Annotated in this window: 50 protein-coding genes (1 of these 50 running past the window's edge); 22 read left to right on the top strand and 28 right to left on the bottom strand. The window is 66.2% G+C overall.

Annotation, left to right across the window (positions count from 1 at the left end; all coding sequences use genetic code 11):
• Both AC3FNH_RS17805 and AC3FNH_RS17800 read left to right on the top strand, forming a co-directional pair.
• On the top strand, positions 1-370 hold the 3' end of the coding sequence (locus tag AC3FNH_RS17805; RefSeq protein WP_488721020.1) for a multicopper oxidase domain-containing protein. It extends 1,460 nt beyond the left edge of the window; the window shows 370 of its 1,830 coding nt (coding positions 1,461-1,830); its start codon lies beyond the left edge, outside the window; its stop codon occupies positions 368-370.
• 411 nt (positions 371-781) lie between these two features.
• Positions 782-1,072, top strand: coding sequence for a hypothetical protein (locus AC3FNH_RS17800; protein ID WP_276103148.1), 291 nt, complete (start codon positions 782-784; stop codon positions 1,070-1,072).
• 192 nt (positions 1,073-1,264) lie between these two features.
• On the opposite strand, the gene AC3FNH_RS17795 is transcribed toward AC3FNH_RS17800, so the two are convergent.
• Positions 1,265-1,456, bottom strand: coding sequence for a DUF2917 domain-containing protein (locus AC3FNH_RS17795; protein WP_488721019.1), 192 nt, complete (start codon positions 1,454-1,456; stop codon positions 1,265-1,267).
• Between the two features lie 258 nt (positions 1,457-1,714).
• Between AC3FNH_RS17795 and AC3FNH_RS17790 the strand changes: the two genes are divergently transcribed.
• The 4 genes from AC3FNH_RS17790 (at position 1,715) to AC3FNH_RS17775 (ending at position 4,483) form a co-directional block, all read left to right on the top strand.
• Positions 1,715-3,295, top strand: a complete 1,581-nt coding sequence (locus tag AC3FNH_RS17790) for an isocitrate lyase (RefSeq protein ID WP_276103146.1) — start codon at positions 1,715-1,717, stop codon at positions 3,293-3,295.
• A 162-nt stretch (positions 3,296-3,457) separates the two neighbouring features.
• Entirely contained in the window at positions 3,458-3,742 is a 285-nt protein-coding gene (locus AC3FNH_RS17785) for a type II toxin-antitoxin system Phd/YefM family antitoxin (RefSeq protein WP_488721018.1), read from the top strand.
• Positions 3,742-4,077, top strand: a complete 336-nt coding sequence (locus tag AC3FNH_RS17780; RefSeq protein ID WP_488721017.1) for a type II toxin-antitoxin system RelE/ParE family toxin — start codon at positions 3,742-3,744, stop codon at positions 4,075-4,077. Before AC3FNH_RS17785 ends, AC3FNH_RS17780 begins: the two co-directional genes overlap by 1 nt.
• 259 nt (positions 4,078-4,336) lie before the next feature.
• Entirely contained in the window at positions 4,337-4,483 is a 147-nt protein-coding gene (locus AC3FNH_RS17775; protein ID WP_082016388.1) for a DUF3096 domain-containing protein, read from the top strand.
• 15 nt (positions 4,484-4,498) lie between these two features.
• On the opposite strand, the gene AC3FNH_RS17770 is transcribed toward AC3FNH_RS17775, so the two are convergent.
• The 13 genes from AC3FNH_RS17770 to AC3FNH_RS17710 all read right to left on the bottom strand — a co-directional run bounded on the left by AC3FNH_RS17770 (position 4,499) and on the right by AC3FNH_RS17710 (position 17,700).
• Positions 4,499-5,926, bottom strand: a complete 1,428-nt coding sequence (locus tag AC3FNH_RS17770; protein WP_488721074.1) for an MFS transporter — start codon at positions 5,924-5,926, stop codon at positions 4,499-4,501.
• A 172-nt stretch (positions 5,927-6,098) separates the two neighbouring features.
• A complete protein-coding gene (locus tag AC3FNH_RS17765; protein WP_488721016.1) occupies positions 6,099-7,055 on the bottom strand; it encodes a PDR/VanB family oxidoreductase in 957 nt (318 codons plus the stop codon).
• Positions 7,056-7,133: 78 nt separating this feature from the next.
• Positions 7,134-8,102 (bottom strand): VOC family protein, encoded by a 969-nt coding sequence (locus tag AC3FNH_RS17760; protein ID WP_488721015.1) that lies wholly within the window; start codon positions 8,100-8,102, stop codon positions 7,134-7,136.
• Positions 8,103-8,124: 22 nt separating this feature from the next.
• Positions 8,125-9,600: an aldehyde dehydrogenase gene (locus AC3FNH_RS17755; RefSeq protein WP_488721014.1), complete on the bottom strand. Its 1,476-nt coding sequence runs from the start codon at positions 9,598-9,600 to the stop codon at positions 8,125-8,127.
• A gap of 41 nt (positions 9,601-9,641) precedes the next feature.
• Entirely contained in the window at positions 9,642-10,448 is an 807-nt protein-coding gene (locus tag AC3FNH_RS17750; protein WP_488721013.1) for an aspartate dehydrogenase, read from the bottom strand.
• Between the two features lie 12 nt (positions 10,449-10,460).
• A complete protein-coding gene (locus AC3FNH_RS17745; RefSeq protein ID WP_276103139.1) occupies positions 10,461-12,176 on the bottom strand; it encodes a thiamine pyrophosphate-binding protein in 1,716 nt (571 codons plus the stop codon).
• Positions 12,169-12,972, bottom strand: coding sequence for an SDR family oxidoreductase (locus AC3FNH_RS17740; protein WP_488721012.1), 804 nt, complete (start codon positions 12,970-12,972; stop codon positions 12,169-12,171). Before AC3FNH_RS17740 ends, AC3FNH_RS17745 begins: the two co-directional genes overlap by 8 nt.
• A 5-nt stretch (positions 12,973-12,977) precedes the next feature.
• Positions 12,978-13,835 (bottom strand): IclR family transcriptional regulator, encoded by an 858-nt coding sequence (locus tag AC3FNH_RS17735; protein WP_276103137.1) that lies wholly within the window; start codon positions 13,833-13,835, stop codon positions 12,978-12,980.
• A 46-nt stretch (positions 13,836-13,881) separates the two neighbouring features.
• Positions 13,882-14,418 (bottom strand): cupin domain-containing protein, encoded by a 537-nt coding sequence (locus AC3FNH_RS17730; protein WP_276103136.1) that lies wholly within the window; start codon positions 14,416-14,418, stop codon positions 13,882-13,884.
• A gap of 40 nt (positions 14,419-14,458) precedes the next feature.
• Positions 14,459-15,229: an SDR family oxidoreductase gene (locus AC3FNH_RS17725; RefSeq protein ID WP_488721011.1), complete on the bottom strand. Its 771-nt coding sequence runs from the start codon at positions 15,227-15,229 to the stop codon at positions 14,459-14,461.
• Complete coding sequence (locus tag AC3FNH_RS17720) at positions 15,222-16,289, bottom strand: aromatic ring-hydroxylating dioxygenase subunit alpha (RefSeq protein ID WP_276103134.1); 1,068 nt, start codon at positions 16,287-16,289, stop codon at positions 15,222-15,224. Before AC3FNH_RS17720 ends, AC3FNH_RS17725 begins: the two co-directional genes overlap by 8 nt.
• Before the next feature lie 46 nt (positions 16,290-16,335).
• Positions 16,336-16,641, bottom strand: coding sequence for a recombinase-like helix-turn-helix domain-containing protein (locus tag AC3FNH_RS17715; protein ID WP_276103133.1), 306 nt, complete (start codon positions 16,639-16,641; stop codon positions 16,336-16,338).
• A 213-nt stretch (positions 16,642-16,854) separates the two neighbouring features.
• On the bottom strand, positions 16,855-17,700 hold the full coding sequence (locus AC3FNH_RS17710) for an alpha/beta fold hydrolase (protein ID WP_276103132.1): 846 nt from the start codon (positions 17,698-17,700) through the stop codon (positions 16,855-16,857).
• Positions 17,701-18,248: 548 nt separating this feature from the next.
• Here AC3FNH_RS17710 and AC3FNH_RS17705 point away from each other — a divergent pair.
• Positions 18,249-19,340: a porin gene (locus AC3FNH_RS17705; protein ID WP_488721010.1), complete on the top strand. Its 1,092-nt coding sequence runs from the start codon at positions 18,249-18,251 to the stop codon at positions 19,338-19,340.
• Between the two features lie 199 nt (positions 19,341-19,539).
• On the top strand, positions 19,540-20,532 hold the full coding sequence (locus tag AC3FNH_RS17700; RefSeq protein ID WP_488721009.1) for a Bug family tripartite tricarboxylate transporter substrate binding protein: 993 nt from the start codon (positions 19,540-19,542) through the stop codon (positions 20,530-20,532).
• A gap of 515 nt (positions 20,533-21,047) precedes the next feature.
• Here AC3FNH_RS17700 and AC3FNH_RS17695 read toward each other — a convergent pair.
• Positions 21,048-22,628 carry a fatty acid--CoA ligase gene (locus AC3FNH_RS17695; RefSeq protein WP_488721008.1) on the bottom strand — a complete coding sequence of 527 codons (1,581 nt, stop codon included), beginning with the start codon at positions 22,626-22,628 and terminating at the stop codon, positions 21,048-21,050.
• Between the two features lie 83 nt (positions 22,629-22,711).
• Positions 22,712-23,497 carry an SDR family NAD(P)-dependent oxidoreductase gene (locus tag AC3FNH_RS17690; RefSeq protein WP_276103128.1) on the bottom strand — a complete coding sequence of 262 codons (786 nt, stop codon included), beginning with the start codon at positions 23,495-23,497 and terminating at the stop codon, positions 22,712-22,714.
• Between the two features lie 286 nt (positions 23,498-23,783).
• Between AC3FNH_RS17690 and AC3FNH_RS17685 the strand changes: the two genes are divergently transcribed.
• The 3 genes from AC3FNH_RS17685 (at position 23,784) to AC3FNH_RS17675 (ending at position 27,666) form a co-directional block, all read left to right on the top strand.
• A complete protein-coding gene (locus AC3FNH_RS17685; RefSeq protein ID WP_276103127.1) occupies positions 23,784-26,084 on the top strand; it encodes a mechanosensitive ion channel family protein in 2,301 nt (766 codons plus the stop codon).
• 211 nt (positions 26,085-26,295) lie between these two features.
• Entirely contained in the window at positions 26,296-26,436 is a 141-nt protein-coding gene (locus AC3FNH_RS17680; protein WP_488721007.1) for a hypothetical protein, read from the top strand.
• 45 nt (positions 26,437-26,481) lie between these two features.
• Positions 26,482-27,666 (top strand): helix-turn-helix transcriptional regulator, encoded by a 1,185-nt coding sequence (locus AC3FNH_RS17675; RefSeq protein ID WP_488721006.1) that lies wholly within the window; start codon positions 26,482-26,484, stop codon positions 27,664-27,666.
• Positions 27,667-27,729: 63 nt separating this feature from the next.
• On the opposite strand, the gene AC3FNH_RS17670 is transcribed toward AC3FNH_RS17675, so the two are convergent.
• Positions 27,730-28,629 (bottom strand): LysR family transcriptional regulator, encoded by a 900-nt coding sequence (locus tag AC3FNH_RS17670; protein WP_488721005.1) that lies wholly within the window; start codon positions 28,627-28,629, stop codon positions 27,730-27,732.
• A 103-nt stretch (positions 28,630-28,732) separates the two neighbouring features.
• Between AC3FNH_RS17670 and AC3FNH_RS17665 the strand changes: the two genes are divergently transcribed.
• The 4 genes from AC3FNH_RS17665 (at position 28,733) to AC3FNH_RS17650 (ending at position 32,880) form a co-directional block, all read left to right on the top strand.
• Entirely contained in the window at positions 28,733-29,965 is a 1,233-nt protein-coding gene (locus AC3FNH_RS17665) for a CaiB/BaiF CoA transferase family protein (protein WP_488721004.1), read from the top strand.
• Positions 29,962-30,429: a MaoC family dehydratase gene (locus AC3FNH_RS17660; RefSeq protein ID WP_488721003.1), complete on the top strand. Its 468-nt coding sequence runs from the start codon at positions 29,962-29,964 to the stop codon at positions 30,427-30,429. Before AC3FNH_RS17665 ends, AC3FNH_RS17660 begins: the two co-directional genes overlap by 4 nt.
• A gap of 255 nt (positions 30,430-30,684) precedes the next feature.
• Positions 30,685-31,845: an acyl-CoA dehydrogenase family protein gene (locus AC3FNH_RS17655; RefSeq protein ID WP_488721002.1), complete on the top strand. Its 1,161-nt coding sequence runs from the start codon at positions 30,685-30,687 to the stop codon at positions 31,843-31,845.
• A gap of 42 nt (positions 31,846-31,887) precedes the next feature.
• Complete coding sequence (locus AC3FNH_RS17650; protein ID WP_488721001.1) at positions 31,888-32,880, top strand: acyl-CoA dehydrogenase family protein; 993 nt, start codon at positions 31,888-31,890, stop codon at positions 32,878-32,880.
• A 66-nt stretch (positions 32,881-32,946) separates the two neighbouring features.
• Here AC3FNH_RS17650 and AC3FNH_RS17645 read toward each other — a convergent pair whose 3' ends face one another.
• From AC3FNH_RS17645 to AC3FNH_RS17610, 8 genes are all read right to left on the bottom strand, one after another.
• A complete protein-coding gene (locus AC3FNH_RS17645; RefSeq protein WP_488721000.1) occupies positions 32,947-34,500 on the bottom strand; it encodes a SpoVR family protein in 1,554 nt (517 codons plus the stop codon).
• A 76-nt stretch (positions 34,501-34,576) separates the two neighbouring features.
• Positions 34,577-35,839, bottom strand: a complete 1,263-nt coding sequence (locus AC3FNH_RS17640; RefSeq protein ID WP_276103117.1) for a YeaH/YhbH family protein — start codon at positions 35,837-35,839, stop codon at positions 34,577-34,579.
• Positions 35,840-35,876: 37 nt separating this feature from the next.
• Complete coding sequence (locus AC3FNH_RS17635) at positions 35,877-37,799, bottom strand: PrkA family serine protein kinase (protein ID WP_276103116.1); 1,923 nt, start codon at positions 37,797-37,799, stop codon at positions 35,877-35,879.
• Between the two features lie 402 nt (positions 37,800-38,201).
• Positions 38,202-39,389 carry an acyl-CoA dehydrogenase family protein gene (locus tag AC3FNH_RS17630; protein ID WP_488720999.1) on the bottom strand — a complete coding sequence of 396 codons (1,188 nt, stop codon included), beginning with the start codon at positions 39,387-39,389 and terminating at the stop codon, positions 38,202-38,204.
• A gap of 146 nt (positions 39,390-39,535) precedes the next feature.
• Positions 39,536-40,315: an enoyl-CoA hydratase/isomerase family protein gene (locus AC3FNH_RS17625; protein WP_488720998.1), complete on the bottom strand. Its 780-nt coding sequence runs from the start codon at positions 40,313-40,315 to the stop codon at positions 39,536-39,538.
• Positions 40,316-40,358: 43 nt separating this feature from the next.
• Complete coding sequence (locus tag AC3FNH_RS17620) at positions 40,359-41,342, bottom strand: Bug family tripartite tricarboxylate transporter substrate binding protein (protein ID WP_488720997.1); 984 nt, start codon at positions 41,340-41,342, stop codon at positions 40,359-40,361.
• A gap of 40 nt (positions 41,343-41,382) precedes the next feature.
• Complete coding sequence (locus AC3FNH_RS17615; RefSeq protein ID WP_488720996.1) at positions 41,383-43,110, bottom strand: long-chain fatty acid--CoA ligase; 1,728 nt, start codon at positions 43,108-43,110, stop codon at positions 41,383-41,385.
• 13 nt (positions 43,111-43,123) lie between these two features.
• Entirely contained in the window at positions 43,124-44,128 is a 1,005-nt protein-coding gene (locus AC3FNH_RS17610) for a tripartite tricarboxylate transporter substrate binding protein (RefSeq protein WP_488720995.1), read from the bottom strand.
• Between the two features lie 355 nt (positions 44,129-44,483).
• Here AC3FNH_RS17610 and AC3FNH_RS17605 point away from each other — a divergent pair, with 355 nt between their 5' ends.
• A complete protein-coding gene (locus tag AC3FNH_RS17605; protein ID WP_488720994.1) occupies positions 44,484-45,635 on the top strand; it encodes an AraC family transcriptional regulator in 1,152 nt (383 codons plus the stop codon).
• Between the two features lie 81 nt (positions 45,636-45,716).
• Here the strand turns inward: AC3FNH_RS17605 and AC3FNH_RS17600 are convergent, their stop codons facing one another.
• Positions 45,717-46,952, bottom strand: coding sequence for a CaiB/BaiF CoA transferase family protein (locus tag AC3FNH_RS17600; RefSeq protein ID WP_488720993.1), 1,236 nt, complete (start codon positions 46,950-46,952; stop codon positions 45,717-45,719).
• A gap of 1 nt (position 46,953) precedes the next feature.
• Positions 46,954-47,868, bottom strand: coding sequence for an SDR family NAD(P)-dependent oxidoreductase (locus tag AC3FNH_RS17595; protein WP_488720992.1), 915 nt, complete (start codon positions 47,866-47,868; stop codon positions 46,954-46,956).
• A gap of 193 nt (positions 47,869-48,061) precedes the next feature.
• Between AC3FNH_RS17595 and AC3FNH_RS17590 the strand changes: the two genes are divergently transcribed.
• Positions 48,062-48,964, top strand: a complete 903-nt coding sequence (locus AC3FNH_RS17590) for a LysR family transcriptional regulator (RefSeq protein WP_488720991.1) — start codon at positions 48,062-48,064, stop codon at positions 48,962-48,964.
• A 33-nt stretch (positions 48,965-48,997) separates the two neighbouring features.
• Here AC3FNH_RS17590 and AC3FNH_RS17585 read toward each other — a convergent pair whose 3' ends face one another.
• Positions 48,998-49,483: a DUF2628 domain-containing protein gene (locus tag AC3FNH_RS17585; RefSeq protein ID WP_488720990.1), complete on the bottom strand. Its 486-nt coding sequence runs from the start codon at positions 49,481-49,483 to the stop codon at positions 48,998-49,000.
• 918 nt (positions 49,484-50,401) lie between these two features.
• Here AC3FNH_RS17585 and AC3FNH_RS17580 point away from each other — a divergent pair.
• From AC3FNH_RS17580 to AC3FNH_RS17560, 5 genes are all read left to right on the top strand, one after another.
• The gene (locus AC3FNH_RS17580; protein WP_488720989.1) at positions 50,402-51,571 is read left to right on the top strand and encodes an acyl-CoA dehydrogenase family protein; all 1,170 of its coding nucleotides are present in this window, start codon (positions 50,402-50,404) and stop codon (positions 51,569-51,571) included.
• An 8-nt stretch (positions 51,572-51,579) separates the two neighbouring features.
• The gene (locus tag AC3FNH_RS17575; RefSeq protein WP_276103103.1) at positions 51,580-52,779 is read left to right on the top strand and encodes a CaiB/BaiF CoA transferase family protein; all 1,200 of its coding nucleotides are present in this window, start codon (positions 51,580-51,582) and stop codon (positions 52,777-52,779) included.
• Between the two features lie 103 nt (positions 52,780-52,882).
• Positions 52,883-54,265 (top strand): MmgE/PrpD family protein, encoded by a 1,383-nt coding sequence (locus AC3FNH_RS17570; RefSeq protein WP_488720988.1) that lies wholly within the window; start codon positions 52,883-52,885, stop codon positions 54,263-54,265.
• Positions 54,266-54,276: 11 nt separating this feature from the next.
• Positions 54,277-55,113, top strand: coding sequence for an HpcH/HpaI aldolase/citrate lyase family protein (locus tag AC3FNH_RS17565; RefSeq protein ID WP_488720987.1), 837 nt, complete (start codon positions 54,277-54,279; stop codon positions 55,111-55,113).
• 17 nt (positions 55,114-55,130) lie between these two features.
• Complete coding sequence (locus AC3FNH_RS17560) at positions 55,131-55,994, top strand: HTD2 family dehydratase (RefSeq protein ID WP_488720986.1); 864 nt, start codon at positions 55,131-55,133, stop codon at positions 55,992-55,994.
• The last annotated feature ends 294 nt before the right edge of the window (positions 55,995-56,288 follow it).

Genomic DNA, 56,288 nt, shown 5'->3' with positions numbered 1-56,288 from the left:
CGGACTCAACGGTGTGCTGACACAAGGCGAACGCGAGCCCTTTGCCCTGAACGGGCGCGCGACGCCCGCGCCAATCCGGCTCCGCGCCGGTGTGCCGAACCGGCTTCGTCTCATCAACATCACCGCGAACAACTCCGTGCTGACGGCCTTCCTGATCGATCGGTCCGATCTTGCGACATGGAAGCCCGTCGCCAAAGACGGTGCGCGCTTGCCCCCGGAGCAAAGGGTTCTCCGGCCGGCTCGGCAACTGATTTCGGTCGGGGAAACCTACGATTTCGAGATAACTCCGCCGCGGCCCCAGGATCTCTGGCTGGAAATACGACGTGGCAATGGCGAGTGGGTGCTGCAAGCGCCTGTCGTGGTGCGGTGAGCTCCTACCGCGACAACGCCGAACTTCAGTCGTTCACAATGCGGAGCGCGAATGACGGGTCCGGAAGCGCTGTCTGGCTGGCGATGTGCAGGGTTCCTTTCCATTGCTTGCATGTGTTGGCTCCAAGGCCTGCCCTTCAACATCTAACTCGCAGTGGATCGACGACCACGCGCACCTGATCAAGCCTCCGGTGGGCAACCCCTCTTGCGGACGCTGACTGATGCCATCAGGAATTCGCGCCGCTTCGCAGGCATACCACGACCGCACAGTTACTACACTAGGTGAGGGTCGCGATTATGAGGTACGCGGCCTTCTCAGTTGCTTTCCGCCCGACCCGCTGTCGGAAGGAGCCGCTACACGCTCCAAGCGGCATGCCCGTCTCGTCGGTCCATCAAACAGGAGGATCCGAACATGCAAACAGTGATAAGGAGATTTTCCGGAAGAGGTGCAAAGGAGTTGTTCGACTTGCTGGAAACGCGTACGGATGAGGTCGAAGAACTGATGCGCTCGGTCAAAGGCTTTGTCGGCTACACCCTCGCTCGCAGCGGCGATGGCGGATTCTCGGTGACGGTATGTCAGGACAAGGCGGGCATTGACGAAAGCGTGCAAAAGGCGCGGGAATGGGTAGCCAAGAACGCCGGAAGCACGGGCGTGGGCGCGCCGGAGCTAACGGAGGGATCAGTCCTCATTCACCTGAAGTAAGTTCGTCTTGCGACGGGGCAGCGCATGAGTTCCTCGGGAACATTCGGACGCCCGCAATCTCATTGGCTGCTCCGCATGCACACTTCTTGCCGGTTCGTCCAGACCTGCCATCGAGCGGCGAGTCGCGGATAAGCCCTATGACTTCCAGTCGTTGACGGCCAAGGCAAAAAAGATCAGGTAAGCCGCTTGTCTTTATGGTTCCTTACCATCCAATGCAGGCTGGCTCGCTTCGAGCACGATGTCTTTGGGATCGCCGTCATGCGCGATCCACGCCTTCCCCGTCACGCACTCGATGGAACTCCCGAATTCGGACGTCGTGCCGAAGGTTTGCCCCTTCGCCAGGGTGCGGGAGGCCGCGGCCGCGTTCCCTCCTCCTCCAGTCACTGAAAGCGCGTTTCACATTACGGAATGTCCTTCGAATTTTCCCAGCGAGCCTTTTCGTTTGCTGAAAACGTGTTCCACATCGCAAAACTTGATGCCTATCTCATTGAAAAATAAGGAAAAACTAACTCTTATGTCTTATATAAGACCTTGCCGCAACGCATCAAGAAGGCCCTACAATAAGTCCACGCTGCTTGCTTCGATATCCGTAGCGGCAAACTCGATCAGTTTTCAAACGCTCCCTACCCCTAGGAAATTCACATGGCCCAGTATCAAGACGACATCAAGGCAGTTGCGGCTTTGAAAGAGAACCACGGCAGCGCGTGGAACGCGATCAATCCCGAGTATGCCGCCCGCATGCGCGCCCAGAACAAGTTCAAGACGGGCCTGGACATCGCCAAGTACACGGCCAAGATCATGCGCGCCGACATGGCCGCCTACGACGCAGACTCGTCCAAGTACACCCAGTCGCTGGGCTGCTGGCACGGTTTCATCGGCCAGCAGAAGATGATCTCCATCAAGAAGCACTTCAACAGCACCGAGCGCCGCTACCTTTACCTGTCGGGCTGGATGGTGGCTGCACTGCGCTCCGAGTTCGGCCCGCTGCCGGACCAGTCGATGCACGAGAAGACTTCCGTCAGCGCGCTGATCCGCGAGCTGTACACCTTCCTGCGCCAGGCCGACGCCCGTGAACTGGGCGGCCTGTTCCGCGAGCTGGACGCTGCCCAGGGCGCCGCCAAGGCCGCGATCCAGGCAAAGATCGACAACCACGTCACCCACGTCGTGCCCATCATCGCCGACATCGACGCGGGTTTCGGCAACGCCGAAGCCACGTACCTGCTGGCCAAGCAGTTCATCGAAGCCGGCGCATGCTGCATCCAGATCGAAAACCAGGTGTCCGACGAGAAACAGTGCGGCCACCAGGATGGCAAGGTCACCGTGCCGCACGAGGACTTCCTGGCCAAGATCCGCGCCATCCGCTACGCCTTCCTGGAGCTGGGCGTGGACGACGGCATCATCGTGGCCCGTACCGACTCGCTGGGCGCCGGCCTGACCAAGCAGATCGCCGTGACCCATACGCCGGGCGACCTGGGCGACCAGTACAACTCGTTCCTGGATTGCGAAGAGCTGTCGGCCGACCAACTGGGCAACGGTGACGTCATCATCAAGCGCGACGGCAAGCTGCTGCGTCCGAAGCGCCTGCCCAGCAACCTGTTCCAGTTCCGCGCCGGCACGGGCGAAGCGCGCTGCGTACTGGACTGCGTCACCGCACTGCAAAACGGCGCCGACCTGCTGTGGATCGAAACCGAAAAGCCGCATATCGCCCAGATCGGCGGCATGGTCAGCGAGATCCGCAAGGTCATCCCGAACGCCAAGCTGGTGTACAACAACAGCCCGTCGTTCAACTGGACGCTGAATTTCCGCCAGCAGGCATATGACGCGATGAAGGCCGCGGGCAAGGATGTGTCGGCCTACGACCGCACCCAGCTGATGAGCGTGGAATACGATGACAGCGAACTGGCGAAGCTGGCCGACGAAAAGATCCGCACGTTCCAGGCCGACGCGTCGCGCGAAGCTGGCATCTTCCACCACCTGATCACGCTGCCGACCTACCACACCGCCGCGCTGTCGACCGACAACCTGGCCAAGGAATACTTCGGCGACCAGGGCATGCTGGGTTATGTGGCTGGCGTGCAGCGCAAGGAAATCCGTCAGGGCATCGCCTGCGTCAAGCACCAGAACATGTCGGGGTCGGACATCGGTGACGACCACAAGGAATACTTCAGCGGCGAAGCGGCCCTGAAGGCGGCGGGTAAGGACAACACGATGAACCAGTTCTGATACCCGTAATACCCCAAGCAAAACGCCAACCCGTGTATGGGTTGGCGTTTTTTTTTACAGATCGCTTGCGCTTACGCTGAAACGTACAGCCCAGCGAAATTGACCGGAGACTGTTAATGGACTATATTCGGTCTGGTCATGCCCACCTACAGGAGCTGTGCAATGCGAATCGCCGATCACGTCAAGCCGATCAGCTATCTCAAGAGCGAAGCCGCGCAGATTGTCAAGGACCTTGCTGAATCCGGTGAACCATTGATCATCACCCAAAACGGCGAAGCCAAGCTCGTTGTCCAGGACGTGCGCAGCTACGAATCCGATCGGCAGACATTGGCCCTGCTGAAGATTCTGGCCCTTGGGCAAAAGCAGATCGACCAGGAAAAATTTTCCGACATCGATGATGTGTTCGCAGAACTGGACGAACTGGACCGGCAAGAGAATCGGCGCTGATGGCCTCCCAATTGCTGAAGGCGAAGCTTCTCGACAGCGGTAAAGCCGAACTGAAGCGAGTTCGCCGCTACGTTGTGGACGCATTTGGCATGGCCGTCTGGGAAGACTCATATGCTGAGATCCAGGCGTCCATCACTCGCATCCGGGAGTCTCCGGAATGCGGCCACATTGTCGATGAACTCAGTGGGCTAACCGCGAACAGATTCCGCGAAGTACATTGCGGAAAAAATCGGATTATCTATGAAGTCAGGGGCGACTCCATTTATGTGCACCTGATCATAGATCAGCGTCGAGATCTGACGGCCCTGCTGCAGAAAATCATCCTGCTGGTGTAAGAAGAGACGACCAACGCCGCAACCCCGCGCATCGCTGAATCGCATTGATCGCTTCGAGGGCACAAAGGGCACCGTAGCATCGTGCCAGAGGCATCTCCGCCTCACATTGGGCCGTTGAGACCATGCTTCATCGCGCAGAATAGGAGATCGTCCGACATCTGGATCGGTGGCACCGTCCTAGAAAGAAAGTGAGCACACTGGAACCTGAAGGCGCCCGCAAGACAGTGCCGCTCGAGCATGCCAACTACCTGGAGCCATCGTGACCATCATTACCAGTGCCGGACCCCTCATCTCGCTGATCGCCGGCATTCTGATACTTGTCGTGCCGCGACTGCTCAATTACATCGTCGCCATCTACCTGATCGTCATCGGTCTGCTTGGACTGTTCGGCGGACATCTGCGGTGAACGGACGCAAGGAACTCAGACCTCCAGCTCCTCCAACACCTGCCCCTTGGTCTCGATCCCCAGGAAATGCACGGTGATCGCCGCCAGGAACGGCACCGCGGCCAGCGCAAGGAACGCACTGCTGAGATTGCCGCTGCCGATGGTGCCGGCGATCAGTGAAGGCGCAAAAATGGCAGCCAGCTTGAGCCAGGCACCGCCAAGCCCACACCCCATGGCCCGCACGCTGGTGGGGTACAGCTCCGGCGTATAGACGTAGGCCGTAATGAATCCGCTGGCCAGAAAGCCCATGGCCAGCGCACAGAGCGTCGCCACGACATAGACCGTCGATGCGTGGAACACCCCGGCCAGCACCAGCGACAACGCACACAGCAGGAACGATACGTTGATCACAGGCTTGCGGCCCACCTTGTCGACGATCATCGCGCAGACCAGCGAACCCACCACGCCCAGGACAGAAGCCCCCGCAGCAAGATTCAGCGCGAGCTGCAGCGGCGCGTGATACACGGTCTTGTACACCGTGGGCAGCCAGGTCGAGAGCCCATACTGGATGAACCCGCAGGTCGCCCACAGCATCCATACCGCCAGCGTCCGGCCGATGTAGGCCTTGCTCACCAGGTCACGCACGCGGCGGCGCGGATGATGCGTCATGGCGTCATAGGCGCTGGTATCCCCCGGCGGCGGCAGCGGGGTACGAGCGCGCGCTTCGAACGCGCGCAGCGCGCTGTCGGCTTCGGCCATGCGGCCCTTCTCCGCGAGCCAGCGCGGCGATTCGGGAATCACGCGGCGCAGGATGAAGAACAGCACCAGCGGCACGCCGCCGAGGAAGTACATCACCTCCCAGCCGTAGTGCGGCACCAGCCAGGCACCCACCCCGTTGGAGACCATCAGGCCAATCGGGAACACCACCTCGTACAGCAGCACGAAGCGGCCGCGGCCATGCGCGCGCGTGACTTCGTTGATGTAGGTGGCCGCCACCGGCAGCTCCCCGCCAAGGCCCAGCCCCTGCACGATACGCAGCAGCGCGAAGATCTCGAACGACGGCGCGAAGCCGCACGCAATGCTCATCAGGCCGATGATGCCCGCGCTCCAGCCGATGGATCGCAGCCGGCCGAAGCGCTCGGCCAGCGCCGGGAACACCAGCGCGCCGACAAGCTGTCCCACCGACGGTGCCGCGATCAGGAAGCCGATCTGGCCCGGCGTGAGCGACCACTTGGCGATCAGCAGCGGCAGCGTGGCGGCGATGGCGATGACATCGAAGCCATCGAAGAACGTCGCCAGGCCGATCAGCAGCCGGGCGCGGATATGCATGGCATTGCCCGGCATGCGCTCGATACGGGCGATGATGTTGCCCCGTGTGATACCGCCGGCGGCGCTGGCGCTGCGGCTGTCGGCAATGCCGGCGGCCCCTTCGGCCGCAGTCACGATACTGGCGCTGGCCGCCATCTGCGCGCCGGGGGACGCGGTGTCTTGTCTCTGTGTCAGCACGGTGCTTCTCTTCTAATGCTTTCGGGGGCAGTCAGCCATCGCGCCGCGGCACGAAGGGCTTCGGTTGCGCTCGCAGGCGCACGGTGAAGCGCCGGCGAGGCCGGCAGGCCCCGCCGTCGGGCGCGTGGACCTACAGGTCCAGCACCAGCCGGCTGCCCTTGCAACCGGATACACAGACCATCATGGTCTTGTTGGACGCGCGCTCGCTGTTGCTGAGCACGCTGTCGCGATGGTCGGGGCAGCCTTCCAGCACGGCGGTCTCGCAGGAGCCGCACACGCCTTCGCGGCAGCTATGCTCGACGTCCAGGCCGGCATCGAGCAGTGCATCGAGCAGCGACTTGCCCGACGGCACCTTGACGAGCGAGCCCGTGCGCGCCAGCTGGACCACGTACTCCCCTTCCTGCACCGCCTCGGTCGACGGATCGGCGGCGAAGCGCTCGATATGGACGTTCGGATAGCCATGCGCCTCGCACGCGGCTTCGAACGCATTGAGCATCGGGCCCGGGCCGCAGCAGTACAGATGCGTCTGCGCGTCCTGACCGGCCAGCATGGCGTTCAGGTCGGGCGGTGCGCCGGCCTCGTCGTCGAAGTGGAAACGCACGGCGTCGCCGTAGGCCGACAGCGATTCGGTGAACGCCGCCTCGGCGCGCGTGCGCGCGCAGTACAGCAGCGTGAACGGACGGCCAAGCTCGGCCAGCCGGCGCGCCATGCAGACAATCGGCGTGACGCCGATGCCGCCGGCCACCAGCACGGTATGCGCGGCGCTTTCATCGAGCTCGAAGTTGTTGCGCGGCGCGCTGATGGTCAGCGTCGCACCCACACGCAGCTGCTCGTGCACGAAGCGCGAACCGCCACGGCTGTTGCGATCCAGCAGCACGCCGACCGTATAGCGGTCACGGATTTCCGGCGCGCCGCACAGCGAGTAGCTGCGCACCAGGCCGTTGCCGAGGTGCAGGTCGATATGGGCGCCCGGACCGTATTCGGGCAACGCGGCCCCGTCGGGATCTTGCAGCTCGAGGCTGACAATGCCGCGCGCTTCGTAGCGCATGGCCTGGACTCGCATCGTCAGGGTCTTGTGGGCACTCATGTCTCTTCCTTCTGTTTCCATCGCGCGCCGTGGACTACGCGGGCGCGGTACTGAACTTGCGTGGTCGTGCGCCGGGGCTCAGCGCTTCTCGGTCAGGAACTTGCCTGCCGGACCGCCGGCATTCTTCTGGCGGCGGGTATTGCCGTCGATGCCGCCTTCGATCGCCCATTCGGCGAACACGGTCGGGCCCGGCTCGAACGCGCGCGGCTCCCAGTGTTCGTCGAGCTGGTCCTCGTCGGCGTAGTACTCGATCAGGCCGCCGGCCGGATTCTTGAAGTACCAGAAATAAGCCGACGAGATCGGGTGGCGGCCCGGGCCGAGCTGCGTGTCCCAGCCCTTGCGCGACATATGCATGCCGCCGCCAAAGACTTCGTGCAGGTCGCGCACGGTGAAGGCGACATGGTTGATGCCCGCCTTCGGCTCCGGCAACTGCAGCAGGAACAGGTCATGGTGGCCGCCCTCGGCCGCGCAGCGCAGGAAGGCGCCGCGGTCCGGGTAGCGGTCGGACGGCACGAAGCCGAACTTCTCCACGTAGAAGCGCTCGGTGACCTTCACGTCCTTGACGAAGAAGACGACGTGGCCCACTTCGATGGGGATGGCGCGTTCGTAGATCGGGCTGGGCTGGTTCAGGCGCGGCTTGTCGTTCCACGTGTTCATCAGCGCGCATTCAACCTGCACGTCGTGCTTGCGCGTCACCTGGAAGCGTACGGCCAAGCCGTTCGGGTCGGTGCAGCCGATTCGTGCGCCGTTGTCCAGCGACACGAACGTCGGCTCCTTGCCAATGCGATCGCGAATTCCCGCCAGCGACGTTTCGTTGTCCACGCCCCACACCACTTCGCGCAGCGTCGGGCCGGCCTCGATGGCAGGCGGCAGCGTGGCGTCGTCGATGCGGCGCACCAGCACGCGGCAGCCGTTGAGCGTTTCGAAATCCAGGCCCTGCGCGTCGTCGCGCTTGATGGTCAGGCCCCAGTCGCCGAAAAAGCCGCGGCAGGCGTCGAAGTCATCCGCGCCGTAGACGATCTCGTCGATTCCCAATACCTTGATCATGGTTCTCTCCAGCGTGCCGGGCTCAGTTGGCCCACGGCAGCGGTTGTTCGTTCAGGCCCCAGTACACGCTTTTCTGCTCCATGTACTGCAGGATGCCCAGCCTTCCCTTCTCGCGCCCGAGGCCACTGTCGCGCCAGCCGCCGAACGGGGTAGAAATGGAAAACTGCTTGTAGGTGTTGATCCACACGTTGCCGGCTTGCACGGCGCGTGCCACGCGCCAGGCGCGCTTGTAGTCGCGCGTCCAGATGCCGGCCGCCAGCGCGTAGACGCTGTCGTTGGCCTGTTCGATCAGATCGTCCTCGTCATCGAACGGGATGGCCACCAGCACCGGCCCGAAGATTTCTTCCTGGGCGATGCGGGCGTGGTTGTCCAGGCCCTCGATGATGGTCGGCGTATAGAAGTAGCCGTTGGGCAGGCCCGCGACGTCCGGGCGCAGGCCGCCGGTGCGAAGCTGGCCGCCGTCCTGCACGCCCATGGCGACATAGGACTCGATCGAGTCGCGGTGGCGATCAGTGATAAGCGGGCCCATCTGCGTGCGTTCGTCAGCCGGGTCGCCTACGCGCAGGTGCGCGGCACCGGCAGCCAGGCGCTCGATGAACGGCTCGTACTGCGAGCGCGCCACGAACAGGCGCGAACCCGCGATGCACGATTCGCCCGACGAGCTGAAGATGCCGTACAGCACGCCGTTCACCGCGTGGTCCAGGTCGGCGTCGTCGAACACCATGGTCGGCGACTTGCCGCCCAGTTCCAGCGACACCGGCATCATCTTGTCGGCCGCGATATGCGCGATGTGCTTGCCGGTGGTGGTGCCGCCCGTGAACGACACGCGGCGCACCAGCGGATGCTTGGTGATGGCGTCACCGATCACCGAGCCCTTGCCCGGAAGCACACTGATCAGCCCCTTGGGCACGCCCGCTTCCTCGCAGATGCGCGCCAGTTCCAGCGCCATCAGCGGCGTCACTTCGGCGGGCTTGACCACCACGGCGTTGCCGGCGGCCAGGGCGGGCGCCATCTTCTGCGCTTCGCTGGCGATCGGCGAATTCCACGGCGTGATCGCGGCCACCACGCCCATGGGCTCGTAGACGCTCATGGTCAGGCAGTCGCCGCGCTGCGGGGTGATCTGCTCTTCCAGCGTTTCGCAGGCGGCGGCGAAGAACTGGAAGGTGCTGGCGGCGCTGGCGACCAGCGCGCGGGTTTCGCTGATGGGCTTGCCGTTGTCGAGGCGCTGGCGCTGCGCGAGCGGCTCAGCCTGCGCGCGGATCAGCTCGGCCACGCGGTACAGCACGGCGGCGCGCTCGTGCGGCTTGCGCCGGGCCCAGCCGCTGGTCTCGAACGCGCGCTGCGCGCCCTGCACCGCTTCTTCCACGTCCGCGAGGCTCGCGGCGTTGAGTTCGGCCACCACTTCGCCGGTGGCCGGGTAGCGCGTCGCGTAGCGGTCGCCGGTCCCCAGGCGCCATTCGCCTGCGATACAGATGGGGAGTACTTCTTGCGTCTTCATTGTGGTTGCCTGCTTGGTCTGTGGGGGCCGGCCGCTGCCTGCTAGATCGATACCGCGTGCGCCCGGTTGCCCAGCGCGCGCACCACGCTGAACACCGTCAGCGCCGAAGTCTTGGGGTTGGCCGCGAGCGGCTTGCCGCGCATGGTCAGCTCGAAGCCGCCGAACGCGCCGCGCGCTTCCACGTGGTGGACGTTCTCGACAGCGTCCGGGTCGGCCAGCAGCCGCACCGAGGTGCGGTCCAGCCCGAGGCCGGCCAGCGACACCGTGGCCGCCACATTGGCGTTCTTCGGGTACAGGCGGGCCGCGTCGCGCGCGGTGCCTTCGAAGATCACCGTGGGCTCGGTCAGCGCATCGAGGTCGAACAGTTCCGCAGCCGGCGTGCCGGTCCAGGCACGGGCCGGCTTGCGGCCGGTGTAGATGACCTCGTCGAGGCCGCCCACGCGCGCCGCGGCCAGCGCGTCGATGGCGCCGATCGCGCCGGACAGCAGTTGCACCTGCGTCTTGCCGCGGCGGGCGGCCGCTTCCAGGCGCTCGGCCATGCCGGGCTCGGACAGCGCGCCGACCGACACCACCATGCACGGGATGCCACGTTCCAGTGCCGGCACGACGTGCTCTTCCAGCGCCTGGTGGCCCGCGCACTCGACCAGCAGGTCGGGACGCTGGTCACCGTCGACCAGATGCGTCGCCACGCGAACGTTCGGCACCAGCGCCGACAGCGCGCCGCGTGCCTCATCCATCTGGCCTTCCGGCACGATCACCACGTCGAACGCGACATCCGGATCCGACTTCAGCAGTTCCAGCACGCCGCGGCCGATCGCGCCGCATCCCACCATGGACACATGCAGCATGGACATCTCCCTTCAGGCGGTCGTGGCGGTGGTTGCCGGCGCGGCAATCGGCGCCTGCTTGTTCACCGGCGGGCCGGCGAACACGGTCTTGAAGCTGCCGATCGACAGCATGTCGATCTCCAGCAGGAACGGACCGGCTTCGGCCGTGGCTTCCTGCAGCGCGGCGCCGACGTCGTCCAGGCTGCTGACGCGGCGGTGGCGCAGCGACAGCGACTGGCACAGCTGCGCATAGTCGGGCGTGTGCAGGTCGACATAGTGGCGGCGGCCGCCGTACTGCGCGTCCTGGATGTTCTTGATCACGCCATAGCCCTTGTCGTTCATCAGCACGATGACCATGTCGGCGCGCTCCTGCACGGCGGTGGCCAGCTCGCCCAGGTTCAGGATGAAGCCGCCGTCGCCGGCCAGCGTGAAGGTCTTCTTGCCCGAAGCCGTGGCAGCCGCGCCCACTGCGGCGCCGATACCCATGGCCAGGCCCTGGCCGATGCCGCCGCCGAGCGCATGCACGCCGGCACGCGAGTCGAAAATCTGCAGATGGCGGTTGCCCCAGGTGCTGTTCGACACGGTCACGTCGCGCACCCAGTTGAAGTTGCGGCCCACCGCCTGCTGCAGCGCCTGCACCAGTGCCGCGTACGGGCCCAGGCCATCGACCAGCGCGTTCACCGCGGTGTCGTGAGCGCGGCGCAGGTCGCCGGCAAAGGCCGGGTCGATCTGCATGCGGCCTTCCAGGCGGTCGGCCAGCGCGTCCAGCGCCAGCGCGGCGTCGCCGCTGACAAAGTAGTCGCTCTGGTAGCAGCGGCCTTCCGAGGCCGGATCGGCGTCGATGCGCAGCAGCGGACGCGGCAGCTTCAGTTCGTACTTCAGCGTTTCATTGCCGCGCAGGCGCGAGCCGACCACCAGCATGGCGTCGCACGTCTGGTAGAACGACTCCACCGGCTTGTGCAGGTTGTAGGCGCCCAGCGAGCGCGGATCGTCTTCCGCGACGATGCCGCGGCCTTGCGTGCTGGTGACGACGCCGAAGCCCAGGTCGAGCAAGCGCTTGACCTGCTTGCTGGCGTGGCGTGCGCCACCACCGAGCCACAGCATCGGACGCTTGGCCTTGGCCAGGCGCTCGGCCAGCGCGTCCAGCGCGTGGGCCGACGGCTGGTGTTGCGGCACCGGCAGCGGCTTGAGGTCGGCCGGCATGTCGATCAGCGCGGCCTGGATGTCGATGGGGATCTCCACGCTGACCGGACCTGTCGGCGCCGTCAGCGCGGTCTGCACGGCCAGCTTGATCGTGCTGATCGCGGTGTCGGCGCTGCGCACGCGGAAGGCGGCCTTGGACACGGCCTTCAGCATGGTGAGCTGGTCCGGGGCCTCGTGGATATATGCAAGGCTCTGGTCGAGGTACGGCGTTTCGATCTGGCCGGTGATGTGCAGCATCGGCGTGCCGGCGGTCAGGGCTTCGACCATGGCGCCCGCGGCATTGCCGGCGGCGGTGCCGGTGCTGGTCAGGCACACGCCCAGGCCGCCCGTGGTGCGGGCGCAGGCGTCGGCCATATTGGTGCCGCCCGCTTCGCCGCGCGCCGGCACGAAGCGGATGTTGCCGCGCTCGCCCATGGCGTCGAGGATCGGCATGTTGTGGATCGAGATCACGCCAAAGGCAGCCTTGACGCCGCACTGTTCGAGAAAGGCCGTGATGGCGCAGCCCACGGTGACTTGCTGTTGTTCGTACTGTTGTTGGTTAGGCATGACGGGAGTGTCCTCCGGAGATATCAATATGGCTGCCCGTGGTGTACGAAGACAACGGCGAGGCAAGGAACAGGATGGCGCGGGCTGCCTCGACGGGCAGGCCCAGGCGGCCGAGTGGAATATGTTTCTGCTGGGCCAGGCGCGCGGTCCACGCGGCCCAGTCCAGGTGTTGGTCTGCTTCGGGGCGCGCCTCGAAGCGGCGGCGCCACTGGCCCGATTCGACCAGCCCGATCAGGATGCCGTTGACGCGCACGCCCTTGGGCGCGAACTCGGTGGCCATCGAGCGCACCAGGTTCAGCACGCCGGCGCGCGCGGCGGAGGTCGCCACCATGTGCGGCTCGGGCTGCTGCGCGAGCAGCGAGTTGACGCAGACAATGGCGCCCTGCCCCGATTGTTCGAGTTGCGGCAGGAAGGCGCGCGTCGGGTGGATCACCGAGAAGAACTTGAGCTGCAGCTCTTCCATCCAGGCTGCATCTTCGGTATTTGCGAAGGTCGAGACGCGGCCCTGGCCGGCGTTGTTGACCAGCATGTCGACGTTGCCCAGCGTCGCCTGCACTTCGGCGGCGAATGCGGCGACCTGTTCGGGCTTCAGCACGTCGCAGGTGGCGGCATAGAGCCGGCAACCGGGGAAGGTCTCGCGCAGCTTCGCTTCGGCGCTGCGCAGGCGCGCTTCGTCGCGGCCGCACATGGCCACGGCGGCGCCCGCTTCGAGCAGCAGTTCGACGGTGGCCAGCCCGATGCCGGAGGACCCGCCTGTGACGACGGCAACCTTGCCGTCGAGTTCAATCATGGACATTGTCCTCACTCCCGATACAGATTCACGACCTTGCCGCCAGTGCCTTTCAGCGACGGCCGGTAGTCCAGCAGGCGCGACAGCTCGGCCGCGGTGTCCCGCACTTTTTCCAACATCGAATCGAGCTGCGCCGGATCGATGTGCGCGGCCGGAATGGTCGCGCCCAGCGCCGCCACCACCTTGCGGGTGCGGTCGCGCACCGGTGCGGCGATGGTGGAGATGCTCGACTCGAAGAAGCCCTCGTGCAGCACGTAGCCGCGCTCGCGGTCGTGCTGCACGAGTTCGTACAGCGCTTCGACGCTGACCGGCGTGCGCTCGGAGAAGGCTTCGAGCTGCGGCTCGGGGTACAGCGCGCGCAGTTCGTCGAGCGACAGGTCTTCGAGCAGCACGCGGCCGAGCACGGTGGCATGCGCGGGCAGCCGCGTGCCGACATTCACGGTGCTCGCGAACGGGCGCGGCGACACCGCCTTGGCCACGTACACGATCGAACGGCCGTCGCGCACTACCAGGTTGGTCGGATAGCCGATCTCGTCGCGCAGGCGCTCCAGCAGCGGGCGGCCCAGCTCGGTCAGCTCCAGCGACGCCAGGTATTCGAAGCCCAGCCGCAGCACGGCCATGCCCAGGCGGAAGTCCCGGCCGCCGTCGGCGCGCTCGACAAAGCCGAGCATCTCGAGCGTGGTCAGCAGGCGGAACACCGTCGAGCGCGGCACCTTCAGCCGACGCGCCAGCTCGGCCGCCGAGATCGCGCGGTCCTTGCTGTTGAACTCGCCGAGCAGGCGCAGGCCGCGCTCGAGGCCCGGGACGATGTACTTGTCCGGGAACTCGGCGGCGGATTGCGTGGCGTTGGCGGACGGCAGGGCGGTCATGGCCTGGGTACCTGGTGATGGCGCGAAGTGCGGGCGGGCGCGCGCATCAGCGCTTGATCTTCGACAGCGGGTGCTCGGGCGGGTACGTCGGCGTGATGGGCTTCTGGGCGCCCAGCATCACGCACATCAGCGCGTCTTCCTCGCCGATGTTGATTTCCTCGCGGTACACGCCGGGCGGCACCGAGACCAGGTCGCGGTCGGTCAGGATGGTCTCGAAGCGCTCGCCGTCCTTTTCCAGGATCAGCTTGATCTTGCCGCGCATGACGAAGAACACCTCTTCCACGTCGGTGTGGATGTGCGACGGGCCTTCATGGCCGGCGGGGATGATCATGGTCGAGAACGTGAAGTGCTCCGACGGCACGGTGTTGGTGTCGGCAGCCACGCCGGTGCCGCCGGTGCCCAGGTAACGCATCTGCGCGCGGCGGTACTTCGGGTCGTAGTCGGCCTGGAACTTCAGCGCGTCCCAGTCGTACTTGCGCGTGGAGAAGCGCGCGACGCGGCTTTCCATCCACTGGTCGAACGAGGCGCCTTCCGGTTGGTCCCAGGAACGCTTGATGTTTGCTGCTTGAGACAGATCGCTCATTTGGATTCCTTCTGTTTCAGTGGATCAGTGGATCAGTGGATCAGTGCATGACAAAGCCGCCGTTGACGGCCAGGGTCTGGCCAGTCACGAAGCGGGCAAGATCGGACAGCGCAAACAGCACCGCGCCGCAGACATCGTCGGGCAGTTGTTCGCGCTGGATGGCGCGCTGCTCGCGATACAGGTCGTGCCGGTGCTGCGGCACGTATTCGGTGGCTTCCACCAGCGTCAGGCCCGGCGCCACTGCGTTGACGGTGATCTGGTCGCGGCCGAGTTCGCGCGCCAGCGAGCGGGTCATGCCGATGATGGCGCTCTTGCTTGCCACATAGGCCAGCAGGTTGGGCGCGCCCCACAGCGGCGTGTCGGACGCCAGGTTGATGACCGCGCCGCGGCCGCTGGCCTTCAGGGCCGGCAGGCAGGCGGTGGTCATCAGCCAGGTGCCGCGCACGTTGACGTTCATCACGCGGTCCCAGGTGGCGATGTCGATGGCGCTGGCGTCGCGGCCGCCGGAGTCGGTCACGGCGGCGTTGTTGACCAGGCCGTCCAGGCCGCCCAGGCCCTTGACGGCGACGTCGGCACAAGACTGGATCGAAGCGGGGTCGGACAGGTCCACCGGCACCGCCACCACCTTGAAGCCGCGTGCGCGCAGCGCATCAGCTTCCTGCTGCAGGCGGTCGGCCAGGATGTCGGCCATGGCGACCGTGGCGCCGGCTTCGAGCAGCGACTTGACGAAGGCCAGGCCCAGTCCGCGCGCCGCGCCGGTGACCAGCACCTTGCGCCCCGCCAGCAGAGCGTTGTTGGTAGCCTCAGGCATGGCTTGCCACCCCGCCGGCAGGCTTGAGCATGGCGACCGGCTCGTCGGCGATCTCCTGATCGGCGCGGCGCTTGAGCAGGCGGCGCACACGCGTGATGCCAGCATCATGCTGGTACAGCATCTCGTGGTCGCGCGCCTGCGGCGCCAGCGATTCGAGCACCACGCGGTCCTGCTCCAGCACGTCCCAGTGCAGCTGCTCCAGGCGGTTGCGATACAGGAAGCGCCAGACGTCGCGCTGCCAGCCCTGCACGTGGCGGGTACGCCAGAAGAACACCATGCAGTGGTCTTCATCGACCGGCGTGGCCATGCCGACGATGCCGAACGGGCCGCCGGGGCCGACCTTGTCGCGATACGGAATCGCCAGGCGCAGCCACAGCGTGCCGGTCTCGCCGAATTCCACCCAGTCGAAGTTCACGCCGCGCTGGCCGACCTTCTCGAAGATCAGGCCATGCTCGGTTTCGCGGATCTGCATCACGGCCGACTTCTCGCCGCAGGCCATCGAGTGCGACACGGCATGCAGGTAGGCGCCGTGCATCGGGTCCATGACGTTGTCGATGGCGTAGCGGTAGTTGCAGTCCCAGTGCGCCACGCACAGGAAGTTGCTGTGCTCGTCGCTGACCAGCTCTTCGGGCAGGCGCAGCACGTCGGGGCTGCCCTCGCCCTCTTGCGGGGCCTGGTCGCCGAACCACAGGAAGATGGCGCCAGCCTGTTCCTGCACCGGATAGCTGCGCACGCAGGTGCGGCCTTCCAGCGGGCAGCTGTCCACGGCCGGCACGCTCTTGACCTGGCCGTCGCCGCCGACTTCCACGCCGTGGTACCAGCAGGCGACGCGGTCGCCGAGATTCCAGCCCATCGACAGGCGGGCGCCACGGTGCGGGCAGCGGTCTTCCAGCGCGTGCACCTGGCCGGCGTTGTCGCGCCACAGCACGATGTTCTGGCTCAGGCGGGTGATGCCGATGGGGGCGTGGGTCACCGCCCACGAGGCGGCCACCGGGTACCAGTAGTTGCGCAGGCCGCTGTTCAGGCGGGCTTCGGCGCGGGCTTGCTTGTTCGATTCCATGTTTGTCTCGCTCGGGCTCTGGGCTGTTCAGTCGGGCTGGCTGCGGTCAGGCGCCCAGCCGGCGCATCTCGGCCAGGAAGCGCTCTTCGGTCCAGGTCTTGCCATCCAGGCACAGGAAGTTGGTGGCATTGAAGGCACGGACGATGTCCGCCGGCGATTGCGCGCCGCCTTCGAATGCGGCTTCAAGCGCGTCGCCCAGTGCGTTCTCGTACGCCGAAGGTGCGTCGGCGCGGGTCTGCCACACGATGTTGGCAACCTTGCCCGGCTGCTCGATGTGGCCCTTGCCCGCGACGTTGTTCGGGGCCGGACGCTCCCAGGGCACCAGGTTGGGGTTGTACGAGAGGCTATCCATTGCGCTTTTCTCCATGTCTGCCTGCGTGGGGACCGGTTTCATCACGCTGCGGCCTGAGCCAGGTCGCTTGCGCTTTGTTTTACTAATGAAACACTGGTTTAGATATTGAACACAGGTACGACTATAGACAACGATGATTCAAAAATTGACTAGGGTTAACCCGCGAAACGCGGAAAGTGATGCCGGGGGGGCGTGCCCCGGCGGACGAAGGGACTAGCGGGCAGCCGCGGGCAGGGCGCCGCGGATGAGACGAGCCGTCGCCGCAGCCTGGTCGATGTAGCACGCGTGGCCGGCATCCGGCACCGGCGTAAATGGCAGGCCGAAGCGCTCCGCCAGCAAGCCGCAGGCCACCGGCGTCGTGACGATGTCCCGGCTGCCGCAGGCAATCTGTACGGGCACTGCCGCGGGACGCTTTGCCAGGTAGGCATCGATATCGTCCCCGCACAGCATGGCCACCGCCTGGCGATAGCCATCCGGGCGCAGGCGCCGCATGTTCCAGCGCACCCACGCATGCGCGCCGTCGTCGGCGCTCTCGCTCAGCAGTCGCCCCGGGCCGCGCTCGGCCAGTCCTTCCACGCCCAGCGATGCCAGCGCGTCCAGCCGTTGCCGCGCGACTTCGCGCGCCTTGTCTTCCTTGCCGGGTCCGCCATAGCCCTGGGCCACGCTCATCAGCAGCAGCTGCGCGGGCAGGCCGGCATCATCCGCGCCGGCCACATAGGCAGCTGCCATCAGCGCGCCGAGCGAATGGCCGACGATCAGGTCCGGGCGCAGGCCGAGCGTGCGCAGCCATTCCCGCAGGCGCGCCGCATAGTCCGCGGCTTTCGGCTGCGCTTGCGCCAGCGGCGTCGAATCGCCATAGCCAGGCGCATCCCATGCAAGCACGCGCGCGTGCGCGGCCAGCAGGCTGGCGCAAGGCAACCATGAGGCTGCCCCGGAACTGATGCCGTGCAGCAGCACGATCACCGGGCCGGCGGTGCCGCCGCTTCGATAGGCGACCTGCGCGCCGTTCCCGACCTGCGTGACACGTTCCGCAAACCCGCTGTCTAGTGCGGCCAGCATGTCCTGCGCCGGCGGGCACGAATCTTGATAGTCATCTCGTTCCATATATAAAACTTAGGTTTGCAAATGAAACCTTATGACTATAGAAGCTGGGCTGCCGCAAAAGGATCAGGGTTAACGATAGGCCGTCTTCTGCTGGATGTGGCGGCTCTTGGTTGGTGCATGCGCCCCTCTCGCCCTACTGCCGGCGAGCGTGGCCGGGCTGGCAGTCTGCAAAGTCTTTGCTGGCGCGCCTTTCATTCCAAACATAGGGCCGCACAGTGCGAGAGCCTCATGACTGCCGGATCACTGCCGTGCACGCGTGCGTGCACAAGCAGTGTGCGGCCTGCGGCTATGCGGCTACGTCGCACTCCCGCCTCACTAGGGATAACCCTCCTCACTCCTCGCGAAAAGCCCCGCTATATTTCGCTGAACGTTTCTTAGGTTGTTTGTAGTTTTATATATGAAACGTTAAAGCGTCTGAAAATGCATATTTTGAGATTTGCAGCAGCCGTACAGGACAGACGAGCCAGAACGATTAGAAGACGGAACAAAGAAGGAAACGGTAGATGAAACTTGCACGAATCGCTGCGGGCCTGCTCGCAGCCTCCCCCCTGCTGGCCTCGGCCCAGTCGGTCACGCTGTACGGCGTGGTCGATACCGGTGTCGAGTATGTGAGCAACGTCGGCGCCAACGGCTACGGCCTGACGCGCGTGCCCAACAATACCGCGACCGTCCCCTCGCGCTGGGGCCTGCGCGGTACCGAGGACCTGGGCGGCGGACTGAAGAGCATCTTCGTGCTGGAGTCGGGCTTCGCGCCCGACACGGGCAGCGCCAACCAGGGCGGCCGCCTGTTCGGCCGCCAGGCGCTGGTGGGCCTGTCGAACCAATATGGCCAGCTGTCGTTCGGCCGCCAGTACACCATGCTGTTCTGGGCCACGCTCGACAGCGATATCCTCGGTCCCAACGTGTACGGTTCTGGCTCGCTCGACAGCTACCTGCCCAACACGCGCGCCGATAACGCGATCTCGTACAAGGGCACCTTCGGCGGCCTGACCCTCGGCGCGACCTACAGCTTCGGCCGCGATGCGGTCAACGCCGGCCCGAGCCCCGGCGGCACCAACTGCGCCGGCGAGAACCCCGCCGACAAGAAGGCCTGCCGCGAATGGTCCGCCATGATCCAGTACGCGACCAACTGGTGGGGCGTGCACACCGCGTATGACTCGCTGCGCGGCGGCCCGGGCGCGTTCGCCGGCCTGACCAACAGCAACCTGAAGGACGACCGCCTGTCGGTGGGCGGCTACATGATCCTGGCGCGCACCAAGCTCGGCGCCGGCTGGCTGCGCCGCGACAACGACGGCAGCGCGACCCGCATCAGCGACTTGTACTACGCCGGCGCGTCCTATGACATCACGCCCGCGATCAACCTGGCCGGCCAGGTCTACTACCTGAACTACCACGGCAGCGACAACAAGGCCTGGCTGTACGCGCTGCGCGGCACGTATTCGTTCAGCAAGCGCACCTCGGTGTATGCCACCGCCGGCTTCATCGACAACGGCGGCCAGCTCGCGGCATCGGTCAGTGGCGGCTCGCCGGGTTCCAACCCGAAACCGGGCGCGAACCAGTTCGGCACGATGCTGGGCATCAAGCACATCTTCTGAGAGACGTATGCAACGTGGCGGTCGGGCGCGATCCCCGGCCGCCGCGTTCGAGGCGAACCATCCATTGGCACGCCATAGTCCGCGCGGCTTCCGCCCTGGCCTCCCGGCCAGCACCCGCACGCGGCTGCCCTGAAGCACTCACTTGCCATCGTCCGCGCGCACGCCAGGTGCGCCGGACCCCAGTTTTCAGAGGTCCACCATGAAGTCTGCACGCCGCAAAGTCCTTGCCACCGTCATCGCGGCAGGCGCCGCCGCCATGCTCGCCGGCGGCTCCGCCCTGGCGCAGGGCAACTACCCCAACAAGCCGATCACGATCGTGGTCGCCTACCCCGCCGGCGGCGACGTCGACGTGCTGGCCCGCCTGTTCGCCGAAAAGCTGGCGCCGCGCCTGAAGCAATCGGTCGTGGTCGAGAACCGCACCGGCGCGGCCGGCACCATCGGCAGCGCCTACGTGTCGCGCGCCAACCCCGACGGCTACACGCTGCTGCTGGCGCCGAACACCCTCGCCATCGCGCCGCTGGTGCTGAAGCCGGGCACTGGCGCCAGCTACGACGTGCAGCGCGACTTCACGCCGATCACGCAGATCGGCACGCAGTCGCTGTTCGTGGTGGTGAACAAGGGCACCGGCATCACCAAGGTCAGCGACCTGGTCGCGCGGGCCAAGGCGGGCAAGGTGGAAACCTATGCCACGCCGGGCAACGGCTCGCCGATGCATATCATGGGCGAACTGTTCAACAAGTCCGCCGGCGTCAAGATCAGCCAGGTGCCTTACCGCGGCCTGGCCCCCGCGATCGTCGACGTGCTGGGCGGGCAGGTGCCGGTGACCTTCGTCACCTACGGCGCGGTGGCGCAGTATGTCGGCAACGGCAGCCTGGTCCCGATCGCCGTGGCTGACCAGAAGCGCTCGCCGTTCGCGCCCAATGTCCCGACGCTGGCCGAACAGGGCTACAAGGATGTGGAGATCGGTGCCTGGCAGGCGCTGCTGGGGCCCAAGGGCATGTCGCCGGAACTCGTGAGCACGCTCAACGGGCACATCAACGAGATCCTGAAAATGCCCGACGTGGTGTCGCGCATGGCGACCATTGCCGTCACCCCGGTGGGCGGCGAGCCTGCCGTGCTGCAGAAGCTGTTGGCCACGGACACGGTGCGTTACACGAAGATCGTGAAGGAATTCAATATTCAGGCGGACTGAGTAACGGTCGTTTATAAAAGGGGCCTTCGCCGGGGTTTGTCGGGCTTGGCGGGGCGCCGCTGTTTCGCCGGCGTAGCCGGCGGGGCTTTGTGGTTGGGATTGGGGTTATCGTGCTTGGCAGGCGCTGCTGTTTCGCCGGCGTAGCCGGCGACTTACTCTTTTGTCCGAGCGACAAAAGAGTAAGCAGAAAAGCGCGTCGCCTGGCGGCTGGCCATCAACGAGGCGCTCCTTGTTTTCAAGCGGCTTTGGTCTCGCGAGACGTGGTTGCCCGTTCGGGCCTGCTACGCATAGTGATTCAGAACCAGTGCCTCCGATAACCGGCTTGTGTACGATCCCCATGTAGGGCTCGGGTACAGCGTTCCAATAGCGTCAGCGGTGGGACGCCTACGGCTGCGCTGCGCGCGCGTCCTAGTCGGTTTGCGCGGGGCATCATCGTCGCCAGTGCCGACGGTTCGGTTTCTCTGCTTCGCTGCGGCGCGGTTTGCCTGCGGCCTGGGTGCTCAACGACCGGACAATCAGTTGACCTGCCGCCCCATGCCTTCCCAGAACGGCTCGCGCAGCTTGCGGCGCAGCAGCTTGCCCGACGGGTTGCGCGGCAGGGCTTCGACGAAATCGATGCTCTTCGGCACCTTGAACCCGGCCAGCCGCTGCCGTGTCCAGCTGATGATGCTGTCCAGGTCCGCGCCCTGCCCCGGCTTGAGCACTACGATGGCCTTGACCGCCTCGCCCCATTTTTCGTCGGGCACGCCGATCACGGCGACATCCGCCACGATCGGGTGGCCGTAGATGGCGCTCTCCACCTCGGCGGGATAGACGTTTTCGCCACCGCTGATGATCATGTCCTTGACTCGGTCATGGATGTAGAGATACCCCTGCGCATCCAGGTAGCCCGCATCGCCGGTACGCAGCCAGCCGTCGGCGTCGATCGTGCGCGCGGTCTCCTCGGGCTGCTTCCAGTAGCCGGACATATTGTGGGCGGAGCGGATCACCACTTCGCCCACTTCTCCAGATGCCAGTTCGCGCCCTTCGTAATCCACCACCTTCAGCTGCACGCCCGGCAGCGGCTTGCCGGCCGCACGCATGCGCGGCACTTCCTCGATGGTGTGGTCTTCCGGCGGCAGCGCCACCACCGTGCCGGTGGTTTCCGTCATGCCGTACTGCTGCACGAAGCCGCAGCCGAAGACCTCGATGCCCTCGCGCAGCAGCGCCGCCGGAATCGGCGCCGCGCCGTACAGCAGATACTTCAGGCGCGAATAGTCCACCGCGCGCGCACGCGGATCGCGCAGCACGATCTGCATCGCGGCCGGCACCATGAACAGCTTGCTGATGCGCTCGTGCTCGATGAAGTCGAGCACCGCGCGCGGATCGAACTCCCTGGCCACCACGCCCTTGGCGCCCGACAGCAGGTTGCGCAGGCCCCAGCCGGAGCCGCCGATATGCGCGACCGGCATCGCCACCAGCGAGATATCGTCCGCCGTCCAGTGCGACCAGGGAATCGACTCGCGCTCGCTGACCTCGGTGCCGATGGTCAGGTTGCGATGGGTCAGCATGGCGCCCTTGGGCCGCCCGGTGGTACCCGAGGTGTAGAGCTGCAGCACGACGTCATGCGTATCGGGCTGGTGATCGGGCAGTGTGGCCGGATGCGCGTCGCGCCAGTCCGTATAGAGCGGCCAGTCGGCATGGCTTCCGGCCTCCATGGCAACCACCTGCCGCACCATCGGCAATGCGGGCAGCAAACCCTGCACCATCGCCGCGGACTCCGGCCCCACCAGCAGCAGTACGGCATCGCTGTGGCCGACGATGAATTCCACCTCGGGCGGTGCCAGCCGCCAGCTTGCCGGCGTCATGACCGCGCCCATCTTTGCGGCACCGATCCAGGCCTCGAAATAGTGGTCGCAGTTCTTGCCGATGTAGCCGATATGGTCGCCGGCACGCACGCCGGCGGCGAGCAGCGCCTGCGCGACGCGGCTGGTGTTGCGCTCGAACTCGGCATAGGTGGTGTGCCGGCCTTCGAACGAGTAGGCCACCGCGTCGGGCCTGAGGCTGGCAAAGTGGCGCACGGCCCGAGGCAGCGTGGCCAGGTAGCTGAAATCCATCGACGTCTCCCCCTTTATGTAGTGACGGCCCGGCCCGGCCAGGCCGGGCCGCAGCGGTCATCTGCGGAATCCGTGTTGCGGGATCAGCGCGGTGCCATGCGGATGGCGCCGTCCAGGCGCACCGATTCGCCATTGAAATAGCCATTGCGGCACATCTCCACCGCGAGCGAGGCGAACTCTTCCGGCTGGCCCAGGCGCTTGGGGAACGGCACCGACGCGCCCAGCGCGGCCTTGACGTTCTCGGGCGCGCCCTGCAGCAGCGGCGTATTGAAGATGCCCGGCAGGATGGTGTTGACGCGGACGCCTTCGCCGGACAGGTCGCGCGCGATCGGCAGCGTCATGCCGACCACGCCGGCCTTCGATGCCGAATAGGACGCCTGGCCAATCTGGCCGTCCTGCGCCGCCACCGATGCCGTGCTGATGATCACGCCGCGATCGCCGCTGGCGGTGGGGTCCAGCGTCAGCATGCCGGCGGCCGAGCGCGAGATGCAGCGGAAGGTCCCGATCAGGTTGATCTGGATGATGCGTTCGAATGCGTCAGTCGGGAAGAACTTGATCTGCGACGGGTCTTCCTTCGAGCGCGAGGCGGTCTTGATTGCATTACCGGTGCCGGCGCAATTGACCAGGATGCGTTCCTGGCCGATGGCGGCGCGCGCCTTGGCGAAGCCGGCCTCGACTTCGGATTCGGAAGTCACGTTGACCTGGCAGAACACGCCGCCTAGTTCGCGTGCCAGCGCTTCGCCCTTCTCGGCGTTGAGGTCGAACAGCGCCACGCGCACGCCCTGCGCCGCCAGCGCGCGGGCGGTCGCCGCGCCCAGGCCCGAGGCGCCGCCGGTCACGATGGCCGATACCGATGCATTGAGTTCCATTACCGTCTTCCTTCCATCTTGGTTTTGCCGGGTCATTGCCGCCCACGCGACAGGCCCGATGCTGGTGTCAGAAACCGGCGCCGCTGGAGCGCCGGAGCGGGTTCGAGATTCGTGGATCGGGCCCTGACACGCATCGTCGGAAGCGACGAATGCACCGATACGCCACTTTCCCGGCCCTCGAGGCCGAACAACACCACTGTCGGGGGCTCGACTTCGAGACCGCGGTGGGACCAATGCGCTACAGTGTCGCGCATGGAAGGCTTGACCGCGACGGCCCCCGGATCCCATGCGCCCTCTTCTCCCTGAAGCCCCTGGCTGCGCGCGCCGGCTTGCCTGGCTGCTACTGACCGCGCTGCTGCTGACGCTGCTGCCCCGCGCGCCCGCCGGCGCGGCGCCGGCAAACCCGCTGGTTGCCGCGATACAGCACGGCGATGCCAAGGCCGCGCCGGCCAGCGTCCCGCTGACCGAGTCGCTCGACCAGGTGATCGGCACCTTGCAGGACGATACGCAGCGCAAGGCCCTGCTCGAGCAACTGCGGGCGCTGCGCAGCGGGCTGACCGCCTCGGCGTCGGCGCCGGTTGCGCCGGCCTCGTCGCCGGGGCTGATCGGCGCCGTGGCCCAGGCACTCGATGAAGTCGATACGCAACTGCGCACGGACCACGGCCCCTGGCACTACTGGCGCTGGCGCTCGCAATTCGCCGCCGAGGAATGGCATGCCGCCGCGACGCTCAACGGCACGCGCCCGGCACTGGACTCGCTGCGCGAGTTCGTCATCGTCATCGGTGGCTGGGCGCTGTGCGGCTGGGTCTTGTGGGAGATCGGCCACCGGATCCGGGTACGGCGCCGCAAGCATGCCGAAAGCGCCGTGGCGCTGTTGCGCAAGCCGCGCAGCGGGCTGCCTGACGTGCCGTCGTGGATGGATGTCGGCATCTATATGTTGCGGCGCATCGGACCGTGGGTGGCGGCATTCGGGCTTACGGTTCTGCTTGCCTACCGGCACTTCTCGCAAGCGCCGGCGAGCGTCGCTGCCGTGATGGTGGCCCACGCCATCGTCGCCGGTGCGATCGCGGCCGCGGCCTGCCAGGTCATCTTCGCGCTGTTCCGCACCGCGCACCGGCGGCTTGCGGTGCACCAGTTGCTGACGCGCTCGCCGTGGCTGCTGTTCTGCACCGGTGCTCTCGCCGCGCTGGGTAACAGCGCCACCGACAGCCGCATCACGTCCGTGCTCGGCAATAACCTCTGCGCCCTGCTTTCCACGGCGGCCAACGTCGCCGCGGCGATCCTGATCGGCGTGTTCGCGCTGCGCTTCCGGCGCCAGGTCGGCCAGCTCATCGCGCAGCGGCCGCTCGAGTTCCGCCAGTCGCATCCGGCCCTGACGGACCTGCTGCGCCTGGCCGGCCAGGCCTGGCACCTGCCCGTGCTGGCCGTGGTGGTGGCTTCCGTGATCGGCACCATACTGGCCACCGGCCATGCCGACGTCTTCCTGCGCCGCACGGTGGCCTCGGTGGCACTGTTTGTCATCGCGCTGCTGCTGACGCTGGTCGCCGGTCGCTCCCCGAAAGCGCGCGTTCGCGCGCCCCGCATCCGCGACCGGCGACGCTCCGCCTACCTGCAACGCTTCGGGCGCTTCGCCATGGCGCTGGTGCGCGTGGTGATCTGGGCCACCGTGGTCGAACTGGGCGCGCGTATCTGGGGAACCTCCGTGCTGCACCTGGTGGAAAGCTCGCCGGCGAGGCGGCACATCGCGGAGTCCCTGCTGAGCGTCACCGCCACGGTGCTGCTCGCATGGCTGACCTGGCTAGTGATCGATACGGCCATCACGCAGGCGCTGTCTCCCACGCATGGCCGTGCCGCCGCGCAGCCGAGCCTGCGTGCCAAGACCATCCTGCCGCTGGTGCGCAACGCGTCGTTCGTCGCGCTGCTGGTCATCGCCATGATGGTGGTGCTGGCCAACCTGGGGGTCAATGTCACGCCGCTGCTCGCGGGCGCCGGCGTGGTCGGCCTGGCGATCGGCTTCGGCGCGCAAAGCCTGGTCCAGGACCTGATCACCGGGCTCTTCATCGTGATCGAGGATTCGATCGCCATCGGCGACTCCATCGAACTGCCCGACCACGCCGGCGTGGTCGAAGCCATGACCATCCGCACCGTCAAGCTGCGCGACGGCAAGGGTGCCCTGCATACGCTGCCGTACAGCCAGATCAAGGCCGTGAAGAACCTGTCGCGCGGATATGGCTATGCCGTATTCAATATTTGCCTCGCCTACCAGAGCGACCTGGACCGCGCCCTGGACCTGATCCGGTCCACCGGCAGCCAGATCGCGCGCGATCACCGCTACACGCGCAAGCTGCTGTCCGGCCTGGAAATCCTGGGCCTCGACCGCTTCGACCCGGGCGGCCCGGTGGTGATGGCGCAGGTCAAGACCCGCCCGCTGATGCAGGCGGAGATCACCCGCGCGTTCAATGCGCTGCTCAAGCGGCAGTTCGACGCCAACGGCATCCGCCTGGCCTCGCCAAGCCTGACCATCCGGCTCGATGGCGGGACGGCCGGCACGGCAAGCGCAGAAGCCGTCATCTCGCGTTCGGAATGAGATGCGAGCATCACGCAGGAATGAATGCGCTGTCGCTTTTGCGAAACGCCACCGCCGCTCCGGCTTCAAAAAACCATTTCATACTCCGCGCGGCGCATTAACATCCCTGCGTGTTATGCAGGCGTCGACATATAGCCGTTCGGCCGGTCATTCCCGCTTCGCGGGAGTGTAGCCCCCAAAAATGGGGATAAAACCGACAGGATTGTTTGGCATGATTGTCGACATTCAGGCATGGACGATGCTTAGGGGCATACTGCATGCGGTGCCGTTGAGCCACGGCACCGCCGCCACGGCGCGCAACAGAACGCCCGGGCTGGGCATTGGCGGTACGGGTAAAGACAGCAGCCATTAGAAAATGGCGATCAGTAAAAGGCGTTTGCCACCGGGGGAACAGAATATGGGCGAACACCCGAGTGTCGACGAGGACTTTCATCGTCTGGTCGACTCTATCTATGAGTCCGCAATGGACGTGGCGGCCATGCCCGCCGCACTGGACCTTTTTTCCCGCTATACAGGCACAGGCAGCCCACGCTACCTGATCTGGGACAAGCTCGCCGGCCATGCCCGGCTCGGCGTGACCCCGCATGGATGTTTCACCAGCGGTATCGGCCTGCCAGACGGGGTCATTCCGCCGTCCGCCCCGGGCCAGCCGGCACATGCCGGAACGGCGCACGCCACGTCCGGCGCCGCGCTGGCCATGGAGGATGGTGGCGCAACCGCGGTTGACGTTGCCGTTGCCGCTGATGGCAGCGGACTGGAACAGGGCTTCCGGCTCGTCGACACCGCCGAGATCTGCGTGCTCATGAGTGGCACCCGTACCGGGCACGGCCGTCTCGACGGCACCGCGCGCGAGCGCCGCCTGGCCCATGTCATGCCGCACTGGGTCCGCGCCGCGCGCATGCAGCAGCGCAACTTCGAGCTGAGCGGACTGGCCTCGCTGGGGCTCGCCGGGCTCGACACGCTCGACTTCGGCGTGATGGTGCTGCAGGCGGATATGCGCGTGCGCTACGCCAATAGCTGGGCCGAGGCGCTGGTCCAGGCCGACAGCCACCTTGCGCTGGAACAGGGAGTGCTGCACGCGCGCGACGCCTCGCTGCAGGCGGTGCTGCAGCGGCTGCTGGAGGGTGCCGTGCGCGGCCGCGGCGCCGATGCCGCCGCGGGCTCATGGATGCACATCACGTCCGGCGGACAGCCCGTACCGATCATCGTGACGCCGCTGGTATCGCGCCAGCCGGTCGAAGGTCCCTGGCAACTGCCCGCCGCGATGATGCTGTTCGGCAATTCCGAATCGCGCTCGGTGCTCGATGCGGCGGTGCTGACCTCGCTGTTCGGCCTGTCGCGCAAGGAAAGCATCATCGCCATCCGGCTGGCGGCCGGCGAAACGCTCAATGAGATTGCCGAGCGGGAATTCCTTTCGCCGCATACCGTGCGGGTGCATATCCGGGATACGCTGCGCAAGACCGGCACGCACCGGCAGTCCGAGCTGGTGCGGCTGCTGCATTTGTTGCCCGGCGTGAACCTGATGCGGGCGCGGGCATGTCCGGCGGACCGGCCTCGGGGAAAGCAGGGCAAGAACGGGTAAGTCGACGGTATTGGCGGGCGCCGCGGATTCGCCGGCGCCCGCCAGGAACGACAAGGCCTCCCTTCATCCTTCACCTTCGACCGCCGCCAGCGCCGCCGCAAGAAACCTCTGCACCTGCCGGTCGGCATCATCGGCCCGCGCGGCCAGCGCAATGCCAATCCGCCCCGCCGGCCGCGGACTGGACAGCGGGAGGAACTTCACCCTGCGGTTCGCATAACGCGTGGCCACACTGGGCACCAGCGCCACGCCCAACCCGCTTTCCACCAGGCTCACGATGGTCTGCACCTGCACCGCTTCCTGCGTGACGCGCGGCACGAAGCCGGCCTGCTGGCACAGCATCATGGCGACGGCATGCAGGTTGGGCACCGCTGCCGCCCGATGCATGATGAACGGCTCGGCCGCCAGCGACTTCAACGGAATGGACTCCTCGCTGGCATGCGGGCTGTCCGCGGGCACCGCGGCAACGAAGACGTCGCTTTCCAGCGGCGTGAGCGTGTAGCCGCCGCTGCTCAGGATCGGGAAGCGGACCAGCCCGGCGTCGAGGCGGTGCTTCTCGAGCTGGTCGAGAATGGCAGCCGTGGTGGACTCCTGCAGCACCAGCTCGATGCCCGGGTGCGCGGCGCGGAACGCCGGAATCAGCTTTGGCAGCAGGGCATAGGTGGCGGAGCCGATAAAGCCGATGCGCAAGGCGCCACGCTCGCCCTGCGCGGCCGCCATGGCCGCCGCGCGTGCCTGCCCGGCATGGAACAGCGCGCGGCGTGCGTCCTGCAGCGCGGCCTCGCCGGCCTGCGTCAGCCTGACGCCGCGCGGCGTGCGCACGAACAGCGCGGTGCCAAGCTGCTCCTCGAGCTTGCGGATCGAGATCGACAGCGGCGGCTGCGCCATGTGCAGGCGCTCGGCCGCGCGGTGGAAGTTGCCCGTTTCGGCCAGGGCGACGAACTGCTGGAGCTGGCGCAGATCCATATCGATATTCCGCGAATATCAGTTTCTAAAAAAGTAATATTAGACCAGACAGGCACCCCTGATCTACGCTGTGCCCCACCGAACAAGATCCGGAGACAGACGCATGCTGCCGTTAGCAGGCATCCGCGTGATCGACCTTTCCACGGTCGTGATGGGCCCTTATGCCAGCCAGTGGCTGGCTGACTTTGGCGCAGAGGTCATCAAGGTCGAGCCGCCCGGGGGCGATTCCACACGCCGCACCGGCCCTGCCGCCGAAGCCGGCATGGCCGCCATTTTCCTGGGCGTGAACCGCAGCAAGAAGAGCGTCGTGCTGGACCTGAAACAGCCCGCCGCGCAGGCGGCGCTGGACCGCACGCTGGCCGGCGCGGACGTGCTGATGCATAGCATGCGCCCGCAAAAGCTGGCCGCGCTGGGCCTGGCGCCGGACGATGTGAAGGCACGCCATCCGCAACTGGTCTATGTCAGCCTGCTCGGCTTTGCCGGGGACGGTCCTTACGGCGGGCGCCCGGCCTACGACGACATCATCCAGGGTCTCTCCGGCAACGCCGCGCTGATGGCGGCGCAGACCGGCAGCAGCCGTTATTTCCCGACCATCGCGGCCGACAAGACCAGCGGACTGGTTGCGGCGATGTCGGTGTGCGCGGCGCTGGCCGGACGGGCCCGCGGCGACGGCAAGGGCGCCATGGTCGAGGTGCCGATGTTCGAGTCCATGGTCGCCTTCAACCTGGTCGAGCATTTCTATGGCCGGCATTTCGAGCCGCCACGCGGCGGCACCGGCTACCCGCGCGTGCTGGCCCCGCTGCGCCGGCCATACCAGAGCGCCGACGGCCATGTCTGCATGATGCCGTACACCGACGCCCACTGGCGCGACTTCTTCCGCGCCGCCGGCCGGCCAGAACTGGCCGCGGATGCGCGCTTCACCGATATCTCGGCCCGCACCGCCCATATCGAAACGCTGTACGAGATCACGGGCGAGATCGTGCGCGGGCACAGCACCGCGCACTGGCTGGAAGTCTGCGAAGCGCTGCAGATTCCCGTGGCCCGGATCAACGAACTCGATGACCTGCCCGACGATCCGCACCTGCGCGCCACCGGCTTCTTCGAACCAGTCGATGACCCCGCCATGGGCGCGCTGCGCTTTCCGGGCGCACCCGTGCGCTTCGACGGCGAGCGTGCGCCGATCAGCGTGCCGCCGCGCCTCGGCGAGCACACCGCTCGGTTGCTGGCGCAGGCCGGGCTGACGCAGCAGGACATCGACGGGCTCAGCGCCACGGGCGCCGCGTATTGCGCGCCGCAACCCGCGGGCCCCGGGGACAACACCAAGGAGACAGCATGATGCACAACCACTTGCCGCGCCTGGGCCAGGGCTTCTACTGGCAGGACCTGAAGGAAGGCCAGGCGTTCCGCACCTTCCGCCGCACCGTGACCGAGACCGACCTCGTCAACTTCATTTCGGTCACCGGCATGGTCGAGGCGATCTTCATCGAGGACGGCTACGACGGCAGCGCGATCGGCGGCCGCCCGGTCCCGGGCGCGCTGACCTACACGCTGATCGAAGGCTTCATCCTGCAGACCATGATCCAGGGCACCGGCCTGGCGATGCTGGAGCTGACGCAGCAGATCCTTGCCCCGGTGGTGGTCGGCGACACGATCTGGGCCACCGTCACGGTGACCGGCATCCGGCCGACGACGCGCAGCGGCCGCGCGGTAGTGGACTCGGCCATCGAAGTCTTCAACCAGCGCAACGAGACAGTCATGACGTATACGGCGCGCCGGCTGCTGGCCGGGCACGCGAACTGAAACCGCTGCGCCCACGAGATCGTGCGCAAGCTCAACGCCGCGACCTGAAGGCACTGGCCAACCCGGAAACGCGTGCAGCCCAGGGCGCACGCGCGGCTCGACACCCGAGGCCTACGCCAGCTACCTTTCGGCCGAGATGACGCGCTGGCGCAAGGTTGTCAAGGACTCCGGCGCCACGCTCGACTGACCCTGGCCGGCGCCGCAACCCGGCCCCGGCCTTCACGCCATCCGCCATCAAGCACCTGGATATTCAACGTGACCGCATTGCTCTCCACCTTCCAGCTCACCAGCCTGCCGCCGCACGCCACGGCGTTTCGCGAGCAGGTCCGGGCCTTCCTCGCCGAACACATGCCGGCGCTGCCGCCCGAAGTGCGGGCCCGCTCTTGGATGGGCTTCGACGCCGCCTTCAGTCGCGCGCTGGCCGCGCGCGGCTGGGTCGGCATCACCTTGCCGGCCGCACATGGCGGCGCCGGCCTGGACCCGTTCTCGCGCTTCGTGCTGGTGGAAGAACTGCTCGCCGCCGGCGCGCCCGTGTCCGCGCACTGGATCGCCGACCGCCAGAGCGGCCCGCTGATCCTGCGCTATGGCACCGAGGCGCAAAAGGCAAAGTACCTGTCCGCCATCTGCCGCGGCGACGCCTTCTTCTGTATCGGCATGAGCGAGCCGAACTCCGGCTCCGACCTTGCGAGCGTGGCCACGCGCGCGGTGCGGCAGCCGGACGGCTGCTGGCGCCTGAACGGCCGGAAGATCTGGGCGACGAACGCCAACCACTGCCACTACATGCTGGCGCTGGTGCGCACCTCGGGCACGCCGCAGGACCGGCAGACCGGGCTGTCGCAGGTCATCGTCGACCTCTGCGCACCCGGCGTCACGGTACGCCCGATCCAGGACCTGACCGGCGACGCGCATTTCTCCGAGGTCAGCTTCGAGGACGTGGTGCTGGCGCCGGACGCGCTGATCGGGCAGGAAGGCAGCGGCTGGGAACAGGTGAACGCCGAGCTGGCGTTCGAGCGCAGCGGCCCGGAGCGGCTGTATTCGAGCGTGGTGCTGCTCGACACCTGGCTGGCCGCGCTGCGGCGCCTGCCCGAAGGACGGCGCGACACCGTCACCGCCGGCCGGCTGGTCGGCCATCTTGCGGTGCTGCGCGCGATGTCGCTGGCCGTGACGGCACGCCTGGCCGCGGGGGAAAGCCCGGTAGTCGAAGCCGCACTGGTGAAGGACCTGGGCACGACCTTCGAGCAGTCGATCCCGGCACTCGTGGAAGCCGCGCTGGGCGACGAGCCGGCGCTGGCGGCCGACGGCGCGCTGTACCGCACGCTGGCCTACGTCACGCAGATCGCCCCGTCCTATTCGCTGCGCGGCGGCACCCGCGAGATCCTGCGCGGCATGATCGCGCGCGGCCTGGGGCTGCGCTGATGCGCCGAAGCACTGCACGCGTCCAACACTGAGTCCATCGCCATGCATAACACCTATTCCGACGCGCTCGACGCCCTGCTGCGCGATCAATGCCAACCCGCCGTCGTACGCGCCATCGAACAGGGCGCGGACCCGGCGCCGCTCTGGCAGGCGCTGCTGGACAGCGGCTTTGCCGACTGCCTGTTGCCTGAATCGGCTGGCGGCGCCGGCCTGTCCTTGTCCGACCTGGCGCCCGTGCTGTACGTGCTGGGCCGCCATGCCGTGCCATTGCCGCTCGCGCAGACGCTGTTCGCGCGGGCGCTGCTGCAAGCCCATGGCGTGGACGTGCCTGCCGAGCCCATTGCGCTGGCAAGCCCCGACGACGGCAGCCCGGCCACGCAGGTGGCCGATGCCCGCCACGCAGGCTGGTTCCTGGTGCAGTCCGGTACGCGCTGCGTGCTGCTGCCGGCGGCCGCGGCCGGCGCCGAGCCGACCGGGGCTCACGCCGACCTGACCATGCGCCTGCCGCGTTGCGACGGCAAGGCCGGCACGGCCTTCGAGCTGCCCGCCGGCACACTGCGCACCGTCGGCGCCTGCCTGCATGCCGCGCAGATGGCCGGCGCGCTGTCCCAGGTCATGGACATGACGCTGCAGTACGCCAATGACCGCCTGCAGTTCGGGCGGGCGATCGGCAAGTTCCAGGCCATCCAGCACCAGATCAGCGAGATGGCGGAGCATGTCGCCGCGTCGCGCCTGGCCGCGCAGATCGCCTGCGACAGCACGGGCAGCCGGCCCGACCCGATCCGCGCCGCCATCGGCAAGCTGCGCGCCAGCGACGCGGTCACGCCGGTGGCTGCCATCGCCCACGCGGTGCATGGCGCCATCGGCATCACCGAGGAATTCGACCTGCAGCTCTACACGCGGCGCCTGCATGCGTGGCGCGTGGCGGATGGCTCGGAGCGCTGGTGGAGCCGCGTGCTGGGCGAGCTGGTCTGTGCGGAGCCGTCGCGTGGCGCGGTGGAACTAGTGCGCGAGTGGTACGAGGCGGCAGCCTGACGCCCAAAATGAAACGGCGGCCCTGTCAGGGGCCGCCGCAATGCGCGCATTGAACGTGCCGCAGTCTCAGGCGGCCAGGCTCAGCCCGCCGCCCGGCACCTTGCGGTGGCGGCGTTCCGGCTTGCACTCGTACTTGAGCTCGCGCCGGCCATCCTCATAGGCCACTTCCAGCCGGACATTGAAGCCCCACAGGCGCGTCACATGGCGGATCACTTCGTCGAAGTTGTGCGACAGCGGCCGGCGGTCGCTCTGCTGGTGGCGCAGGGTGAGCGAGCGGTCGCCGCCCACATCGACGTTGGTGACCTGGATATTGGGCTCCATGCCGGAGAGGTCGTATTGCGATGCCAGCAGCTGCCGGATCATACGGTAGCCTTCGTCGTTATGGATGGCGGTCACGCGCAGCTTGTTCTCGCGGTCGTCGTCCAGCACCGAGAACAGCTTCAGTTCGCGGATCACGCGCGGCGACAGGAACTGCAGCAGGAAGCTCTCGTCCTTGAAGTTGCGCATGGCGAAGTCCAGCGTGGTGCGCCAGTCCGACCCGGCGATCTCCGGTGCCCAGAGGTAATCCTCCTCTTCCGGGTTCTCGCACATGCGGCGCAGGTCCTGGAACATGAGGAAGCCCAGCGTGTACGGGTTCAGGCCGCTGTAATACGGACTGTTGTATGGCGGCTGGTAGATCACGTTGGTGTGCGCCTGCAGCAGCTCCAGCATGAAGGCGTCGTTGACCAGCTTTTCCTCGTAGAGCTGGTGGATGATGGTGTAGTGCCAGAACGTGGCCCAGCCTTCGTTCATTACCTTGGTCTGGCGCTGCGGATAGAAGTACTGCGCGATCTTGCGCACGATGCGCACGATCTCGCGCTGCCACGGCGCCAGCTTGGGCGCGTTCTTCTCGATGAAGTACAGCAGGTTCTCCTGCGGCTCCGGCGGGAAGCTGGCTTCCGGCTCCATCGCGTCATCATCGGCCGCCAGGGCGTGGGGACGGTGCTTGGGCAGCGTGCGCCACAGGTCGTTGACCTGCATCTGCAGGTAGTTCTCGCGCTCGGCCTGGCGCGCCTGCTCTTCGTTGATGGAGAGCTTCTTGGGCCGCTTGTAGCGGTCGACGCCATAGTTCTGCAGCGCGTGGCAGGAATCGAGCAGCAGCTCCACCTCCTGCTCGCCGTAGCGCTGCTCGCACTCGGCCACGTAGTTCTTGGCGAACAGCAGGTAGTCGATGATGGCGTCCGCGTTGGTCCAGGTGCGGAACAGGTAGTTGCCCTTGAAGAACGAGTTGTGGCCGTAGCAGGCATGCGCAATCGTGAGCGCCTGCATCGGCAGCGTGTTCTCCTCCATCAGGTAGGCAATGCAGGGGTTGGAGTTGATCACGATCTCATAGGCCAGCCCCATGTGGCCGCGCTGGTAGCTGCGCTCCGAGGCCAGGAAGTGCTTGCCGTATGACCAGTGGCTGTACCCCACCGGCAGGCCTGCCGATGCATAGGCATCGAGCATCTGCTCGGCGGTGATGATCTCGATCTGGTTGGGATAGGTGTCCAGCCCGAACTCGCCGGCAATGCGCGCGATCTCGCGGTCATACCGTGTGATCAGCTCGAAGGTCCATTCCGAACCCGTGGAGAGATAAGCCATCTTCACCTCCGTCTGACGCAGGCCGTCCGCCCCCGCGCCGCGTTGCCACTGCCAAGGTCCTGCCCTGTCCGGCGCTTCAGGCCGCGCGCTTCTGGAACAGGTCGTGCAGCACCGGGTAGATTTCGTCCGCGCTGATGATGCGCTGCATCGCGAAGTGCTCGAACTGGCTCTTGACCGTCAGGTACTCTTCCCACAGATTCTGCGGTTCTTCGGAGGCCACTTCCACGTACGCGAAATACTGAACCAGCGGCAGGATCGCCTCGCGCAGCAGGCGGCCGCACAACTCGGAGTCGCCGGCCCAGTTGTCGCCGTCGGATGCCTGCGCGCAGTAGATGTTCCACTGGCTTGGCGGATAACGGTCGTGGATAACCTCGACCATCAGCTTCAGCGCGCTGGACACCACCGTACCACCGGACTCGCGCGAATGGAAGAAATCCTCCTCTTCCACTTCCTTGGCCACGGTGTGATGGCGGATGAACACGACGTCGATGCGCTCGTAATTGCGCTTCAGGAACAGGTACAGCAGCATGAAGAAGCGCTTGGCGAGATCCTTCCGGCTCTCGTCCATCGAACCGGACACGTCCATCAGGCAGAACATCACCGCCTGCGCCTGGGGCCGCTTCTTGAGCACGCGGTTGTTGTAGCGCAGGTCGAGCTTCTCGATGAATGGAACGCGGTCGATGCAGGCGCGCAGATGCCGCATTTCCTTCATCAGTTCGAGCGCCACTTCGCTGTATGGCCCCTCTTTGTCCAGCGCCTCGCTGTACTCCTTCTCCAGTTCGCGCAGGCGTTTCTGGTATGGGCTGGACAGCGCAATGCGCCGGCCGATCGAGCTGCGCATGGTGCGCAGGATCGACAGGTTGGAAGGCGTGCCGTCGATGGAGTAGCCGGCGCGCACCTTGCGGACTTCGGCGATCTTGGCCAGGTGGCGCTTGGCCATGTCCGGCAGCGCCATGTCCTCGAAGAAGAAATTCAGGAAATCCTCGCGCGACAGCGTGAAAACGAAATCATCCTCGCCCTCGCCGCTGTCGCTGGCGCGCGACCCGGTTCCGCCGCCGCCCTGCTGCTGGCGGTCGAATGAATCGCCCCGGACAAACTTCTTGTTGCCGGGATGGATCCATTCACGCCGCCCACCCGGGCCGTGGTGGAAGATCGGCTCGGAGATGTCCTTGACCGGAATGGACACCTGCCCGCTCTGCTCGATGTCCATGATCTTCCGGCCGGACACCGCCTTTGCGACCGCCTGGCGTATCTGCTCGCGATAGCGCTTGATAAAGCGCTGCTTATTGACGGCACTTTTGTTGCCGCCGTTCTCACGCCTGTCAATGACCGTGGCCATGTATTTGCCCTCGAAGAGAGGCCTGGTTCAGGCGCCGTTACGATGATTTTCTTACGCGCAGATACCACTCCACCAAAAGTCGGACTTGCTTCGGCGTATACCCCTTCTCAGTCATGCGGTTGACGAAGTTCTCGTGCTTCTCCTGGTCTTCGCGCGAAGACTTGGCATTGAACGAGATGACCGGCAGGAGATCCTCGGTGGTGGAGAACATGCGCTTCTCGATCACCATCCTGAGCTTCTCGTAGCTGGTCCAGACCGGGTTCTTGCCACCGTTGTTGGCCCTGGCGCGCAGCACGAAGTTGACGATCTCGTTGCGGAAGTCCTTCGGGTTCGAGATGCCCGCGGGCTTCTCGACCTTCTCGAGCTCGTCGTTCAGCGCATTGCGGTCAAGGATTTCACCGGTGTTCGGATCACGGTACTCCTGGTCCTGGATCCACAGGTCGGCGAACACCACGTAACGGTCGAAGATGTTCTGCCCGTACTCGGAATACGATTCCAGGTACGCCGTCTGGATTTCCTTGCCGATGAACTCCACATACGGCGTGGTCAGGTACTCCTTGATGTACGACAGCAGCTTCGCTTCCTGTTCCGGCGGGAACTGCTCGCGCTCGATCTGCTGTTCGAGCACGTACAGCAGGTGGACCGGGTTGGCCGCGACTTCGGTGTTGTCGAAGTTGAACACCTTGGACAGGACCTTGAACGCGAAGCGCGTCGACAGGCCATTCATGCCCTCGTCCACGCCGGCGTAGTCGCGATACTCCTGGTACGACTTCGCCTTCGGATCGACGTCCTTCAGGCTCTCGCCGTCATAGACGCGCATCTTCGAGAAGATGTTCGAGTTCTCGGGCTCCTTGATGCGCGTGAGCACCGCGAACTGCGCCATCATCTTCAGCGTGCTGGGCGCATTGGGCGCCGCCGACAGCGAACTGCTGCGCAGCAGCTTGTCGTAGATCTTCACCTCTTCCGACACCCGCAGGCAATACGGCACCTTGACGATGTAGATACGGTCGAGGAAAGCCTCGTTGTTCTTGTCCTGCTTGAAGGTCTGCCACTCGGCCTCGTTCGAGTGCGCCAGGATGATGCCATCGAACGGAATCGCGCCGAAGCCTTCGGTGCCCTTGTAGTTGCCTTCCTGCGTAGCGGTCAGCATCGGGTGCAGGACCTTGATCGGCGCCTTGAACATCTCGACGAACTCGAGCAGGCCACGGTTGGCCAGGCACAGGCCGCCGGAATAGGAGTAGGCGTCAGGATCGTCCTGCGGGAAATCCTCCAGCTTGCGGATATCCACCTTGCCGACGAGCGAGGAGATGTCCTGGTTGTTTTCGTCGCCCGGTTCGGTCTTGGAGATCGCGATCTGCGACAGCACTGACGGGCGCAGCTTGACCACGCGGAACTGGGTGATGTCGCCATTGAACTCGTGCAGGCGCTTCACCGCCCACGGCGATGCAATGGTGCTCAGGTACCGGATCGGGATGCCATAGTCCTCTTCCAGAATCCTGCCGTCTTCCTCCGGCGAGAAAAGACCGAGCGGCGATTCATGGATAGGCGAGCCCTTCAGCGCATAGATCGGAACCTGCTCCATCAATGACTTCAGCTTCTCTGCCAGCGAGGACTTGCCGCCGCCGGGAGGCCCGAGCAGATACAGGATCTGCTTGCGTTCTTCCAGCCCCTGGGCCGCATGCTTGAAGAAGGCAACGATCTGCTCGATCGTGTCCTCCATGCCGTAGAAGTCGCGGAACGCCGGATAAACCCGGATCACCTTGTTGAAGAACAACCGGGACAGGCGCGGATCATGGTGGGTATCCACCAACTCCGGCTGACCGATCGCCGCGAGCATGCGCTCAGCCGCAGTCGCATAGGCAGTCGGATCCTTCTTGCAGATCTCCAGGTACTCCTGGATGCTGTATTCCTCTTCCTTGCGAGCTTCGAAACGCGTGGCGTAATGGCCGAAAATGTCCATACCTCACTCCCGTCAGAGTCCCCGTCCGAGGCGAAGGCACTGCTACTCCCCTGAGACTTCGCGCCAGCTTTCGCGGTGCACCACCCCGGCTTGGCGACCTGGTCATGTTGCGAAGTCTTTACTTCATCATAGTCAAATAACGGCGATGGTGGAGCTTGAGTTGACGATTCCTATGCAGGTGCGCAACGGCATTTCCGCCCTGCAACCACCACATTTGAACCCCTGCTCCTCCCCGCGCGCGACGGGCCATTGACTATGCTTGTGACACACCTTACACCTTTCCGCCCGAATCTGCACAGCCGGTTTTGTAACGATGAAACAAAAGGGCCGGCGCTTTCGCCGGCCCTTTTGCAAGGTTTTCCGCAACGTGCAGCAGCACACGCCGACGGCTAGTGACAACGCTCAGAGCGTGCGCGCCACCAGCTCTTTCATGATCTCGTTCGAGCCGCCGTAGATCTTGCCGACACGCGCGTTGGCGTACATGCGCGCGATCGGGTATTCGAGCATGTAGCCGTAGCCGCCGTGCAACTGCAGGCACTCGTCGATGATCTCGCAGTTGCGCTGCGTGCACCACCACTTGGCCATCGCCGCGGTCGCGGCGTCGAGCTTGCCCGCCATCAGCCGCGTCATGCAGTCGTTCACGAAGGTCGCCGCAATGGTCGCGTTGGTCTTGCACTCGGCCAGCTTGAAGCGCGTGTTCTGCAGGTCGAGCAGCGGCTGGCCGAACACCTTGCGCTCGCGCACGTACTCGGTCGTCAGCTCGATAGCGCGCTGCATGCTCGCCACGGAGCCCAGGGCGATGATCATCCGCTCCTGCGGCAGCTGCTGCATGAGCTGGTAGAAGCCCTGACCCTCCTGCTCGCCGAGCAGGTTCTCGCACGGCACGCGCACGTCGTCGAAGAACAGCTCGGCGGTATCCTGGCCCTTCTGCCCGATCTTCTCCAGGATGCGGCCACGGCGGAACCCGGGCAGGTCCCGGGTTTCCACCATGATCAGCGATACCCCGCGCGAACCGGCGTCCGGATCGGTCTTGGCGACCAGGCAGACCAGGTCGGCGTGATACCCGTTGGTAATGAAGGTCTTTGCACCGTTGATGCGATAGCACTCACCGTTTTCGGTCTGCTCGCGCACCGCGCGGGTGCGTATCGATTTCAGGTCGGAGCCGGCGCCCGGTTCCGACATGGCGATCGCCGCCACCATTTCGCCGCTGGCCATCAGCGGCAGCCATTTCTCCTTCTGCGCCTGAGTGCCGTAGTTCAGCAAGTAGTGGGCCACGATGCCGCTATGCACGTTGTTGCCCAGGCTCGCGCAGATGCCGCGCGCCATTTCCTGCGTGATCACGGCCTCATGGGCGAAGCTGCCGCCACCGCCGCCGAATTCCTCGGGAATGCTCGCGCACAGCAGGCCGATCTGGCCGGCGCGGCGCCAGACGTCGCGGTCGACGTAGCCCTGTTCGGCCCAGCGCGACTCATTCGGCGCCAGCTCGCGCTCGACAAAGCGCCGCACCGTATCCCGGAACAGGATCAGGTCTTCGGTCATCCAGGGTGCCTCGGTGGAGGTGGAGGCGGCGTTCAGTTCGGGAGATCCCATGATGTGTATCGACTTCGAATTGCAAAGGGGAAGAAAGGCAACCGGCCATGCCTATATAGATAGGCGGATTGCCCGTTGAAGACAGGCAAGGCCTGTCCTCAGGCATGTGGCACTGCAGCATGCAAGGGCGGATGCTCCGGCGGTGCTCAGTCCGGCCAGCGATAGCGCGGCGCTTGCTTGGACAGGAAGCGGCTGGCGGCCTCCTGGCGGTATTCCGTCGCAAAGGCAATGCCCTGGCCGTCCGCTTCCATGGCCAGCATGCTGTGCAGGTCCTGGTTCAGCGAGGCATTGAGCGCCTTCTTGGTCAGGGCCACTGCCACCGGCGATGCCTCGGTGAATGCGCGCGCCATCGATCGCGCGCGCTCCTGCAGGCTGGCGGCCGGCACGATCTCCATGACGATGCCCTGCTCCTGAGCGGCCTCGGCATTGAGTTCGCGCATCGAGAACATCAGCGCCTTCGCACGCTGGAGCCCGATCATGCGCGGCAATGTGTAGAACGCGCCACAATCCGGGATCAGACCCAGGCGCAGGAACGGCAGCGCGAAGCGGGCCCGCGGCGTGGCCAGGATGATGTCGGCGGTCAGCGCCAGGCTGAAGCCGGCGCCAAATGCGGCACCGTCCACGGCGGCGATCACCGGAATCTCGAGTTGAATCAGGGCCTCCAGCCACGGATGGATGTTGCCCAGCCGCTGGCGGCCCTGCGCCGCACTGATCTCGCCCTGCATGGAACTGATATCGCCGCCCGAGCAAAAGTCGGCACCGGCACCGGTCAGGATCAGCGCGCGCACGCTGGTGTCGTGACGCAGCTGGTGAATCACATCGCCGATCTCGCGGCGCATGACGCCATTGAGCGCATTCTTGCGCGCCGGGTAATCCAGCGTGAGGGTGGCAATGCCATCTTCCACGGCATAGCGAATCGTTTCCATTGATGACTCCAGGTAATGCTGAGCTTCGGGGCCTGTGCGGCCATCAGTCCAGCTGGATATGCGCGTCGCGCACGATCTTGGCCCACTTCGGCATATCGCCCGAGACCACCGCCGCCAGTTCCTGCGGTGCGGAACCAACCGGCTGCAGCCCCATGCCGGCCAGCTTCTGGCTGATTTCGGGCAGCTTGACGATGCGCGTGACCTCGGTCGCCAGGCGCGCAGTCACGTCCTTCGGCGTATTGGCGGGCAGGAACAGCGCGAACCAGCCGCTCGGCTCGAAGCCCTGCAGGCCCTGCTCGGCAAACGTCGGCACGTTCGGAATCGCCTTGTAGCGCTGGGTGCCGGTAATGCCCAGGATCTTGAATTTGCCGCTGCTCAGATACGGATACGCCGAGGTCACATCGACAAAGGCCGAATCCACCTGGCCGCCGAGCAGGTCGTTGACGAGCGGCGCGGCCCCTTTGTAGGGGATGTGCGCCAGGTCGATGCCGGCCTGCTGCCTGAACAGCTCCCCGTGCAGGTGCGACGAGGTGCCGTTGCCGTACGAGCCGTAGCTGAGCTTGCCCGCCTTGGCCAGTGCGATGAATTCACGCAGGGTATTGGCCGGCACGCGGTTGGGCACCACGAACAGGTCGGACGATTTGGCGATCAGCGAAACCGGCGTGAAATCCTTGTTCACGTCATAGGGTGTGCGCTTGTACAGGCTCGGCGACTGGATCAGCGCGGTGATCGCCAGCAGCACCGTGTAGCCGTCCGGGGCCGCCTTGGCAACGATGTCGTTGCCCAGCATGCCGCTGGCGCCCGGCTTGTTGTCGACCACGACCGCCTGACCCCAGGCCTCGGCCAGCCGCTGGCCGATCATGCGGCCCACGGTGTCGGTGCCGCCACCGGCCGGATACGGCACCACCATCCGGATCGGCTTGTTGGGGTAGTTGGGCTGGGCCAGTACCTGGCCCATGCTGCCCAGCATGGCGGCGCCCGCCAGGGTGCCGGCCTGTGCCAGCCAGGTTCGTCTGCTGTTGTGCATGATGCGGTCTCTCTCCAAAACTCTGTCCGGGTTGCGGGCCTTACCGGCGGTCCGCATTGGCTGGCGCCGGTGCGGCCGGCCGCATGGCGTCTTCCTGCAGCGCGCGCCACTGGATCTTGCCGGTGGCCGACTTGGGCAGCGCTTCGACGAATTCCACGATGCGCGGCACCTTGTAGGCAGCCAGGCGCTCGCGGCACCAGGCCATGATGCGTTCCGGCTCGGCCTCGGGCGTGCCGCGCGACTCGGGGCGCAGCGCCACCACGGCCTTGACCGTTTCGCCGCGAATGTCGTCGCGCGCCGCGATCACGCAGGCCTCGTGGATGGCCGGGTGGCCGTAGAGCAGGTTCTCCACCTCGGCCGGCCAGACCTTGAAACCGGACGCATTGATCATGCGCTTGAGCCGGTCACGCATGAAGAAGTAGCCCTCTTCATCCATGAAGCCGAGATCGCCGGTGCGCAGGAAGCGCTTGCCGTCGATCTCGATGAACGACTCCGCGTTGGCCTGCGGGTTGTTCCAGTAGCCCTGCATCAGCTGGGCGCCGTGGGCGACGATCTCGCCGATCTCGCCTTGCGGCAGCTCGGCCAGCGTTTCGGGATCCACCACGCGTGCGTCCACGCCGAAGGTGGCGATGCCCAGGCATTCGCGCTTGGGCTTCTGGCGCGGGTTGGACAGCAGGAACGACGCGGTCTCGGTCATGCCGTAGGCCTCGACGTAGGGCAGGCCGAAGCGCTCCTGCAGCATGTTGGCCACCGCATCCGGCATGGCGGCACCGCCGCCTCCCAGGAAGGCCAGGCTGGACAGGTCGCGCCGGGCCACGCCGGGCTGGGCGAAGAAGTCGACCAGCATGGCCGGCGGCGCACCCCAGACCGAGACGCGGTAGCGCTCGATCAGGTCGGCCGCCAGTGCGCGGTCCCAGCGCGGCATCAGCACCACGGTCGCGCCCAGGTAGATCGGCGAATGCATGCAGTTCTGCATGCCGAGCAGGTGGAACATCGGCGCCACCGCCAGCACCACTGCTTCCGGCGTACTGCTGCGCCAGACCTGCGAACCCACCGCGGAACTCATCATGGTGCCGTGGGTATGCATGCAGCCCTTCGGGTTGCCCGTGGTGCCCGAGGTGTAGGCCAGCATGCACAGCGTGTCATGGCCGGCCTCGTGCGGACGCGGACGCTGGCCGGCATTGCGCGCGGCATCCCAGTCCGCTGGCATGGCGCCGCCCGGCGCCGCGCGCAGCGCGGGTGCAGGTTCGCGCAGCCAGGACGGCACCTGCAGGCCACCGTCATCGCGCAGCATGCCCGCGTAGTGATGGACGATCACGTTGCGCAGCGCCTTGCCGTGCAGCGGCGCCACGCGCTCGTACAGCTCGCTGCCGCAGAACGCGGCCACGGCGCCGCTGTCCGCGACCACGTGCTCGAGTTCGGCTTCCAGCCACATCGGGTTGGCCGGCACCACCACGCCCTCGGCGCGCAGGATGGCGTAATAGGCCGCGACGTACTGCGGGCAATTCTGGCTGAACAGCACCACCCGGTCCCCAGGCTCGATGGCGCAGGTGTGCTGCAGGTAGCCGGCCATCCGCTCGACCTCGTCCAGCAGCGCCGCGTAGGAAATCGCGGTGCCAAAGTACTGGATCGCCGCCTTGTCGGGATAGCGGCGCGCAGCCACCTCGAGGTTGTAGAACAGGCTGGTGCGCGGCACGTGCAGCGTGGCCGGCAAGCCGGCGGGCCAGGCGGGGGAACGGTAAGGCTGGGTGGTACTGGCGGACTTCATGTCAGGCAAGGGCTCAGTCAAGACGAATATTGTGGGTACGGATCACCTTGCCCCAGCGCGCATAGTCGGTCTGCACGGTCTGGGCGAAGGCATCGGGCGTGCTGCCGGTCAGGATCACGCCCAGGTCATTCATGCGGGCACGCACGGCCGGATCGGCCAGCACTTTGTTGACGTCGGCGGAGAACTTCTCGACGATCGCCCGCGGCGTGGCGGCCGGCAGCAGCAGGCCGAACCAGCCCATCGAATCCATGCCGGCGATGCCCGCCTCCTTGAACGTGGGCACATCAGGCAATTGCGGAGCGCGCGATGGACCCGTCACGGCCAGCGCGCGCAGGCGCCCCGAGGCGGAGTGCGGCTTGGCCCCCATCACGGAAATCACCGCGGAAGGCACCTGGCCGCCCAGCAGGTCGTTCAGTTCCGGCGCCTCGCCCTTGTAGGAGACGTGGATCATGTCGAGCCTGGCGCTCTCGTTGAAGATCTCGCCGTAGAGATGGCCGCTCGAGCCGGTACCGTACGAGCCGTACGAATACTGCTTCGGCCTGGCGCGTACCAGCGCGACAAACTCCTTCAGGTTCGTGGCCGGCACGGAGCTGTTGATGGCGAACACCAAGTTCGTGGTGCCAAGCTCGGACACCGGGGCGAAATCCTTCACCGGGTCGAACGGAGCCTTGGCGTAGAGGCTCGGCGCCTGCACGAGCGTCGTAATCGTCAGCAGCGCGGTGTAGCCGTCCGGTTCGGCACGGGCCACCACTTCGGAGCCGATCATGCTGCTGGCGCCAGGACGGTTCTCGACGACCACCGGACGCTTCCACGTCTTGCCCAGGCCGTCGGCGATCGCCCGTGCCAGCACGTCGGTCGCGCCACCGGCCGGGTACGGGACCACCAGGCGCACGGTTTTCGACGGAAAGGCCCCTTGCGCCATGGCCGTGCCGGCGCCAAGCAAGCCCGTGACGATACCGCCCAGCGCCAGCGCTCCGGCGCCAAGACGCTGCAATGCACTACGACGATCTGCCTGCATGTGGTTGTCTCCTTTGTGTTTTTCTGGCGAGCCTGACGGGGTTCTGTCCCCGTTTCTATCGCCGTTTCCGTCGCCGGTTCTTCGCCCGGCGATCCGGCCCTGTCCGCGTGCCGGCGGTGGTCCGTTCGGCGCGGACTTTTCCACACCGAAAGAGTGCGCGATGGGGCGTGGTCCGGACAATGACCAGACGACCCAAAATCATTGGCCGAATTGCTCAGATGGAAGCCAGGCTTTGGCAAATCCCGATTGTGCGGTGCCATCCGGCCGCGATAAGGTCTGACCCGGGCCGACATGCCGCCATGCCGCCATTGCCAGGGGCAACGTCCAGCGCGGTCCCAGAACGACGAGGAGACTCATGCACATCGTTGCCACGCCCGCTCACCGGCATCCCGTGCCGGGCATGCCACGCAGCATCGCCGCGCCGGGTCCGGTGCTGGCCGGCACTGTCATGGAAGCGCCGGCCGCGTCACCCGCGCCGGCCCGCCATACCATCGCCATTCACCACGTCCAGCAGATCCTGCTCGGCGTACGCCGGCTCGGGTGCAACATCGAGGCATTGCTGCGCCGTGCAGCGATATCTCCCGCACTGCTGGCGTCGCCCTCCGCGCGGGTCACCCAGGACCAGTACGCCGCGCTGATCCGCACGCTGCGCCGCGTCACGCGCGACGAACTGTGGGGCCTGTTGAGCCGCCCTGTGCCGCCAGGCGTGTTCGCCCAGGCCGCCAGTGCGATGATCCACTGCGCGACGCTGGACGAGGCGATCCAGGCCGGGCTGCGGCATTACCGGCTGCACATTGGCGACTTCACCCCTCGGCTGCAGCGCAGCGCCGATGGCAGGACCGTTTCCGTGCGCCTGCACCCGCATGCGCCGGCATCGCCGTGCCAGGTCTTCGCCGAGTCGACCTTCGTGTTCCACGCGTATGGCCTGATCAACTGGCTGGTGGCGCGGCGCGTGCCGCTGTCGCACGTCGACCTGAGCGCGGGGCCACCCAGCGGGCAGACCGACACCGAGCGCATCTTCAATACGACCGTCCGATACGGGCAGTCCTGCACGGCGCTGCACTTCGACGCCGCGTGGCTGCGGCTGCCGGTGATGCAGGACGCCACTGGCCTGGATGAGTTCCTGCGCGAAGCCCCGCACAAGCTGCTGGTGCGCTACCGCGACGACAGCTGCCTGGCCGAACGCATCCGGCTCCACCTGCGCTCGCACCTGGACGACGAGCTTCCTTCGCTGGAGCAGATGGCGCAGATGCTGCGCCTCACGCCGCAAACCCTGCGCCGCCGCCTGCGCGACGAAGGACGCGGCTACCAGAACATCAAGGACAGCCTGCGGCGCGACGTCGCGATCGGCATGCTCGAGCACTCGGGCCTTACGCTCCAGCAGGTGGCGCTGCGGCTCGGCTTTTCGGAGCCAAGTACCTTCCATCGCGCGTTCAAGAAATGGACCGGCGTGGCGCCGGGAGAATACCGGCAGCGCGGCCTGCAACTCGCGAGCGCCGAGCGCTGATATCGGGAATGAAAATAGCCGGCGATGACAAGATCATCGCCGGCTTTGCTGTCGGTGCTGCCGGATTTCGCAGCCCCGCGCTCAGACCACACCCTGCTCCCGCAGCGCAGCAATCCGCTCCGCGGACAAGCCCAGCACCTCGGCCAGGATCCGCTCAGTATGTTCACCAAGACGCGGCGGCGGCACGTCGTACTGCACGGGTGTAGCCGAAAGCCGCAGCGGGCTCTTGACGGTCGGGCAAATGGCACCGTCCTTGCGCACCAGGTCGACCTGCAGTTCGCGATGGCGGACCTGGGGGTCTTCCAGCACCTGCGCGTAGTCGTTGATCGGCCCGCAAGGAATGCCCTGCGCTTCCAGCGCCGCCACCCAGTGCGCAGTGCCGCGGGTGCGCATATGGTCCTCGAGCATCGGCACCAGCACCTCGCGGTGGATGATGCGGCCCGGGCCGGTGGCAAAGCGCTCGTCGGCGGCGAGGTCGGGACGCTCGATGCCGCGGCAGTAGGCCTGCCACTGGCCGTCATTGCCTGCCGCGACGATCATGTAGCCGTCCGCGGTAGCGAAGACGTGGTACGGCACCATGTTCGCGTGCGCATTGCCGAAGCGCGGCATGGCCTCGCCGGTGATGCGCTGGGCGATGATCGGCGTCGCGCCCACCGCCACCACGGCATCGAGCAATGCCATGTCGATATGCTGGCCCTCGCCGGTGCGCTCGGCATGCCGCAGCGCAGCGAGCACGGCCACGGTCGCATACATGCCCGTCAGCATGTCCACCACCGCCACGCCGACCTTCTGCGGGCCGCCGCCAGGCAGGTCGTCGCGCTCGCCGGTCACGCTCATCAACCCGCCGATACCCTGGAAGATGAAGTCGTAGCCCGGCTTGTGCGCACACGGGCCGGTCTGCCCATAACCCGTGATCGAGCAGTAGACCAGCGCCGGATTGATCGCCTTCAGGCTCTCGTAGTCGAGTCCGTAGCGCTTGAGGTCGCCGACCTTGTAGTTTTCGAGGACGATGTGCGACTTGGCTGCCAGCTCACGCACGACCGTCTGCCCTGCCGGGCTGGCGATATCGAGCGTGAGCGACTGCTTGCCGCGATTGGCGCCGGCAAAGTAGGTGGCATCGCGCGAAGGCTGGCCTTCCGCATCCGGCAGCCAGGGCGGTCCCCAGGAGCGCGTGTCGTCGCCGACGCGGGGACGTTCCACCTTGATGACTTCGGCGCCAAGGTCCGCCAGGTTCTGCGCGCACCACGGCCCCGCCAGGATGCGCGACAGGTCGAGCACGCGGACGCCGGCCAGCGCGCCTTGCATGGCGGCCGCCATCTCAGATCGGATCCCAGCTGATCACGTCGGGCGAGCGCTCGAGCTTGAAGAAGCTGTTGCGCATGGCCGGCATGGCGATCTCGCCGATCGCTTCCGGGGTCCAGCCTTCGCTCATATGCACCGAGCGCACCGGGCGCGGCTGGCTCATCAGGATGATCTCGTTGGCGCGCACCGCGAAGATCTGGCCGTTGACCTCCGCGGCAGCCGGGCTGGCCAGGTAGACCGCCACCGGGCCGATCTTGCCGGCTTCCATCTTCTGCAGCTTGGCCACGCGCGCCTTCTCTTCCGGCGTCTCGGCCGGAATCGAGCTGGTCATGCGGCTCCACGCGAACGGCGCGATGCAGTTCGAGCGCACGTTGAAGCGCTGCATGTCGAGGGCGATCGACTTCGACAGCGCGGCGATGCCAAGCTTGGCCGCCGAGTAATTGGCCTGGCCCAGGTTGCCGATCAGGCCCGAGGTCGACGTCATGTGGACGAAGGCGCCGCCTTCCTGGTCCTTGAAGTAGTTGGCCGCGGCGCGGCTCACGAAGAAGGTGCCGTGCAGGTGCACGTCGATCACCGAACGCCATTCTTCTTCATTCATCTTGAAGAACATGCGGTCGCGCAGGTTGCCGGCGTTGTTGACCACGGCGTCGATGCGGCCGAAGTTGTCGAGCGCGCACTGGACGATGCTGTTGGCGCCGTTCCAGGTCGACACGCTGTCGGTATTGGCCACGGCCTGGCCGCCGGCCGCACGGATCTCGTCGACCACGCGCTGCGCGGGGCCGGCATCGCCGCCTTCGCCGGACATCGAGACGCCAAGGTCGTTGACCACGACCTTGGCGCCGGCGGCTGCCATCGCCAGCGCGATACCGCGCCCGATTCCACCACCAGCGCCCGTCACCAGCGCTACCTTGCCTGCCATCAAACCGCTCATTGCGTTGCTCCTCTGAATGCTTTCCCGGTCACCGGACCGCGTTTCTGGCGACAATAACGGCTTGCCCGCGACGGCCAGGCCACTCGCGGACAATCATGTCCAGATGTTATTGCCACGCGAGATACGATAAATTGGCGACTGAGACATTGGAATTCACGAATCGCAAAAGTGGCCTTTGGCCTGACGGAACCCCATGCATTACGACCTGACCGACCTGCGCCTTTTCCTCAACGTCGGTGAAACGGAGAACCTGACACGCGCGGCGGAACGCAGTTTCCTGTCCCTGCCGGCGGCCAGCACGCGCATCAAGCAACTGGAAGAAGCATTCCAGACCCAGCTGCTGATCCGCCAGGTAAAGGGCGTCAGGCTCACCCCTGCCGGCGACACCCTGCTGCGCCACGCGCGCGAGGTGTTCCGCGAGCTGGAATGCCTGCATTCCGACCTGCGCCCCTACGCCAAGGGCGTCAAGGGCAAGGTCCGCCTGCTGGCCAATACCACTGCCACCAACTCCTTCCTGGCGACCGGGTTGTCCCGCTTTCTAAGTGAAAACCCTGATGTAGATGTGGAGCTGGAGGAGCACTTATCGCAGGAAATCGTCTCCGCGATCAGTGCCGGCGCGGCGGACCTGGGTATCGTGGCGGGCGAAGTCGCGACCCAGGACCTGGATGTGATGCACCTGTGCAGCGATGAACTGATCGTGATTGCGCCGGTGAACCACCCGCTGCCGCAATTCAAACGGCTGCACTTCGCCGACCTGCTGGACACCTGCCGCTTTGTCGGCCTGAACCAGTTCAGCGCGATCCAGTCGTTCCTGGACCGCATCGCCAGCGGCATGGGCAAGCGCATCAGCCTGCGCATCCAGGTCGGCAGTTTCGACGCGGTCTGCCGCATGGTCGAGGCCGGAGCCGGCATCGCCATCGTGCCCAACAGCTGCGCGCGCCGCTACGCCAGCCGCAAGGTGCTGCGCTTTATCTCGCTGGAAGATGAGTGGGCACGCCGCGAGTTGCGCCTGTGCCGCCGCCCGGGCCGCGAACTGCCGCAGTTTGCCGAAACCCTGATCCAGTATCTCGTCGACGCCGCCCGCGAGCCCGTGTAGGGTTGGCAGAGCATCACCGCTCCCCGTGTGGTCCTATGCCACCAGCCCGGCGAGCGGCCGCAGCGACAAGACCATGACCGCGATCAGCAACGCCATGGCTGCCACGCCCGGCCAGCTGGTCTGGCCACAACGCGCCAGGGAGTCGTTGACCAGCTCCGGCGACCAGTGGTATTCGCGCAGCCGTTGAATGGTCGATTCCGCGTGCCACCGGTAAAGCTGGTTGCCATAGAAGCCGAGCAGCAGCGCCATGGCATACAGCAGCGGCCTGGAGAACAGGATCGGCATGCGGATCTGGAACAGGGCATGCAGCACCGGTTCGGCGCAGAGGATGATGGCGTAGACGCCGACCTGCCAATACATGCGGCGGTAGGCCATCCAGAAAGGCCCGAAGAAGAAGGCAGCCCAGTTCCATGCCATGCCGTTGCGCAACGCGGCGAGCTGCCACTTGTTGCGGTAGTACGCGAACCGCGGCCCCACGAACACGGCGAGCGCCGCTTCGTCGCTGATGATTGCTTTCATGCATTGCTCCCCTACGGTGGGCCCCGACGTCGGACCTCTGCCCCAGAGCATAGGCCAGTGCCATCGCGGCAAGCGTGCGGTTGCGCGCAGATGGCGCGATTTACGTGGCAGGCACCAGCGTAAGCAAGCTGGCAGGGCATTGTCCGGCACCGGGACATTGCAGCCATCATTGACTTGAACCGTGCGGCCATGGGCGGCCGGGAAGTCCGTGGCGGTCCAGCCGCGGCGCTGGCGGCCGCTACTCCGGATCCGGCAGGGTGGTTGACGCTGCGCGGCTTTGCCTGGCGGCACGCGAAGTGCCGCCAGGCGCGCCGTCTATGCCCCTCACGGACATCGTCCCATCTCGCCGACATCGGTCGGCCCCTTGCGCCAGGCGGGGACGTGGTCCGTTTTCGCTTCCCTGCCTTTTTGCGAATCGCATGTGACGCCTCCCCGTCGCCACTGCGTCCGCGTCTTCATTGTGACCGACAGGCGATGCCGGATCATCATCAAAATTGGGTATGGCCCGGGGGCAGGGAGCCTGTCGGGCGCCGGATTGGGCGCCGTCCTACAGTGCAACCGGATTCGTCCCGACAGGGCCGGACCGCCGCTCCTTATATCTTGGAGGCATGCGGAAAAGGAAGGAGCATCCATCATGCCGTACATCATTGCGTGGCTTCTTGGCGTCCCGGCTCTCGTGCTGGTCCTGATCTGGCTGTTCATGCACTAAAGCGAAAGCGCGGCTCGCCCATATCTGTGTGGACGCCCGGCTCGCCGGGCGTCTTGCTTTCAGGGCTTTCAGCGCGCCCGGGCGCAGCACCCAAGTGCCGATCCAGGCGGTACCTAAGCCGCACCTAAGCCGCTCTTTCGCAAATCCGAATTTCGGCCTAATGGGCCCTCGGGAATAATGGCCCCATTCAAATCGACCGGGCCTACCCCATGTTTGCAGATCAGGATCAAGACCAGCTTTACCCGGAAATCCGCGAAGCCGTACGCGGCCTTTGCGCGGGTTTCGATTCGGCCTACTGGCAGCGCATAGAGGAACAGAACGGCTTTCCCGAGGAATTCGTGCAGGCACTGACCCAGGCGGGCTGGCTGTCGGCCCTGATTCCCGAGGCCTACGGCGGTTCGGGCCTGTCGCTGACGGCGGCCTCGGTCATCATGGAAGAAATCAACCGCAACGGCGGCAATTCCGGCGCCTGCCACGGACAGATGTACGTGATGGGCTGCCTGCTGCGCCATGGTTCGGACGAGCAGAAGAAGCGCTGGCTGCCGGGCATCGCCTCGGGCGAGCTGCGCATGCAGTCGATGGCCGTGACCGAGCCGACCACCGGCACCGACACCACCAAGCTCAAGACCGCCGCCGTGCGCAAGGGCGACAAGTATGTCGTCAACGGCTCGAAGGTGTGGATCTCGCGCGTGCAGCACTCGGATCTGATGCTGCTGCTGGCGCGCACCACGCCGCTGGACCAGGTCAAGCGCAAGTCCGAAGGCCTGTCCGTATTCGTCGTGGACCTGCGCGAAGCCATTGGCAAGGGCCTGACGGTCCGTCCGATCCGCAACATGGTCAACCACGAGACCAACGAGCTGTTCTTCGACAACCTGGAAGTGCCGGCCGAAAACCTGATCGGCGAAGAGGGCAAGGGCCTGAAGTACATCCTCGACGGCATGAACGCCGAGCGTATCCTGATCGCCGCCGAGTGCATCGGCGATGGCTACTGGTTCGTCGAGCGCGCCAGCAATTACGCGCGCGAGCGCATCGTGTTCGACCGCCCGATCGGCCAGAACCAGGGCATCCAGTTCCCGATCGCGCGTTCCTACGTCAACGTCGAAGCCGCCAGCCTGATGCGCTACAAGGCCGCCGCGCTGTTCGACGCCGGCAAGCCGTGCGGCAAGGAAGCGAATATTTCCAAGCTGCTGGCCGCGGACGCGTCGTGGGAAGCCGCCAACGTCTGCCTGCAGACGCACGGCGGCTTCGGCTTCGCGGCGGAATACGACATCGAGCGCAAGTTCCGCGAAACGCGCCTGTACCAGGTCGCGCCGATCTCCACCAACCTGATCCTGTCCTACGTGGCCGAGCACGTGCTCGAACTGCCGCGTTCGTTCTGAGGCCGCGCATGACTGCATCTACGTCCAACGGTATCCGCCCGCTCGACGGCATCCGCGTGGTCTCGCTGGAACACGCGGTGGCCGCGCCCTTCGCCACCCGCCAGCTCGCCGACCTCGGCGCCCGCGTCATCAAGATCGAACGTCCGGGCGTGGGCGACTTCGCGCGCGGGTATGACCAGTCCGTGCACGGCCAGGCCTCGTACTTCGTCTGGCTCAACCGGGGCAAGGAAAGCCTGACCCTGGACCTGAAGGATGAAGAGGCACAGACCATCCTGCACCGCTTGCTCGCCGATGCCGACGTACTGGTGCAGAACCTCGCCCCTGGCGCCGCCGCCCGCATGGGCCTGGATTTCGACACCCTGCATGGCAAGTACGAGAAGCTGATCGTCTGCGATATCTCGGGCTATGGCGACTCCGGCCCCTATCGCGACAAAAAGGCCTACGACCTGTTGATCCAGGCCGCCGCCGGCCTGGTGGGCCTCACCGGCGGCCCGAACGAGCCGTCGCGCGCCGGCGTCTCGATCGCCGATATCTCGGCCGGCATGTACGCCTACAGCGGCATCCTCTCGGCGCTGTTGCAGCGCGGACGTACCGGCAAGGGCCTGCGCGTGCAGGTGACCATGTTCGAGGCGATGGCCGAGTGGATGAACCAGGTACTCTACTTCGGCCACTACGGCGGCAAGCCACCGGCGCGCGTTGGCGCCTCGCACCCGACCATCGCGCCCTATGGCATTCATCGCACCGCCAATGGCAGCGTGATCTTCAGCGTGCAGAATGAGCGCGAATTCGCCAACTTCTGCGAGATCGTGCTCGGCAATCGCGCGCTGGCGCAGGACGAGCGCTTCTCCAGCAACACCGCGCGCGTGCGCAACCGGCCCGAACTCACCGCGCTGATCGAGGAACGCTTCGCGTCGCTGACGGTGGCGCAGGCCGAAGCGCTGCTGGATGAGGCGCAGATCGCCAATGCCCCGATGAACGATATCGAAGGCGTGTGGAACCATCCGCAGCTGCAGGCGCGCCAGCGCTGGCGCGAAGTCGCCACGCCGGCCGGCCCGATCGACGCGCTGCTGCCGCCCGCCAACCTGTCCGGCGTCGAGCCTGTAATGGGCGACGTGCCGGCGCTTGGCGCGCACAGCCGCCAGATCCTGTCGGAACTGGGCTACGGCGAAGGCGATATCGAAGCACTGGTGAGCAGGAAGACTGTCTGAGGACGTCCGAACGGCGTCCGCTCCCCCTCCTCTCCCGATACCGGGAGAGGACCCATTTCCCGCGAGGCCGCGAACGGCCAAGCCAACCATCTCCGGAGACGGCATGAGCCAACCCGCAGACCAAACCTATCCGACCCGCCAGCTTTGCGAATTCCTGGCCCGCTTCACGCTGGCCGACGTGCCGGCACCCGTGATCGAGCGCACCAAGGACCTGTTCCTCGACTGGATCGCCTCGGCCATCGCCGGCAAGGACGCCCCGGCCGTACGCCGCATCCAGGAGTTCGCCGCGGCCATGGGGCCAACGCAGGGCGCGGCCGAAGTACTCGTGGACCGCCGCCGCACCTCGCCGTACTTCGCGGCACTGATCAACGGCGCTTCGTCGCACGTGGTCGAACAGGACGATGTGCATAACGGCTCGGTGCTGCACCCGGCCGCCGTGGTGTTCCCGGCCGTGGTCGCCGCCGCGCAGGCTGAAGGCAAGACCGGCGCCGACGTGCTGCTGGCCTCCATCGCCGGTTACGAAGCCGGTATCCGCATCGGCGAATTCATGGGCCGGTCGCACTACCGGATCTTCCACACCACCGGCACGGTCGGCACGCTGGCGGCCGCCGCCGCCGTGGCCAAGCTGTACAACCTTGACGCCGAAGGCATCAACCAGGCGCTGGGTTCGGCCGGCACGCAAGCCGCCGGCCTGTGGGAATTCCTGCGCGACGCTGCCGATTCCAAGCAGCTGCATACCGCCAAGGCCGCCGCCGACGGCCTGCAGTCCGCCTGGCTGGCGCGCGCCGGCTTCACCGGCGCCAGGCAGATCCTCGAAGGCGCCCAGGGCATGGCCGCGGGCATGTCTAGCGACGCTAACCCGGCATGCCTGACCGATGGCCTGGGCACGCGCTGGGCCACCGCCGAGACCTCGTTCAAGTTCTTCGCCTCGTGCCGCCACACGCATCCGGCCGCCGACGCGCTCAAGGTGCTGATGCAGCGCGAGGGCGTCACTGCTGGCCAGATCGCCAGCGTCACCACGCATGTGCACCAGGGCGCCATCGACGTGCTCGGCCCCGTGGTCAACCCGACCACCATCCACCAGGCCAAGTTCTCGATGGGCACCGTGCTGGGCCTGGTTGCCGTGCACGGCCACGCCGGCCTGGCCGAGTTCGAGCAGCACGCGCTGCAGGACGGCAAGGTGGCGGACTTCCGCGGCAAGGTGGCGATGGGGCTCGACGACGAAATCAATGCCGCCTACCCGCGCCAGTGGATCGGCCGCGTGACGGTGCGCACCACCGACGGCCGCACGCTGGCCGCGCGCGTGGACGTGCCCAAGGGCGATCCGGACAATACGCTGTCGCGCCCCGAACTCGAAGCCAAGGCGCTGCAGCTCGGTGCCTTCCGCCACGGCGCGACCGAAGCCGAAATGCGCGCCATCATCGCGCGTGTCTGGGCCCTGGAAAATGCGCCGAACGTGAACGACTGGCTGCCGGCCGCTCGCTGAGGCATCCGACCATGTCCACTGCTGTTACCTACCTGTTCGTGCCGGGCGACCGGCCCGAACGTTTCGACAAGGCCGCCGCAGCCAGGCCGGACGTGATGATCCTCGACCTCGAGGATGCCGTGCACCCGGATGCCAAAGCCGCTGCACGCCGGGCCATCGCGGACTGGCTCGCTGCCGGCCCCGTCGCCAATGCTTATGTGCGCATCAACGACAGCGCCGCCCCGGGCTTTGCTGCCGACATGGCGTGGCTGCGCACTCTGCCAAAGGGAACGCCGTTGGCCGGCCTGTTGGTGCCCAAGGCGGAGGATCCGGCGGCGCTGGCAGCCATCGCCGAAGTCCTGCGCGCCATCAACCCGAAGGCCGAACTGATCGCCATCATCGAGACCGCGCTGGGCCTGCACCAGGTCGACGCGGTGGCCACCGCCGCTGGCATTGCGCGGCTGGCGTTCGGCTCGCTCGACTATGCGGTCGATCTCGGCTGCAGCCACACGCGCGACGCACTCGCGCACGCGCGAGCGCGCATCGTGCTCGCATCGCGCGTGGCCGGGCTGCCACCGCCTGTCGACGGCGTTACCACGGCGCTGAAGGACGAGTCCGTACTGGCCGACGATGTCGCCTATGCGCGCGCGCTCGGCTTTGCGGGCAAGCTTTGCATCCACCCGGCCCAGCTCGGTGCGGTCCGCGCCGGCTTCCTGCCCTCGCCCGAACAGCTCGACTGGGCGCGGCGCGTGCTGGAAGCGACCGCCAGCGGCAGCCACGCCGTGCAAGTCGATGGCAAGATGGTGGACCGCCCTGTCATCGAGCTGGCCCGCCGCCTGATCGCGCTGGCGCAACCGTCGGCGCTCTGAACACAAAGGCAGTTGTCATGACCCAGAACTCCCAACTCGAACATCTGCGCACCTGGATCGGACGCAGCGAATCGCGCACCGAGACGCTGACGCCGGAACCCGTGACCGGCCTTGCCGTCACCTTCGACCTGGAACCGGAAGCGGTGGTGCGTGGGCCGCTGCCGCCGCTGTGGCACTGGCTCTACTTCCTGCCGCGCGCGCCGCAGCGGGACATTGGCGCCGACGGCCACCCGGTTCTCGGCGGCTTCATGCCGCCCGTGCCATTGCCGCGCCGCATGTGGGCCGGCAGCGAGCTGTCATTCGAGCGTCCGATCCACGTCGGCGATACGGTGACGCGCACGTCGACCATCAAGGATGTCCAGCATAAATCCGGCCGCACCGGCGAACTTTGGTTTGTGGCGGTCGACCATGAACTGACCGTCGATGGCCAGGTCGCGGTGCGCGAGCGCCACGACATCGTCTACCGTGCCATGCCGGAGGTGGGCAAACCGCAGCCGCCGCGGCCGCGCCTGGAGCACACGGCGCAATGGCAGCGCACCTTGCGCGCCGATCCGGTGATGCTGTTCCGTTACTCCGCGCTGACATTCAATGGCCACCGGATTCACTACGATCGCGATTACACGCGCGACGTCGAGGGCTATCCGGGCCTGGTGGTGCACGGGCCCATGCAGGCCATGCTGATGCTGGACCTGGTGGCGCGGGAGCAGCCGCAGGCGCGCGTGCGACGCTTCGGTTTTCGCGGGCTGGCGCCGCTGTTCGATCAGGACATGATTACCGTTGGCGGCATGGCGGATCCGGCGCAGGCCGGCAAGCTGATCCTCTGGACCGGGGATGATGCTGGTGGTCAGGCTATGCAGGGATGGGCTGAGGTCGAGGGCTGATTGCAGGAAGACGTCTGGCCCGTCCGCGGCTTTTGCGCGGGAGCGGCCGAAGCGTTTGAGGAACGGCAAGTCTTTGGGCTTGCCGTTTTTTGCTTGGGGTTGGGGGGAGTGGCGGGAGGGGGGCTCGTCGTGCTTGGCATGCGCTGCTGTTTCGCCGGCGTAGCCGGCGAGTCACTTTTGTCTCCCGACAAAAGTAACCAAAACCGCGTTTTCGTGGCTGTCGAAGGGCCTGAGGTGGTGAAGACGGTACAGGGCATAGCCAGACTGCCTGCCGCGTAGATGATCAGGATAGAC

It is taken from the genome of Cupriavidus sp. 22TCCZM01-5, assembly GCF_057798915.1.
The sequence above is the reverse complement of the archived record's forward strand: the minus strand, read 5'-3'. Positions and strand labels throughout refer to the sequence as shown.

What these genes read in the sequence shown, in the direction of transcription:
- AC3FNH_RS17725 (WP_488721011.1), bottom strand. Translation starts at nt 15,229, where the DNA reads ATGCCTGAGGCTACCAACAACGCTCTGCTGGCGGGGCGCAAGGTGCTG.
- AC3FNH_RS17740 (WP_488721012.1), bottom strand. Translation starts at nt 12,972, where the DNA reads ATGTCCATGATTGAACTCGACGGCAAGGTTGCCGTCGTCACAGGCGGG.
- AC3FNH_RS17785 (WP_488721018.1), top strand. Translation starts at nt 3,458, where the DNA reads ATGCGAATCGCCGATCACGTCAAGCCGATCAGCTATCTCAAGAGCGAA.
- AC3FNH_RS17790 (WP_276103146.1), top strand. Translation starts at nt 1,715, where the DNA reads ATGGCCCAGTATCAAGACGACATCAAGGCAGTTGCGGCTTTGAAAGAG.
- AC3FNH_RS17570 (WP_488720988.1), top strand. Translation starts at nt 52,883, where the DNA reads ATGAGCCAACCCGCAGACCAAACCTATCCGACCCGCCAGCTTTGCGAA.
- AC3FNH_RS17610 (WP_488720995.1), bottom strand. Translation starts at nt 44,128, where the DNA reads ATGCAGGCAGATCGTCGTAGTGCATTGCAGCGTCTTGGCGCCGGAGCG.
- AC3FNH_RS17605 (WP_488720994.1), top strand. Translation starts at nt 44,484, where the DNA reads ATGCACATCGTTGCCACGCCCGCTCACCGGCATCCCGTGCCGGGCATG.
- AC3FNH_RS17700 (WP_488721009.1), top strand. Translation starts at nt 19,540, where the DNA reads ATGAAGTCTGCACGCCGCAAAGTCCTTGCCACCGTCATCGCGGCAGGC.
- AC3FNH_RS17750 (WP_488721013.1), bottom strand. Translation starts at nt 10,448, where the DNA reads ATGCTGCATGTGTCCATGGTGGGATGCGGCGCGATCGGCCGCGGCGTG.
- AC3FNH_RS17755 (WP_488721014.1), bottom strand. Translation starts at nt 9,600, where the DNA reads ATGAAGACGCAAGAAGTACTCCCCATCTGTATCGCAGGCGAATGGCGC.
- AC3FNH_RS17665 (WP_488721004.1), top strand. Translation starts at nt 28,733, where the DNA reads ATGCTGCCGTTAGCAGGCATCCGCGTGATCGACCTTTCCACGGTCGTG.
- AC3FNH_RS17675 (WP_488721006.1), top strand. Translation starts at nt 26,482, where the DNA reads ATGGGCGAACACCCGAGTGTCGACGAGGACTTTCATCGTCTGGTCGAC.
- AC3FNH_RS17745 (WP_276103139.1), bottom strand. Translation starts at nt 12,176, where the DNA reads ATGCCTAACCAACAACAGTACGAACAACAGCAAGTCACCGTGGGCTGC.
- AC3FNH_RS17710 (WP_276103132.1), bottom strand. Translation starts at nt 17,700, where the DNA reads ATGCTGGCCGCACTAGACAGCGGGTTTGCGGAACGTGTCACGCAGGTC.
- AC3FNH_RS17575 (WP_276103103.1), top strand. Translation starts at nt 51,580, where the DNA reads ATGACTGCATCTACGTCCAACGGTATCCGCCCGCTCGACGGCATCCGC.
- AC3FNH_RS17615 (WP_488720996.1), bottom strand. Translation starts at nt 43,110, where the DNA reads ATGAAGTCCGCCAGTACCACCCAGCCTTACCGTTCCCCCGCCTGGCCC.
- AC3FNH_RS17585 (WP_488720990.1), bottom strand. Translation starts at nt 49,483, where the DNA reads ATGAAAGCAATCATCAGCGACGAAGCGGCGCTCGCCGTGTTCGTGGGG.
- AC3FNH_RS17770 (WP_488721074.1), bottom strand. Translation starts at nt 5,926, where the DNA reads ATGGCGGCCAGCGCCAGTATCGTGACTGCGGCCGAAGGGGCCGCCGGC.
- AC3FNH_RS17645 (WP_488721000.1), bottom strand. Translation starts at nt 34,500, where the DNA reads ATGGCTTATCTCTCCACGGGTTCGGAATGGACCTTCGAGCTGATCACA.
- AC3FNH_RS17590 (WP_488720991.1), top strand. Translation starts at nt 48,062, where the DNA reads ATGCATTACGACCTGACCGACCTGCGCCTTTTCCTCAACGTCGGTGAA.
- AC3FNH_RS17630 (WP_488720999.1), bottom strand. Translation starts at nt 39,389, where the DNA reads ATGGGATCTCCCGAACTGAACGCCGCCTCCACCTCCACCGAGGCACCC.
- AC3FNH_RS17715 (WP_276103133.1), bottom strand. Translation starts at nt 16,641, where the DNA reads ATGGATAGCCTCTCGTACAACCCCAACCTGGTGCCCTGGGAGCGTCCG.
- AC3FNH_RS17580 (WP_488720989.1), top strand. Translation starts at nt 50,402, where the DNA reads ATGTTTGCAGATCAGGATCAAGACCAGCTTTACCCGGAAATCCGCGAA.
- AC3FNH_RS17565 (WP_488720987.1), top strand. Translation starts at nt 54,277, where the DNA reads ATGTCCACTGCTGTTACCTACCTGTTCGTGCCGGGCGACCGGCCCGAA.
- AC3FNH_RS17620 (WP_488720997.1), bottom strand. Translation starts at nt 41,342, where the DNA reads ATGCACAACAGCAGACGAACCTGGCTGGCACAGGCCGGCACCCTGGCG.
- AC3FNH_RS17690 (WP_276103128.1), bottom strand. Translation starts at nt 23,497, where the DNA reads ATGGAACTCAATGCATCGGTATCGGCCATCGTGACCGGCGGCGCCTCG.
- AC3FNH_RS17760 (WP_488721015.1), bottom strand. Translation starts at nt 8,102, where the DNA reads ATGATCAAGGTATTGGGAATCGACGAGATCGTCTACGGCGCGGATGAC.
- AC3FNH_RS17800 (WP_276103148.1), top strand. Translation starts at nt 782, where the DNA reads ATGCAAACAGTGATAAGGAGATTTTCCGGAAGAGGTGCAAAGGAGTTG.
- AC3FNH_RS17625 (WP_488720998.1), bottom strand. Translation starts at nt 40,315, where the DNA reads ATGGAAACGATTCGCTATGCCGTGGAAGATGGCATTGCCACCCTCACG.
- AC3FNH_RS17660 (WP_488721003.1), top strand. Translation starts at nt 29,962, where the DNA reads ATGATGCACAACCACTTGCCGCGCCTGGGCCAGGGCTTCTACTGGCAG.
- AC3FNH_RS17685 (WP_276103127.1), top strand. Translation starts at nt 23,784, where the DNA reads ATGCGCCCTCTTCTCCCTGAAGCCCCTGGCTGCGCGCGCCGGCTTGCC.
- AC3FNH_RS17780 (WP_488721017.1), top strand. Translation starts at nt 3,742, where the DNA reads ATGGCCTCCCAATTGCTGAAGGCGAAGCTTCTCGACAGCGGTAAAGCC.
- AC3FNH_RS17680 (WP_488721007.1), top strand. Translation starts at nt 26,296, where the DNA reads ATGATTGTCGACATTCAGGCATGGACGATGCTTAGGGGCATACTGCAT.
- AC3FNH_RS17720 (WP_276103134.1), bottom strand. Translation starts at nt 16,289, where the DNA reads ATGGAATCGAACAAGCAAGCCCGCGCCGAAGCCCGCCTGAACAGCGGC.
- AC3FNH_RS17695 (WP_488721008.1), bottom strand. Translation starts at nt 22,628, where the DNA reads ATGGATTTCAGCTACCTGGCCACGCTGCCTCGGGCCGTGCGCCACTTT.
- AC3FNH_RS17650 (WP_488721001.1), top strand. Translation starts at nt 31,888, where the DNA reads ATGCATAACACCTATTCCGACGCGCTCGACGCCCTGCTGCGCGATCAA.
- AC3FNH_RS17560 (WP_488720986.1), top strand. Translation starts at nt 55,131, where the DNA reads ATGACCCAGAACTCCCAACTCGAACATCTGCGCACCTGGATCGGACGC.
- AC3FNH_RS17600 (WP_488720993.1), bottom strand. Translation starts at nt 46,952, where the DNA reads ATGGCGGCCGCCATGCAAGGCGCGCTGGCCGGCGTCCGCGTGCTCGAC.
- AC3FNH_RS17735 (WP_276103137.1), bottom strand. Translation starts at nt 13,835, where the DNA reads ATGACCGCCCTGCCGTCCGCCAACGCCACGCAATCCGCCGCCGAGTTC.
- AC3FNH_RS17595 (WP_488720992.1), bottom strand. Translation starts at nt 47,868, where the DNA reads ATGAGCGGTTTGATGGCAGGCAAGGTAGCGCTGGTGACGGGCGCTGGT.
- AC3FNH_RS17730 (WP_276103136.1), bottom strand. Translation starts at nt 14,418, where the DNA reads ATGAGCGATCTGTCTCAAGCAGCAAACATCAAGCGTTCCTGGGACCAA.
- AC3FNH_RS17705 (WP_488721010.1), top strand. Translation starts at nt 18,249, where the DNA reads ATGAAACTTGCACGAATCGCTGCGGGCCTGCTCGCAGCCTCCCCCCTG.
- AC3FNH_RS17765 (WP_488721016.1), bottom strand. Translation starts at nt 7,055, where the DNA reads ATGAGTGCCCACAAGACCCTGACGATGCGAGTCCAGGCCATGCGCTAC.
- AC3FNH_RS17635 (WP_276103116.1), bottom strand. Translation starts at nt 37,799, where the DNA reads ATGGACATTTTCGGCCATTACGCCACGCGTTTCGAAGCTCGCAAGGAA.
- AC3FNH_RS17640 (WP_276103117.1), bottom strand. Translation starts at nt 35,839, where the DNA reads ATGGCCACGGTCATTGACAGGCGTGAGAACGGCGGCAACAAAAGTGCC.
- AC3FNH_RS17670 (WP_488721005.1), bottom strand. Translation starts at nt 28,629, where the DNA reads ATGGATCTGCGCCAGCTCCAGCAGTTCGTCGCCCTGGCCGAAACGGGC.